Below are 56708 nucleotides of genomic sequence, written 5' to 3'. Positions count from 1 at the left end.
CGACGAGGCGTGTGGACAGGAGGCCTGCTGAACAGGCGGCCTGCCATAAGACCACCAGGAGGAGTGGCGACAGGTAGCGCGAAAGGCCGCGCCAGCCTGACAGGAGGGGCGTCAGGCGCGGCCGTGAGAGCGGCGCCGGGCGGACGGTGCGGATCGCGGTCCGGAGGATGGTCTCGGACATGGGGACTCCCGTTGGATCAGTCTCTTTCGCGCTGTTTTCCCATAATTCACGTCGGATCGTCCGGTGATTTATATTCATGTCATAGTTTTGCGTGATTTAATTGCGCGGCGCGATGGCGGATGCTGACCTGCGGGCGGGTGTCTTTCTGTCTCCTGAGAACAGGACCGGAAGATATCCGCAGATGCTCTGAAAGCTGTGTGGTCATGCGTTCTGTTTTATATTGCCGACCGGGGCTCTTTCTGAGTCTCCTGACGGTCTCTGTCTTGTTTCTGAGTTCCGGTTTTGCGGCGCGGGCGCAGGACGAACTTGTCGTGGCGGATCAGAAAGGGCAGCAGAAGGCTGTTTTTGAAGCGTCCGGGGCGAACCGCGATCTTCCTTACAGAATCCGCTGGGTTGAGTTCGAGGCCGCGGCGCCGCTTCTGCAGGCTCTGGGGGCCGGTGCGGTCGATACCGGGATTGCCGGAGACAGTCCGTTTTTCTTCGCCTGGGGGGCGGGTCTTCCTGTGAAGGCGGTCTATGTGGTTCCGCCGCGTGGCGGCGGTCATGCCACGGCGGTGGTGGCGCCGTCAGGGTCGGCCATCACCTCGGCGGCGCAGCTTTCCGGAAAGCGGATTGCGACCGGGCGCGGGTCTGTGGGTCATCTGCTGTTGCTGCGGCTCATCGGGACGGGGGCCATTCCCGCGCCCGCGCCACGGATTGTGTTTCTCCAGCCGGCTCAGGCCAAAGCGGCACTGGATACGGGCCGCGTTGACGCCTGGTCGACATGGGAGCCGTATGTCTCTCTGGAAACGGCTGGCCGCCATGGACATGTTGTGGCGGATGCGGCGGGTCTGATGCCGAATAACAGCTTTCTGGTGGCGACGGTGACGGCGCTTCGCGACAGGCGGGCTCTGCTGGCGGATTTTTACGGCCGGGTCAGCCGGGCTTATGTATGGGGTCGCGCGCATCCGGAGGAATACGCCCGTATTCTGGCGCAGCAGACCGGTCTGCCGGAAGAGGTTGCGTCATCGGTGGCGCGACAGCTGATCGCATCACCGGTGCCTGTCAGCGAGGCGGTGGAGGATGCGGAAAGAACGACGGTGGAAACCTGCCGGGAGGCCGGGCTCATTACATCGTCCATGCCGGTATCGCAGGCGTTTGACAGGGTGGAGGCGGTCGGGGGACCGTTGCCGTGAGCGGCGGGAGCGTGATGGGTGCTTCTGTTGACGGGATGATGCGCTGGCGGGTGACTGGTCCCGGTTTGCGGAGGGTGTTTTCGGATGGTCGGGCGGCGCTCTGGCTGGCGTCATTCCGGTTATCGTGTCAGGTCAGGCAAGCGGAGGAGGATCTGTGATGGACGGATCGCAGGCGGGTGGCGTCAGAACGGACGTGCCGGATGAGATGATCGGGCGTTTTGCGGCGCGGGCGGCCGGATATGACCGTTCAGGTGAGATCGGTTTTGATAACATCGACGAGCTTCGGGAAGCGGGGTTGCTGTCTCTCGCTTTGCCGCGCGCGAAAGGGGGCGCGGAGATCGGGCTTCGGGAGGTTGTGCGGATTGTCTCGAAGATTGCCGGGGGAGACCCTTCGACGGCGCTGATTCTCGCCATGCAGTATCTTCAGTCCGGCGCGATCGCCCGGTCTCCCGTCTGGGCGGATGGTGTAAAAGATGAGGTGTTCACGTCGATTGTCCGGGACGGAGCGCTGATTAACGCTCTGCGTGTCGAGCCGGATCTCGGGACGCCGGCCAGGGGTGGCATTCCGGCGACGCGGATAAAACATACTGATGGTGTCTGGCGATTAAACGGACGGAAGATTTTCTCGACCGGCTCTTCCGCGTTGAAATGGGGCGTTGTGTGGGCTGCTACGGATGAGGAGCAGCCGCGTGTCGGTCAGGTTCTGGTGCCTCTTGATCTGCCGGGTGTCAGAATAGAAAAAAGCTGGCATCAGCTTGGGATGCGCGCAACGGGCAGTGACACGTTTGTCTTTGAGAACGTGGCTGTGCCGGAACGGTATCTTGTCAGTCTGGTTCCGTACGGGGCGGCGAGTCCGGAGCCGGCGATACTGGCCACGTGGCATGCGGTTGTCGTGGCGGCGCTTTATGACGCGGTTGCCCGGTCGGGGCGCGACTGGCTGGTGTCCTTTCTCAAAACCCGGGTCCCGTCCGCGCTGGGGCGTCCTCTCTCGACTTTGCCACGATTTCACACTGTTCTTGGGGAGACAGACGGGCTTTTGCTCGCGAATGAAGCGCTGATTGAGCGGGCGCTGAGCCGGGAGGAGGCGGGATTTCCTGGCGGCGTTGAGGCCGGGCAGATCAGGCGTCTTGTGACGGACAATGCGATTGCGGCTGTTTCCCTGGCCGTTGCGGTGACGGGGAATCCGGGGTTGAGTCAGGACAATCCGCTGGAGCGGCATTACCGGAACGTTCTGTGCGGGCGCATTCATACACCGCAGGCGGATGTTGTGCTGGAGGGGGCGGGACGGGCGGCGCTGGAGGGGTAGGGAGTGTTTCTGACTGGTGACAGTTCGGGCGCTTTGTGAGGCTGTGAAGAATACAGTGTCCGGCGTCCTGTCCGGGGCGAAAGACTGGCTGGCGCGCACGATATGGGTCCGGGCGGTGGAGATGTGGTTTCTGGCGGAAAATGCTGATGGCCTGAAGGGTGGTGTTGGCAGGGCTGGTCCTGATTTCTGGGGACTGTATCGGCCCATGTGACGAGAGGCGTAGTCTGATTTCGTTTTGAGGTGATGGTCTGTAATACTTGACTCATATCAAGGCGTGCCTGGATTTCTTCTGCGAATGTAGCGGGATCAGTTCAACAGACAGGGTAACGTCGATGGGTATGTGGGTTTTTATTCTCGCCATGATGCTCGTGAACATTCTTCTTGGGTCAAATGGTGCGTGGTTTACGGCTGTTGCCTTTGATATGCTGTGTCAGATCGGCGTTATATTTATGATGGGTCTGGGGATGCGCGGAGAGTATGAGATAGCGTAACGCTGCTTCGTTTCCGCTTTTCCTGGTGTTTATTGCGGCTCGGGCAACAGGGCGTTCCCCTGTTGCCGGGGTTTTCAGTGTAACAGATCGGGATCAAAGGGGCTATGTCCCCTTGTGGGGTTCGGGGCAAAGCCCCGAAAATCTGCCCTGATACTTATGGAATAAATAAACGCCTTATTGCCGGATATTGAGTAAAAACCCGGCCGGGGGCGGAGGTGTTCTGCTGCTTCCTGCTTTCGGGGGGAACACGTTTTCTGCACTGAATTTCCGCCCTGCGCAGGATAGGTTTAGACTTCTTCGCAAAAAGGAGAGTCCGCATGACCGTCCCGCCCCGTCTTGGTGTTAACATTGATCACGTCGCTACTCTGCGCAATGCGCGTGGCGGCGCGAACCCCGATCCGGTCGAGGCGGCTCTTCTCGCGCTGCGATCGGGCGCCGATGGCATTACGGCCCATCTTCGTGAAGATCGCCGTCATATCCGCGATGAGGATCTTGCCCGTCTTCGCGCCGAAATCCGTGCGCCGCTCAACATGGAAATGGCGGCGACGGACGAGATGGTCGCCATTGCCCGCGATCTCCGTCCTCATGCCTGCTGTATTGTTCCTGAGCGTCGTGAGGAGGTCACCACTGAAGGCGGACTCGATGTTGCGGGGCAGACTGACTGGCTGGGTCCTGTTGTCCGCGCGCTCAGCAGCAAGGGTATTCGTGTTTCTCTCTTTATCGATCCGGACCCGCTTCAGATCAGCGCTGCCGCCTCTGTCGGAACCGCTGTCGTCGAACTCCATACCGGGGCTTATGCTCTGGGTGCCGACGGCGAACTCGGCCGCCTGAAAGCCGCCGCGGCCCAGGCTGCCGCTCTGGGGCTGGAAGTTCATGCCGGCCACGGTCTCAGCTTCGGCAATGTCGCGCCCGTTGCGGCCATTTCGGAAATTGCTGAGCTGAATATTGGTCATTTTCTTATCGGTCAGGCGATATTCGATGGTCTTGGCCCGACTGTTCAGGAAATGCGGCGGCTGATGACGGTTGCCCGGAGCGTCTGACAACTTATTCCACAGTTGGGGCGGTATTCGGGGTGTCTGTGCCTTGCGAGGAGGGCGGTCGTTTTGCTTCGATCTTGTTGAAATAAAGGGGTTTGTATACTTTGCAGATACGGGCGCAGTGGCTTTTCAGGGCTCTGCCCTGAAACCCGCAAAGGGACGCGGTCCCTTTGATCCCGGTTTGTTAAGAGGTTGGTTCGGAAGCTTTCAATGCACAAAAAATTTCATGATGAACTGATGGTGTCATGTTTTTTGAGCTCAGGCCATCTGTTTGCCTCAGCCACGATCAGAGGGCGTTTTTCTATAAAGCTTTGAAAAAATAAAAGGTTTTTTGGGTGCCCTTTTTTAAAAGGCGATGCTCCCGGAGGGTTTCCGAAAAAAATCTTACCGGTAAACTTTTTCGTAATTGACGAGAGGCTTCGTGGGGAGCCCTGGAAATAAATGGAGCACACGGCGCAGGGCTGTGGTTCGGTTCCTATCTCGTAACATAACAGTTAAGACGTAAATAACCATTGTAAAGTTACATTCCGTAATCTGAAGCGCGGCTGACGCCGGGGCGTGACACTTTCCGGCGTGTCAGCGTTGAAACGTCACGCTGAGATCGGTGCTCTGGAAACGCATTCGCCGGACCTGACTCTGATCTTTCCTGGAAAAGGTGACAAAAGACGTGAGCGCAATGGTTCAGCGGACGGACGTTTTTCGCTCTCTGTGGCGTTTCTGCCCGGCCCTGACGGAAAAAGTCGTCGTGGTTGCTTTCTTTGCCCTGATGATTGCCCGCATGGCGCCTGCTGCGGGGCATGTCTGGTCCGTGTTGTCAGTGCTCCTGCTCCTGTCCGAAGGTCTGCCTGCTGCTTTTATCCTGATAAGACGACGAGCCATTACTATATCGGACCGTGCCGGCGACTGGCTTGCCGGTCTGGTGGCGACGGTGGCTCCCACTCTGGTGGCGGCTTCCCCGGGACACGCCCTTATTCCTGTCACCTGGTGCGGTTTCCTTATGCTGACCGGCCTGGCTCTGCAGGTTTCGGCCAAGCTGTTTCTCGGACGCAGCTTTGGGCTCGTGGCGGCCAATCGCGGAGTCAGACGCGGCGGTCCTTACCGGCTGGTGCGCCACCCGATCTATGCCGGTTACATGCTGAATCAGGTTGGTTTTCTGTTGTCCTGTTTCACGTCATGGAACGTTATGCTTTATGCTCTGGTCTGGATACTTCTGGTCGTACGGATTCACGCGGAGGAGCGTATCCTGACACGGGACCCGCTTTACCAGGCCATGAAAGCGGATGTTCCGTGGCGTCTTCCGAAGCTTTCTGAAAAAAGCTTCATCAAAAACTTCTTTATAATTAACCAGAGGTTTTTCATGGGCAGGCTTTTGAAACAGTCTCGAAGATTTATCGTCGGATGCTTTTTTACTGGCTGAGTCGGGCAGATGAGCGGTCTGCTGTTACCAGGTTTGTGGACGTTTTAACCGGCCCGTAACGGGTCTCTTCTAAGTCGGCCTGATGGGCTTTTCGTTTCCGCCATCCGTTCCGGCGTTTCTGTCGGCAGTCTGTTTCTTTCTGCCTCTGACAGCGCGGGCCGCGCCGGCTCCCATGACCTGCGAGCGTGCGGCCGCTATTGTGGAACACGCACTCGACATTCCGCAGGGGCTTCTGGCGGCCATTGGTCATGTTGAAAGTGGCAATCATCCGCTCGCCGTCGATGTCGGCGGTACGCCGATCCTGTTCGCCAGGGTCGATTTCGCGGTGGATGCGGTGCAGGCCATGCTGCATTCCGGGGCTTTTGGTGCCCGTCCGCGGGTCGATGTGGGGTGCTTTCAGATCAATCTCGGCTGGCATCCGAAGACGTTCGCGTCGGTTGAAAGCAGCTTCGATCCGCTGATTAATGCCGCCGCTGCCGGGCAGTTTCTTCGCAGCCTGCATGCCGTGACGGGGAACTGGCGTTCAGCCGTCGCCCGCTATCATGCGGCTTCGGAAGAGGGAACGCGTTATGCGTCGGATGTTTTCCGGACCTATGAAAATCTGCCGGGTGTCCTTCCGGTCCGGATTCCGGGCGCGGGGCCGATGACACGGCCGGAACGGATGGCGGCCCGCCGGCGATATGCCGGGCAGCTCTGGGCCGCCGCCGCGAGCGGGTATGGACTGACTGTTTTCGAGCCGGTGGCGGATCTGCCGGGGACGCGCGGGCATGTTACCCGGCATCGCCGGATGCGTCGGACCACGACCTGACCGGAGCGGCGTCATACCGCTCCGGTCAGCGCCGGATCAGGAGCAGGGTCAGGGCCGGTCGCAGCTCTGCGTCAGCCGGTTGAAATACAGTCCTGCCGAGCAGGTCACGACATTGCTGCCCTGCGACGCATTCGGCACGTAACCCGTTCCGGCAGGGTAAGTCTGCTGCGGATAGGAAGACTGCGGGTAATAATTCTGAGCCGGCATGGGCTGCGAATAGCCCTGAGAATAGCCGTAATAAGGCTGCGCGTACCCGCCATAGCCGCCGTCATAATACCCGTCACCCGAATAGGCCGATCCGACGGCGGCACCTGCGGCCAGGCCGAGAAGCGAGCCGAACGCGAAGGGCGCGCCCCAGCCCCAGCCCCAGCCCCAGCCGCCGTAACCGCCCCAGTATGGATAACCGCCCCAGCCATAATAGCCGGGATAGCCGCCCCATCCCCAGCCTGGGCCACCCCAGCCCCATCCGCCGTAACCGCCCCATCCCCAGCCGCGACCGCCCCATCCGCCGCCCCAGCCACCGCCACGGTATCCGCCACCCCAGCCGGGACCACCGCGGAACCCGCCACCGCCATAGCCGCCACGGAAGCCCCCGCCGCCGGGTCCGCCACCACGGAACCCGCCGCCACCAAAACCGCCACCGCCGTGGAATCCACCGCCGCCGCCGCCGAACCCGCCGCCACCGTGGCCGCCTCCACCGCCACCACCGCCATGCGCGAAGGCCGGCCCTGCGAGATCAACGGCGAGCATGACGGTCAGCACGGAGGACAAGAGTTTAAAACGGTTCGCTCTCATGGCGCTTCTCCCGAAGCCGAAATCCGGCGTCAGATCGTACAGATATCTGCGGCCAGGTGAATCACAATCCGGACGACACGACCATACAGCGTCCGCGCCGGATCGCCGCATCGTATCCTGTCGTTCATATGGGAACGGATCCGGCAATCGTCACCCTGACGATGACTCATAACCTGTTTATGACCGAATAACGCCTGGAAAAGGGCATTTTGTCCCGTTGCGTAACAATGCAGGACGCAGACGCAGAACAGCCCCGCGCGCCGCGCCGGGTCATTTCGCGACGGATCGTCTGTTTCACAACGGCGATTTTCGGGTCAGAGACCCCCATGGTCGGAGTGAGAGGATTCGAACCTCCGGCCCCTGCGACCCGAACACAGTGCTCTACCAGGCTGAGCTACACTCCGATGGGGTGGAGCGCTCATACCGCCCATCGTTCTCCGCGGCAAGAGGGGGGAAGGAAAATCCTTTACTGCTTCTGAACAGACCTGTGGACCGGGGTGCGAACAGGCTGGTCTTCCCCCCTGTCCGGGTCTCAGAGACGTGCGACCGAGCCTTCTTTTTCCATTGTGCTGCGTTCCGTGCCGGCGATCGCGGCAAGGGCGGCGGGCACATCCGGGACGACCCTGACCAGGGCGCGGGCTTCGGGTGAGGCGAAGCCCTGCGCCACGGCGGCATCCAGCATCGCGATCGCCGGGGCGGCCCAGTTCGCCACGTTGACGATCAGAATCGGCTTGGCGTGAAGCTGCAGCTGCTTCCAGGTGATGATCTCCATCATCTCATCGAAGGTGCCGAACCCGCCGGGCAGAATCGCGAACGCGTCGGCGTCCGCGAACATGCGCTGCTTGCGGGTGTGCATCGAGGTGGTGACGACTAGGGTGGTGATCCCCCGGTGCATGACTTCCCGTGCTTCGAGAAATTCGGGGATGATGCCCGTTACGGTGCCGCCGGCCGCGATGGCTGCGTCGGCGACGGCGCCCATCAGCCCGACATATCCGCCGCCGTAGATCAGATGAATTCCGGCCCGGGCGAGACCGGCGCCCATTGCTTCCGCCGCTTCGCGATAGGCCGGCAGATTGCCGAAACGGGAACCGCAGAAAACGGCGACAGCCGCGATTTGGGCAGACATGAATGAACGGCCTCCTGAAAAACGGACACAGACAGGCACGCCGGCTCATGCCTCGGCACGAACCGGTGCGGCTGTGCTGCCATGATACAGGGACAGACCGTTCCGCCAACCCGTTTCGGGGGGCGGAAAAACGGTTTCAGACTTTCTTCCGCTTCGGTTTCAGAATCCAGCTCAGGGCCACGCCGAGCACGGAGAACAGCGCCGCGACGACGAACAGCGTGGGAAAGCCCCAGAGGGGGATGATCATACCCAGTCCTGGCCCGGATACGCCGATCGCCAGATCCAGAAACACGGAAAATCCGCCCAGGGCCGAGCCGCGATTGGCCGGTCCCAGACGCCCCACCGCCTCGACGCCCAGGGCGGGAAACACCAGTGAGAATCCGATTCCCGTCAGGGCCGCACCGACATTGGCCATTACCGGCATGTGGCCCCAGGCCAGTGTGAACAGGCCAAGAGCCTCGACCGCCATCGAGATCATCGCCACTCTGGCGCCGCCGATGCGTCCGATCATGTGCGAGAAGAAGAACCGCGTCATCACGAACAGGATGCCGAACAGCGCCAGTGCCGTGGCCGCGCCGCTCCACTGTTCCGCGTCGAAATACAGCGCCAGGCAGGACGCGATGGCGCCGAAGCCGATGGAGCCGGCGGCCAGGGCCAGCCCGAACGGCATCACCGCCCGGATGACTTCCATGAAGGACGGCGCCCTCGTTTTTGGCGCGGGTTCTGTCGTTTCGTGGCGTGCGGCCAGCGGAACGCAGACCAGCATGATGAGGCTCGCCAGCAGACCGACGCCTGTCAGACCGCCCAGGAGACCTCCCTGGGCGAAGATCATCGTGGCGATCGGCGCGCCGAGCGCGATTCCGCCGTAGGAGGTCACGCCGTTCAGCGAGATGACGAGCGCGGTCCTTTCCGCGCCGGCCCGGTAGATGTTCCAGATGATGACGCCGACCGCGACCCAGCTTTCGCTGAAGCCCAGCAGGAACCGTCCGCCCAGCACCAGCAGCAGGGAGAGCAGCGGCATGGAGGTTGTCTGGGCCGCCGCCACCAGCAGGAGGCTGGACAGGCCGCCGACCAGCAGGCCGGTGACGACGACGCCCCGCGCGCCTGTCGTGTCGATGCGGTTGCCGGCCCAGGTGCGCGTCGCCAGTGTCGCCAGATACTGTGCCGAGACCGCGAACCCCGCGAGCACGGTGCCGTATCCGAGCACGCGGTGCACGAACAGCGGCACGACCGCCATTTCGAGACCGATGACGATGTAACAGATGAGATTGAACAGGACGATCGGAAGAATGCGTAACGTGGCGGAGGAGGTCGTTTCAGATATCCGCCTGGATATCTCGGTCATGAAAGGCAACTCCGGGCAGCATCAGGCTCCGGGGTGATAGCGTACAGCTGTGCGCCTGCCACCTGCCGAATCACAGACAGAAAAGCGACACGGGAAGACGCGGCCCGCATCAGAGGGCGGAACGCGGTAAGGGAGACGGGCTGAAATCCGGTGAAGATCCTGTATTTCCGCCCGTCATATTGCCTGCCATACTGCCCGTCATGTTGTCTGTCAGCGGACCGGCGGCCATGGAGCCGTTCGCTTCGCCGGCGTGTGCTGGTCCCGATTGTTTCACAATCCGCCGAAATCCCATATCTCTGAACACACAGCACCGCAGAACAAGGGAAACCGGCCCCCATGACAGAACAGAACGCAACGAAAGCAGAAAAGGCTGCAGATGAGCCTGACGATGGCGGCTATGTCACACTTTCAACCCGTATTGCCTATGAAAATCCGTGGACAAAGCTGCGTGAGGACATCATCCGTCGTCCCAATGGTCAGGATGGACTTTACGGCATTGTCGAGCGCGGCGACTTTGTCGTCATTCTGCCGCTGGGTGAAAAGGACGGCGAGAAAACCGTCACCCTGATCCGTCAGTTCCGGTATCCTGTCCGGCGGCGCATGTGGGAACTGCCGATGGGCATGTGGGAAACCCGGCCGGACGCGCATCCGGACGAGGTTGCCGCCGGTGAGCTCCGTGAGGAGACCGGTCTGATCGCCGACACGATGCAGCATATCGGCATCACCTGGCAGGGGGCCGGTTATTCGACGCAGCGCGGTCATGTCTATCTCGCCACCGGGCTCACCCAGGGGCCGAACGACCTGGAATCCACTGAAGAAGACATCACCTGTCACACGCTGCCGCTGACGGAAGTGAAGCGCATGATCCGCGATAACGAGATCACCTGCATGGTGACTCTTGCTGTTTTCGCGATGATCGGGTCACGCGGTCTGATCTGAATAGAGACTGTTCCGGGTTTTCCGGCCGGGTTCTGCTGTGCGGGCGGTCCTGTCGACCATTCCGGCATGTCAGGTCCGCTTTTACCGAACGGCAGGGCAGGGCTGAATTGACAGCACGGTCCACGGCATCGTGTCTGGTTTTACCTCAGAGCGGACGTGACGGTCACGTTTCCTGATGGCACGTTGCGCAGCGCCGGATCGCAGGATTGCGGGAGCCGGGGCAGGCCGGGGCAGAGGGACGGGCGGAGATGCAGGGCGACGCGACAGGTCCCGGAGCAGGGAGCGCACTGGCAGGGAGTATGCTGGCCGGCGGTGCGTCCGTGTCCGGGGCATCGGTATCCGGAGCGTCGGCGGACAGTGCCTCGTCAGTCAGTTCACCGGCATCCGGTGCTTCGACGGGGAGTGTTTCGGCGACCGGCTCCTCGACGGCCGGCGCATCGGCGGTCAGAGCATCGGCAACTGGCGAATTCCGGAAAACCTCGTCTCCTTCCGTTCTTTCCGCCAGTCCGGCGGATGAGGTTGAGGCGGAGCGTCAGCAGCAGGCGCGGATGCATGCCGCTGTGCAGCGGACCCGGCTGAGTATCACCCAGATCTGCCTGCTGATTCTCACTGTTCTGGCTGTTTTCTACACGCTGAGGGTCGCGGCCGAGATTGTCCTGCCGATGGTCATGGCTGTCGTGACCAATCTGATGCTCGTTGCGCCCGTCAGGATGGTCACGCACTGGTTCCGTCTGCCGAAAACGATTGTTGCCCTGCTGCTCATTCTCACCATGTTCGGCGTGTTCGGGGCGATTGCCATGGCTGTTTCGGTGCCGGCCGCGGGCTGGCTGGCCAGTCTGCCGCAGGACATTGCCGCCGCCCAGGTCAAGCTCTCCATTCTGCGCGGTCCCATGCAGCTCATTGAATCAACCAATTTCCGGGTTCAGAACCTTCTCAGCGTGGCGGCGGGCGATCATGCCCCGCAGGCTCCGCTGGCCCCGATTACCGCCGGCGTTGCGCCGATCGGGTCGGCTCTTCTGTCCGGCACCCGGACTTTTGTCGGTCAGCTCTTCACCTTCTTCATCATGCTGTTCTTTCTTCTCGCCCAGGGAGACAGCCTGCTGCGCCGCTTCGTCGAAATCATGCCGACCTTCAACGACAAGCGCCGCGCCGTGCAGATCGCTTCCCGCATCGAGCGCAATATTTCCGTCTATCTCGCCACGATCACCATGATGAACGTGCTCGTCGGTGTCGCGAATTTCATTCAGTGCTGGCTTGTCGGGATTCCAAATCCGCTTCTCTGGGGCGTTGCTGCTTTCGCTCTGAATTATATTCCGATCATCGGTCCGTTTACCGGCATCGTGCTCTATTTCTTTGTCGGCCTGCTGGCTTTTCCTTCTGTCATGCAGGCGCTCGCCGCCCCGGCCATCTATCTCTGCATTCATCTGCTCGAAGGTGAAACCATCACCCCGATGCTGCTGGCGCGGCGTTTCACGTTAAACCCTGTTCTCGTGATGGGCTCGCTCATGTTCTGGGACTGGATGTGGGGGATCACCGGGGCTTTTCTTTCTGTGCCCATGCTCGCTGTGCTCAAGATCGTCTGCGACCATGTCGACAGTCTGACTCCGATCGGCCATATCATCGGCGGTCCTGGCCGCCATCTTCCGGCTGTGAATATGCGTCCGGTGTATCCGCCGCACGATCATGATCTGTAGATACGCCGGCTTCTGAGCATGTCGGCTCGTGATCTGTGAGTGGTGGGAGGGATGTCTGAAGCGATTACCGTGGACCTTTGCCTGAGCCAGGTGGTCTCTGGCTTTCGCGGGGCAGCCGGAGGGCCGCTGTTCACGCCGTAAAGACGATTTGCCGGCAAATCGTCTCCTTCCGTCTGTGTTCTGACGCCGTAACGGACTACTCTGTCACATGGACAGAACCGTGACAGATACAGAAGGCCAGACTCCCGGATGAATACAGCCCTGATCGCTCTCGCAGTCGGCGCTTTCGCGATCGGTGTGACGGAATTTACCCCCATGGGCCTGCTGCCTGTCCTTGCGCAGGGGGTCGATGTCAGCGTGCCCAGGGCTGGCGGGCTGATCAGTGCCTATGCCTTTGGCGTCATGGGCGGTGCGCCGGTCATTACGCTTCTGCTGGCCCGCTATCCGCGCAAATATGCCCTGATCGGACTGATGCTGCTTTATACGGCCGGCAATCTCGCCGCTGCTGCGAGCGGCTCCTATCTGCAGCTTCTGCTTGCCCGTGTTCTCACCAGCTTCGCGCATGGCGCCTTTTTCGGTCTCGGTGCTGTCGAGGCCGCCAGTCTTGTTGATCGCTCCCGTCGCGGCAGTGCTGTCGCCACCATGTTCATGGGGCTGACGATTGCCAATATTGTCGGTGTGCCGGCCGCTACATGGCTTGGCGATACGCTGGGCTGGCGGGAGGCCTTCGCGGCCATCTCCGTGCTTGGCATTGTCGCCGCCGTCTCTCTCACCGCCGCCCTGCCGCTGGCCGAAGCGGGGCCGAGGCCCAATGCCATGGCTGAGCTGAGGGTCATGACCCGTCCCAATGTTCTCATGGCGCTCGGTCTGACTGTCATCGGCGCCGGCGCGATGTTCGAGCTTTATACTTATATCGCGCCCATGCTGGAGACGATCACGCACGCCAGCCCGGCGATCATCACCGTCGCTCTTATGCTTATCGGTGTTGGTTTCAGCATCGGGAATGCTGTCGGCGGCCGGGCGGCTGACCGGTCTCTCACTGGCACACTGCTTGTTTTCTTTCCGGTTCTCGGCCTCATCATGCTGGCCTTTCCCTTTGCCGCCCGGACGACGGCTGGTGCGCTGACCGGCGTTCTGCTCTGGGGCATTGCCAGCTTTTCCATCATGCCCGCCCTGCAGATGCGGACCATGCTGGCCGCCCATGAGGCGCCCGGTCTTGCGTCCTCCGTCAATATCGGTGCTTTCAATCTCGGCAATGCTCTTGGCGCGGCCATCGGAGGCGCGGTTCTCTCTTCTGGTTTTGGTTACACCACCGTCTCCGCTCTGGGCCTTGTTCTGGCCGGGCTGGGTGTCGGGCTGGTTCTTCTGTCGTCTCGTGGCCGGCTTGCGCCGGATGCCTGAGTGCAGGCGCGGATTTCCGGCTGATTCGGGGAAGGGAGCGCAGGGATTCAGATGGGGAGGCCTGGTTATTTGTTTTGCCTTAGCCGGGACCAAAAGGGCTTCACGATAAGGGCCTGATAAAAAAAGTTTTTAGGTGCCGCCTTTTTTCAAAAAGGCGGCGTTCCCTGAAGCCTTCAGAAAAAAGCTTACTGACTGCCTCCGTCAGCGAGAAATGCCTGACGCTGTTTTTCAGCGAGGGTCCAGTCGATCGGTTCATATCGCGGATTGCGATCGGGCCAGTCCCACTGCAGATTACTCCGGCAGAGATCATTGTGATCCTGATTGATGAAGTGCAGATAGCGTCCTTTTACATGCTCTCCGGTGAGCAGATGGCCAGCGGAGATGCCCTGGTCTGCATCCGTCGTCTGGGGGACATGAAGCGCGGGTGAACGGAGGACGACGGCTTTCTCGCCATAATGGCCCTGCTTTACGAGTGTCAGGAACTGTCCGTCTCCGGAGACTTTCCGGATGAAGTCCGCATCTTCACGGTCAAGTCTCAGAACGCGCTTTTCTCCGTCTTCCGAAGTCAGCCAGACGGCCACGTGGCCTCCTTCGTCGTGCCAGTCTGGTCTGTGGGACGAAACCGCGTTTTTATCCGGACGAGTATTCAACGTCGCCTCCATGCGCTTTGCATCTGTCGGTGAACCGATGATTTTGAGTCGCTGCGCTGAGTGCAAGCCTGTTTTTGAAGGGCCTGCCATGTTTCTTTCAGGCGGGTCTGGTTCCGGAACGCCGGAACCGGGGTTTCGGACCTTTGCCTCATGCCTTCTTAAGGGGACACGGTTTCCTGAGGTTCCGGTCTGCCGAACACAATGGGGTGAAGGGGTTCGCGACCCCTTCCGGGTGCAGGGCAGAGCCCTGCTCTGAGACTGTTTCAAAAGCTTTTCTGTGAAATACTCTTTAAATTATAAGGAGATTTTCAGGGAAGCTTCAGAAGACACCGCCTTTTTTAAAAAAGGCGACCCCCGGAAACTTTTATTGTTTTTCCAAAGGTTTGTCGTGGATCTTCAGTATCAGCCAGTGATGATATGGGACGAGTCAGACTATTTGCACGGGGCAGAGCAACAAAAGCGCAGCCGGGACGTAAAGAAACCGGAGCTGTCGGGGAGGAGCGGACATGAATGATGTTTTCGAGCCGGCTGATGTCAGCAGCGTGTTCCTCTTTCCGGAAAAATCACTGCTCGACAGGCAGGAGGCCGCCCGCGAACTCGGGATCAGCAACCGTATGATGCTGGCCCTTATCGCGCTTCGATGCGGGCCGCCTTCGCTGAAAATCCGTTCGAAAACCCTCTGGCGTCGTGAGGATATCGGCCTTTTTCGCCAGACATGGATGGCCACCGTCCATGTCGATGACCGCGATCGCACCGCCCGTCTCGCCACGACACGCACCCGCGGTCCCGAAGAGCCGGACCCGCTGATGCGTGTGCTCGGTCAGAGAACCATCCGCCATCGTGTTGTTCTGACTGTCTTCTGGACCATGGGGATCATTGGCGGACTGATGAGTCTGATCCTGTTCTGACGTTCGGTTTTGCAGGGGGAGTATTCCATGAGTGCGCCAGGCTTTCTGACCCGTGTCGCCGCCTCTGCTGCCGGGGGCACCGTCACGTCCACCATCGCCCTGATGCTGCTGTCCGCGAAACGCACCGGCAGTCCCTGGTCCGGCCTGAACTGCACGGCCCACTGGCTGAAAGGGGATAAGGCCGCGGAAGTGCGCACGGCGGATCTGACCCATACCGCTACGGGTTTTCTCACCAGTGCCGGCGCTATCGTTTTCTGGGCCGCATTGTATGAAAAAGCCCTGGGAGGCGGAAATCCGTCGTGGAGCCGGTTTCTGTCTGTCACCGCCGCGCTGGGTCCGGTCGCGGTCGTTGCAGATTATGGCGCCACGCCGAAGCGTTTCACGCCCGGCTGGGAACTGGTGTTCAGCAGGCGTGACATGGCGCTGATCTATGTCGCTCTGGTGCCCGGGATGGCGGCGGGGGCCGCGTTGGTCCGTCTTTGCTCAGGGTCCTGTCGCGAATCCGAAGGGTCGTTTCAGAAGCCTGATCGTGGAATGTCCTGATAAATCAAAGAGAAGATGCCGCCTTTTTAGAAAAAGGCGGCACCCGGAAATGTTTAATTTTTATCAGATATTTAATTGTGGATTGCCGGAGAAGGCGCGGCGTTTCAGGTGCTGTTCACTCTCGCCGCAGGACCTGATCGTTTACGAACGAGGCCAGTTTTCCCGCCACGAAATCCTGCTTCAGCGCAACTTCATCGTAATGATGCTCCACCCATTCCAGAAACGGAATCCGCCCTTCCGCTTCTATGCGGTAGCGCATGAAGAACGCATCCAGAATTCCGGTGCGTGAGTGATTGAAATGCCCGTACCGCCAGGAAAGCTGCTTCAGCGCCTCGTCTGCTGTACCGCCTTCGAACAGGATTACCAGGCCCGAAGCCAGACCGGCCCGGTCGGCTCCGGACTTGCAGTGCATCAGCATCGGGAACGCGATCGAGTGGTACAGGGATGCAAACCGTAAAATCCGATCCCGGTGCGGAGCGCCCCGGCTCTCGAAGGCCATATCCACATGGGCGAGGCCGACCTGTCCGGCGGCGTTTCGCGACAGCGCGTCCGAGCCGCATTTCCGGTGGCCGCGGAGATTCACCAGCGTCTTCAGCCCGAACCGGCGGACCGCCCAGGCGAGCCGTCGTGGCGTCGGGTGGTTGCAGCGATAGACTTTTCCCGGAATCACGGCGTGGAAATTCGTCCAGACCAGGCGGAAAATCGCGTGATCGACAAACAGGCTGTCCACCCAGGCCCGTCTGCGGCCCCTCGCCGTGGCGAGACTTCCCTGAAACACACGCAAACTCCTGGAAGAAAGGCGTCTGTCTGTCTCGCAGACAGGCGCGGGGGATGATTCCGCTCCCTCATCCCTGAATTAAGAAACCAGGGTCAAAGGGGTTATGTCCCTTTGCGGGCTGCGGGGCGATGCCCCGGAAGACTGCTCCATATCTGTCCGCAAAATACACAGACGCCACAGAAAACGGACGCGCGATATGTCCCACCCGCTGCCCGCTTCGTCAATTGCGGTTTCGTACGCATGGTCCGCATCCGGTAGCGTGCTGTCCGATGGAAGGTCTCCGGCAGGGTTTCGGCCGGTGCGGCTGCCATTCGGTTCCCGGAACCTGACCATTCAGATAGATGTTGCAATATCGCACCGACCTGACACACTCCCGCCGGCCCGCCTCACGGGGAGCGCCTCCTGGGGAGGCGCACCGCTCCCTGAACCATGGCCGCGGAGACTGTCGCAGACATGAAGCACGTCATTCCTGAACTCGATCTGTCGGTGTTTGAAGCCGCCACGGATGCCGGTCGCGCCCGTCTTGCCGCCGGGGTTGATGACGCCTGCCGGCAATGCGGTTTCCTCTTTATCTCCGGTCACGGCGTTCCGGCCGCTCTGAGCGACGCGATGTGGGAGGTCACGAAGCAGTTCTTTGCTCTGCCTGAGGCCCGCAAACTCGATGTGATCTCGCCTGTGCCGGGCGGTCCTTATGGCTACCAGCGTCTGGGCAGCGAATATCTGGCCCGCTCGCGGGACGGTGTTCCGGATACGGACACGGAGCAGCAGCCGGACAGGAAAGAGACGTTCAGCTGTGGTCCTTTTCGTGCTCCTGGCGCTGATCCGGAGGAAACCGCCTTCTGCTTCGCGCCGGTGCCGTGGCCGGAGCAGCCGGAGGCTTTCCGCAGTACGTGGCACGCCTGGTATATAGCGATGGAGCAGCTTGCCGCGCGAATCATGACGGTGTTCGCCCATGCACTGACTTTGCCTTCCGGTTATTTCAGGGAATTTTTTACGGCTCCGGTAAGCGCGCTTCGGGCGCTGAATTATCCCGCCGTCGGGACCGGGCGGCAGGAATCATCTGTCAGGGCCGGTGCGCATTCGGATTACGGCACGCTTACCATTCTGTTGCCGCAGGCGGGAGGCGCGGGCCTTCAGGTTCTCGCTCCGGATGGAAGCTGGGTCGATGTTATGGCGCCGCCGGGCGCTTTCGTGATCAATATCGGCGATCTGATGGCGCGATGGACCAATGGCCGCTGGGCGTCGACCGTTCACCGCGTCGTACGCGAGGCCGGATGCGATCACGATACACCCCGTCAGTCTCTGGCCTTTTTTCAGCAGCCGGACTGGAACGCGGAAATCGTGCCGTTCTCTTCATGTGTCACGCCGGATCGGCCTGCGGCATTCGGTCCGGTGCGTTCCGGCCGCTATCTGCGCGATAAATTTCGCTCCACCCAGCCGTCACAGACATGAGAGCCTTCTCGTGAAATTTCCCTTTAATTATAGAGAAGTTTCTGGTGAGGATTTTTTCAGAAAGCTTCAGGGAACGCAGCCTTTTTGGAAAAAGGCGGCACCCAAAAACTTTTATTGTTTTTTATCAAAAACCTGTCGCAAAGTGTCTCTGGACATGGCTGGAACTAAAAAACCATAACAACATCATGGTATTACGAGGATTTTCAGGCATTTAAAGTATTTGAAACAGCCTCTGAGCGTTCGTATCAGAGAAGATGGAGAAAGGACTTTTATGAGATTTAACCGCAGACATTTTCTGGCGTCCGCTTTTGCCGCGGGTTTTGCGCCTGCCGCGCGCGCGGCGGTGGAGCCGGGTGTCTCGCCTGTGCCGCTTCCAAGGCTGCTTGATAATCACAGGGTGATCGTCGATACCGATCCCGGTAATGATGACGCGGTCGCGTTGCTGATGGCGCTGAGCGCTCCGCATATGACCGTTGAGGCGGTGACGGTGACTCCCGGCAATATCCGGTATGAGCAGGAGCTGAAAAACGCGCTCTATGTCGTCGATCTGGCCGGGAAGGGTGGGACGGTTCCCGTCCATGCCGGCGTTCCGCATCCGATTCTGAATCATCCTTATCCGTCGGCGAGTTTTATTCACGGTCGCGATGGTCTGGGCGGTGTCAGCGTCCCTGAGGTGCGTCAGAAAATCGACCCGGAACATGCCTGTGACGCCATGCGGCGCATCGCGCATGCGCATCCCGGTGAGGTTGTCATCCTTGCGCTCGGTGGTCTGACCAACGTCGCCACCGCTCTGCTGCGCGATCCGTCCATGGCAAAAGTGCTCAAAGGAATTGTGTTTGTCGGAGGCGCCGATGCCCGTCCGACGCCGGGTTTCAACGCCATGGTCGATCCGGAGGCCGCCTCGGTGGTGCTCGATTCCGGGGCGCCGCTTGTCATGTTCAGTGGCCATATGTTCGACGGCACTCTTGCCGATCCTTCTCTGCTCAGACGGGAGGATTATGACCGGATTGCGAAACTCGACACGCCCCGCAGCCGGTTTTTCATGGAGTCCAACCGGCTCCGGCTGACATTCGAGATGGAGGCCCGCAATGCGGCCGGCTCGGTCAACGCCGATCCCATGGCGGCTGCCATTGTCATCGATCCGTCCATCGCCACAGCATGGCGTGCTGTTGCCCTGAAGATCGAACTGGCCGGCACGCTGACCCGTGGCACGATGCTGTATGGGGATAATCGCTATAACGGGCAGCCGACCCCGCCGCCCAATGTCAATCTCTGCATGGATGCTTCGGGTAAGGCGTTCAGAGACCTGCTTTTCCGGACGCTTGCTGTCGCGTAGCCTGGCCGCTCTGCATGAGGGCCGTGTGCGAGCTGTATCGTATGAGATCAGTCCGGAGGCAGCGGCGCGCTGGCTCTGACTGTCTTTTGTCGCTGGTTGTGGGGCTTGGCGTGCAGCGGGCGGTGTGCGGCGATGATCACGTCCGCTGCGGAAAGCTGCCGGGAGCGGCTGGCCGGGTCTGTTTCCGGCTTCCCAGGCGGGCGTGCTTCGTCCAGGTTTGCTTTCCAGGCATTCTGAGGGGAAAACACATCATGCCGCCAGCGCGAATGCCGGCCTTTGCTCCATGGCAGGCTCCCGGGAAGCACCGCTTTGAAGCGTTTCAGTCCGTGCGCGGGCTTGCCTGTCTCACTGTCGTGATCCGTCATGTCCTCGCGTGCTATCCGCTCTCCGGACATAATCTTACCGTCGTTGTGTTCTTTCTTTTCAACTCCCCTGCCGCTGTCACCCTTTTCTTCGTTCTCAGCGGTTTCGTCCTCACATATTCCTTCGACGAGCATCCCTTCGGGGCCAGGGGCATTCCCGCTTTCTGGGTCAGGCGCACGTTCCGCATTCTTCCTGCTCTGATGGCTGTCACGCTGCTCAGCGCTCTGTATACCCGTCTGCCCGTCTCCGCCTGGCCCATCGCGACCAGCGATCCGTTCATGGCGGGTCTGCTTCCTCATGATATGCCCCTTTCGGCGGTAACCCTGGTGAAGTGCCTGCTGTCTCTCTCCAGTGTGCTCGTGCCTCAGGGCTGGACGGTGATGGTGGAACTCATCGCCGCCCTGTTTCTGCCTTTCATCTGGCTCTGCAGCCGCGAAAACGGCCGCATCTTCCTGCCCGTCGCTCTGGCGTCTCTCGCGCTCTCCGCCTTTGCGCCTGCCGGTGGAAAAGGCCTGCCGCTGCTTTATGGTTTCAGTTTCATCGCCGGCATCACGGCCTGCCGGGCCTGGCAGAATTCGGTGATCGTTCTCACGGGCACGGGCATTGTTCTTGCCGCCATTGGTCTTTCCCTGCCGACCACTCTGCTCACCAGTCCTGAACATCTCGGGGAGGTGTTCAACTCGCCGAAACTCGTTATTCCCGAATCATTTTTCGCGGCGTTTCTGCTGTACGGTCTGGCGAGGCCTGGCCGCGTGACGGCGTTGCTCACCGTCCGGCCGCTTCTGTGGCTCGGGGACATTTCCTTCAGTCTCTATCTTGTCCACTTTCTTGCTATCGCCCTTGCCGGGCGGTTTTTGTCTCCTGTCCTGCCGGCTCTGCCGCTGTTTGCCCGCGAGGCTCTTGTGCTTGCCACGACTCTGCTGATCGCTCTCCCGTTCAGCGCCCTGCTTTTCCGCCGGGTTGAGCTACCCCTGAACCGGGTTGGCCACAGACTGTCGAAGAGATGGCTGCGGGCTTCGTATCGGGATGGCGGCGTGTCTCCCGTGAGGTGAGCGCCGGGCCGGTCATCTGTTTCCCCGGTCAGCCATGCAGACGCCCTGTGGTAAATTCCTGATAAAAACAGAAGTTTTTGGGTGCCGCCTTTTTTCAAAAAGGCGGTGTTGTTTGAAGCTTTTTGAAAAAAGCTTCACCAAAAACTTCTTTATACAGGCTTCTATGCCGGATTCTGTTTCAGGGTTTCAATGGTGCTGTCGCGCTCGGCGATCCGGTGGTCACGATCCTCGATCTGAGACCGCAGCAGCGCAATTGTTTCATCACGCTCGGCAATCCATACATCGCGGTCCGCGATCCAGCGATCCCGGTCAGAAACCCATTTGTCCCGGTCTTTAATCCGTGATCGCAGCAGAGTAATCGTGTCATCCCGCTCGGCGATCCAGCGGTCCCGGTCCGCGATCCATCTGTTCCGGTCAGCAATCCGTCCGCGCAGAACCGTTATCATATCCTCGTCAAGCTCGGTGAGAGCCTGTGGCAGCGGCGGAACCATGACAGGTTTGAGATCGGATGGCGTGCCGGGGACGGGACCGCTGCTGACAGGGGACTCCTCACCATAAGCCCGGAGATGCCGCTCCGTGATCGCCACACAGGATGGCGCTTCAAATCGCCATGCGTAATAATCCGTCGAGAACAGCAGGCGCCACGGAATGAGGTAGCGCAGGAAGAACCAGGCCCGGAAAGCGGCTTTTTCGTTCTCCGTCATTGTCAGAAAAAGACTGACCGGAGAATTGCCGAAAAACCGTACCGGATGGGACCAGAAGAACGCTTCGATTCCCAGGCTGGAGTTGATCGTCCAGAGTGTCTTCACCCGGAACAGAAAATCCAGCGGTGATGCTGTCCGGTCCGTGGGGCCGGTGTAAAGCGCCTTGCCGTTCGGATGGTACCGGATGAGATAATCGTCGGGTCGGTGTTGTTCTTGGAGGTATTCAAGGACGGAAAGATTGTTCCATCCCCGGCTGAAAAGCAGGGCGTTGGAATCCGTCTCGATCTGGAGCGCAAGGCCGACGGCCGTCTCCGGCTGAGGCCGGTGCTGACGCGGGGTGGTGAAAACTCTCTGAACGCCTTCGGGACTTAGAAACTCGGGGTGATCGCCGAGCCAGCGTTCGAAATCGGACCGTTCTGCTTCCCACAAAGTCGGTACAGACGTGTCGCCGTTGACGCCGTGGGTATCCCAGTAAGCCGTCTGCCGGTAATGCGGCCGTCGTAAGGGGCCGATTTCGTTAAAGGTCAGGTCCGCATCCTGTGTTGCTGCTACGGACCGCAGCGTTGCGTTGTTGACCCAGGCGACGAGAACCGGGCGGGCTCCCGTCTGTGCACGCACATCCTGCAGGATGCCGGTGTAAAAGGCTGCGAGACTGTCATCGACAGTTCTGACAGAGTCGGAAAACCGCACATTTGGCGCCGTGGCCGGATCACCGCCTGTTCCGGATGGATAAAAACGCATTGATGCCGGATGATCCGAGAGATCCCGCACGGGTTCGTAGCCATGGAAACCGGCTGACCATTGTCCGAATTCCCACCGTTTCGGTTCTCCGAACGCTGAACGATAGAACTCTGGCAGAATGATTGTCGTCCCGGTGGTGCGGAACTCGTGCAGCCATTTCTGCAGAACCCAGAGATAATGAGGCCGGTCACCGACTGGTGAGACCGCAGGCAGAACCAGTATGAAGTGGCGTGTTGTCATGTGGAATTGCCAGAAAGCTGTTTTTGAGAGCTGTATTTTGTCTTCTGGCGTACCACAGAAGAGCTGACTGAAGAAAGCCCGTGCCGCGTGGGTGTTGCAGCCATTACTGCTGAGCGGGCGGATTCCATCCGGAGAACCGTTACGGGTGGATGACGTTGCGGGGCGGAATCCGTGATTGTTTCGTGTGTGGCCAGTTAATGATAGTTTCTGTTTATTACAAGAAAAAACAAAACGACCGGATGGTTTATATCGGTATATGGCGGAAAGCTGACATTCTGTGTTTCGGTCCTTCTGTCCGGTCGTCCTGCGTTTTTAGTGTATTCAGGCAGTTCCGGATAAAAATCCCTGTTGACAGTATGGAAGTGTGACACGCTTAAAGGGAATACCAGTTCCGAACCTGCCTGGAGACTCTATGCACCGACTTATTCTGAAAGAATTCCGGACTTCCCGGATGTATTTCTTTGCCGGGCTCCTTATTGTTTTCAGTCTGTCGGTTCTTCTGCCGCCGTTTGCCGTTCAGGACGAGACGCATCATTTTTTCCGTTCTGTCCAGATTTCGCACGGCGGAATGACGGGGACGCGCTACACCCCGACATTCTCCGGGGGCGCTCTTCCTCCGGATGTGATCGATTTCGGACACAGTTTTCTGAGCCTGAGTTTTGATCCTCATGTGCGTGGCTCACTGTCAGACATTGCTGCGGGGAATCGTTTTCACTGGGGTGGCGGTGTGCGCCCGGCGAATTTCGCCAATACCGTTATTTATCCGCCGGTTTTCTATCTTCCGTCGGCATTTTCCATATTCGTAACGCGCTATCTGCATTTCGATATCATGGAGACTTTCTATATCGGGCGACTTTTCGGCGGTGTTGTCTGTCTGTCTGCTCGCGCTCTGTATCTGTGCGCCGTCAGCGCGGATCTGGCTGGTGTATTGTCTCTGTATTCCTGAAATCTTTCAGTTATTCTGTTCGTATTCCCAGGATGGCGGTAATACCGCGTTTATCGTGCTGGCGGCGGCTTTTCTGACGCGGCTGAAGAGCGAAGCGTACCGGTCAGGGTATATTTATATCGCAACGGCTCTTCTGGCGTGTTTTGTCATGGCGAAACCGCCATACATCACGTTTTTGCTGATTCCGCTCATCATGTCGTACGGGAGAAATACTGCTGCGGCGCTTAGAGCGCTCGGGCTGTCACTGTTCGCGATCCTGCTCTGGTCCGGACTCGGTCTGATTCCTGTTCTCGCCGCGACCAGTTCCGATCCGCATGTGTCAGCGGCAGGGCAGATTCATAATCTGATGCAGCATCCGTTTTATATTTTCACCGTTCTGTGGAACACGTTCAGGCTGGGTTATTATGGCCAGGCGGGTGACTACATGGCGAGAACGTGTATCGCGACGCTGGCCTGGGGCTGGATGGCTGAACAGGGGCGCTGGTTCTACTGGCGGTGCCTGGATACAGTTCAGCGACGTGGAGGAAAGACGATCTGTCATCGCGCAGCGGGGTCTGCTCTGTACGCTGCTGCCACTTTCGGCCGGATATTTTGCCTATACAGTCTTTATGAGATTCTGGTGGCCGGTCTGACTGTGACCTGAATATCCCTGTGCGGCCGGCTGTGCAGGGAAAGTCGGGAGTTTTCGGGGCTTTGCCCCGAACCCCACAAAGGGACGGGGTCCCTTTGATCCCGGTTTATTAAACATAAAAGGGTGAAGGGGTCGCGACCTCTTCCGGGTGCAGGGCAGAGCCCTGCTGTCCCGGTCGGTCAGATGTGTATGAGCTGATAATGCCGGCGTTCCGGTGATTTTTTCGGTGGTTATTTCGCATCAGATCTGGAAAGAGCGTGACTTTCCGGAATCTGGCCTTGGCTGATCGTATTTCTGATATCATTGAGGACAGAAAAATCTTTCTTTGTTGCAGAAAGGCAGAGGGAGGTTTGCTGTCTGTCCTGAAGGCCGGCGGAAGGTCGGGCTGTATGTCTCAGAGGCTGTTTCAAAAGCCTTAAATGCACAAAAATTCTCATAACAGACTGATGATGTTGTGATTTTTTGAGTCCTGGTTACTTGCCAGCCTCAGCCAGATTGAAGAACCTTTCTGGGTTAAATCTTTGATAAAAATAAATAAAAGTTTTTTGGTGCCGCCTTTTCCCAGGGCCTGTTGGGAATTATCGTGAATTGATGACTGCGGCGGTGAGATAAATCATCGCTGCGAATGATCTGTCTGTCTTGTCGCTTCGCATGGCGATGCGCTTGAACTCCTTGAGCTTGCAGAAGAAGTTCTCGATGAGATGGCGCGCCCTGAACAGGGCTCCATCGAAGGGTCGCCTGTCGAGGCGGTTCCGACGCTGAGGAATGACCACGCGGGCCTCTTGCGCGCGTATGGTATCCACGATCCAGTGGACATCAAACGCTTTGTCAGCAAGAAGTCCCTCGAAATCAGCCTGTTCGAGAAGCGGTGCCACCCCGACCGTGTCGTAATGCTGGCCAGGGATAAGCGTAAAATGGACCAGATTGCCCAGGGCGTCAGTCATGGCGATGATCTTGGTGGACCATCCCGTCACACTGCGTCCTATCGCCTGACTTCGGGTCCCCCTTTTGCGCCCTGGCCATGGCGGTGAACCCGGACCACCGTGCCGTCGATCATCGCATATTCCATGTCGGCATCGTCAGAGACCGCTTCAAAAAGCCGTTTGAAAACACCGGCTTTCATCCAGTCGCTGTAACGGGAATAGGCCGAGTTCCAATGCCCGAAATGCGTCGGAAGGTCACGCCATGGACTGCCGGTCCGGGCAATCCATAAGACCGCCTCAATGAAAAGACGGTTGTTCCGCCCGCTGCGGCCGCGATCCGTTTTCTTGCCAAGGTATAGCGGTTCCATTTTCGCCCATTGGGCATCTGTCAATACGAAGCGATCCATACGGATTTTGAATCACATTTGGTGGCTTTGAAAAAGTACAATTCCCAACAGACCCCAAAAAGGCGGTGTCTTCTGAAGCGTCCTGAAAAAGCTTCACCAAAAACGTCTGTATAATTTACAGGGAATTTCAGAAGCAGGTTTATGAAACAGTCTTTTTTGTCAGGCTGCAAAAAAGGCGTTTCTGTATTTTGCAAACAGGCGACAAGGCGGGGTTTTGCCCTTTTGATTTTAACAAACCGGGATCAAAGGGACTGCGTCCCTTTGTGGGGTTCGGGGCAAAGCCCTGAAAAGCCATCTGATCTGTCTTTGCAAAGCAGACAAACGTCAAAAAAAGCGCCGGAAGGTTTCCCTCCCGGCGCCTTCAGGCTCAGAATGAAAGCTCCGCTCAGAGCTTCCGTTCAACCTGCAGTTCCTTGATGTGCCCGATCGCCTTGGCCGGGTTCAGACCTTTCGGGCAGGTCTGCGTGCAGTTCATGATCGTGCGGCAGGCATACAGCTTGAAGGTGTCTTCAAGCGAATCCAGCCGGTCACCGGTATGCTCGTCACGGCTGTCCACAATCCACCGGTTAGCCGCCAGCAGCACAGCCGGACCAAGATACCGGTCACCATTCCACCAGTAAGACGGGCAGGAGGTTGTGCAACAGAAGCACAGAATGCACTCCCACATACCGTCCAGCTTCGCCCGTTCCTCGATCGACTGGCGGCGCTCGCCATCCGGTGGCGGTGCGCTGTCGGCCTTCATCCAGGGTTCGATCGAGCGGAGCTGGGCGTAGGCGCCATCCAGATTGGAGACGAGATCCTTGACGATCGGCATGTGGGGGAGGGGATTGATGATCACATCCCCCTTCATGTCTTTGATCGGCTTCAGACACGCCAGCGTGTTCTCGCCGTCAATGTTCATCGCGCAGGACCCGCAGATTCCCTCGCGGCAGGAGCGACGAAATGTCAGTGTCGGGTCGATGTCGTTCTTGATGTGGATCAGCGCATCGAGAACCATCGGACCGATCGCGTCCAGATCGACCTCATATGTGTCCATCACCGGATTTTTGTCGTCATCCGGCGTCCAGCGATAGATTTTGAAAACCCGCACAGTTTTCGCACCGGCCGGGGCAGGGAAAAACTGCCCCTGACCCACCGTGCTGTTCCGCGGAAGTCTCAGTTCGACCATCTTAGCCTCCCTTAATTCGTCCGTTCATCACGGCAGATCAGTAAACACGCTTTTTCGGCGGGAAGACCTGAACCTCATCGGTCAGCGTCTTCATGTGCACAGGGCGATAGGTCAGCTTCGTATCGCCCTTGTCGTCCAGCCAGGACACGCTGTGCTTCATCCAGTTCTTGTCGTCGCGCTCCGGATAATCGTCGCGGGCATGGCCGCCGCGGGTCTCGTGGCGGACGAGGCCGCTTTCCAGCGTGACCGTCGCATTGGCCAGCAGGTTGTCGAACTCCAGCGCTTCCATCAGATCGCTGTTCCAGATCAGCGAGTGATCGGCGACCGACATGTCGGCGCGCGCTTTCCAGATCTCCTGGATCTTGTCGCAGCCTTCCTTGAGGCTCTCCTCGGTACGGAACACCGCCGCGTGCATCTGCATGTCACGCTGCAGGCGATCACGCAGTTCGGCGACCCGCGTGCCGCCTTTGGCGTAGCGGGTCGCATCCAGACGATCCAGCGCCGCCTCGCCCGCGCCGGCTGGCAGAGGTCTTGAGAAGTCTGTCGGCTTCACGATTTCCGCCGCACGCTTCGCGGCGGCGCGACCGAAGACGATCAGATCGAGCAGAGAGTTCGTACCCAGACGATTCGCGCCGTGCACGGACACGCAGGCTGCCTCACCGACCGCCATCAGGCCTGGCACAACCGCATCCGGATTGTCATCCGTCGGCCGCACCACCTCGCCATGAATGTTGGTCGGAATGCCGCCCATGTTGTAGTGAACGGTCGGCAGAACCGGCACCGGCTCTTTTGTGACGTCGATGCCGGCGAACACACGCGAGGTCTCGACGATGCCTGGCAGGCGTTCGTGCAGCAGATCGGCGCCAAGATGCTCCAGATGCATCATGATGTGATCCTTTTTCGGACCACAGCCACGGCCTTCGCGAATTTCCAGGGTCATTGCGCGGGAGACGACGTCACGGGACGCCAGATCCTTCGCTGTCGGGGCGTAGCGCTCCATGAAGCGCTCGCCTTCGGAGTTGGTCAGATAGCCGCCCTCACCACGGCAGCCTTCCGTCAGCAGGCAACCTGCCGGATAGATGCCGGTCGGGTGGAACTGCACGAACTCCATGTCCTGCGTCGGCAGGCCGGCGCGCATCGCCATACCGCCACCGTCGCCGGTGCAGGTGTGGGCCGAGGTGCAGGACTGATAGGCGCGGCCATAACCGCCGGTCGCCAGAACCACCATCTTCGCGTTGAAGCGATGGATCGTGCCGTCGTCCTGACACCAGGCCATCACGCCGCGACAGGCGCCTTCCTCATCCATGATAAGGTCGATGGCAAAGTATTCGACGAAGAATTCGACGTTATGTTTCAGGCACTGCTGATACAGCGTGTGCAGGATCGCATGACCCGTGCGGTCAGCGGCGGCGCAGGCGCGGGGCACGGGGGCCTTGCCGAAATCGCTCATATGGCCGCCGAAGGGGCGCTGATAGATCTTGCCGTCTTCCGTGCGGGAGAACGGCACGCCGAAATGCTCGAGCTCGTAGACGGCCGGAACCGCCTCGCGGCACATATATTCGATGGCGTCCTGATCGCCCAGCCAGTCCGACCCCTTCACGGTGTCGTACATGTGCCAGCGCCAGTTATCAGGGGCCATGTTGCCCAGCGAGGCGCCGATGCCGCCCTGCGCCGCCACGGTATGGCTGCGTGTCGGGAAGACCTTGGTCACGCAGGCCGTGGAGAGGCCTGCGGCGCCCATGCCGAGTGTTGCACGGAGACCCGAGCCGCCGGCGCCGACAACCACCACGTCATAGGCGTGATCGACGATTCGGTAGGCTCCCCGCGATGGAGAGGAAATAGCGTTCATTGTGACGGCGCTCCCGTTGTCTTGCGACCTGTCATGCGTCAGTGAAAAACCGGCACGGCCACGCCTGCGGGCGGGACCGGAGCCGGAGGAATTTCAGTCAGGCTTTCGGAGCCGGCCGGCCGAGCGCAAGCTTCAGCACGGCCACGACACCCAGCAGTCCGAGAATGCCGGTCACGAACCGGACGCCCAGCTTTGCCGGCACGTGGGCCTTGCCGTGGACATAGTCATCGACAATGACCTGCAGTCCGGATTCGGCGTGGTAGAAGCTGGAAATGACGAGCGCGGCCAGCATCGTCGCGTTCAGCGGCCTGCCACCCCATTCAGCGACTTCTTCGTAATCGGCGCCGCCGAGGCGGAACATCTGCACGACAAACCAGCCGGACAGAGGCAGCAGCGTTGCCGCTGATACACGTTCCGCAATCCAGTGGCCGGTGCCGGAATGACCCGAGCCGAGACCGCGGGCGCGGCCCAGCTGGGAGCGCATCACATCATGATGCGGAGAGACCGGTGCATTCATCTCAGGAGGCCTTCCTCAACTTGGCGCGGCTGCGCGAACGGCAACAGGAGACGCCCAGCAGGGCCGCGGCGAGGGTCACGCTGACGCCGGCGATGACGCCGACGGCAACGGGGCCATCCTCATTGACCGATTTTTTATCGTCGCGTTTGCCCACATCCCAGATGAAGTGGCGCAGCCCGCCGACGGTGTGCCATACGAGTGACAGAATCCAGCCACCCAGTATGATCTGTCCCAGCGGATTGCCGGTCACCTTCCGCGCCGCCGCGAAGGATTTCGGTCCTTTTGCCAGTGCCGCAAGCCAGGCTACGCCCAGGGCTGAACCCGCAGTCGCCACGACGCCTGTGATACGATTCGTTATCGAAAGGAACATCGACAGGCGCATCTTGTAAACCTGAAGATGCGGTGACATGGGTCGTCGGATTAATCTGCCGTCGCTTCGGCTCCCGACATAGAGCGCTTCCCGGACATCCTGCATCGTCGCCTCGCCGTCTCTGTGTAGATAAAACGCCGCATAAAACCGGCGTCAGTCAGAAATCGGTCCTACGCCGCAGGGGTGCGGGGGTCAATTCGACGGAGAAACACGAAACCGGGAGGTAGGCTCACGTTTTATTTGATGATTTCGGCGGTTGTCTGCGGCCGGGAGCCCCCTGCCGCGCCGGGCGCATGGTCTGTGGCGCAGACCGGGAGCCGCCGAATCGTATAAAAGCGGGGCTATCTATTCAGGAACGGGGTCGAAACAAAAACGCGCGGGAGCAGACGGCCGGTGCATACCGGGTCTGCTCTGCGCGTCGGCCGGCCGGACTGCTCAGCGATTCCTGCCAAGCAGATCAAACGCAATCGTGAGTTCCGCGATCTGCACGGCGTTCAGCGCCGCGCCTTTCCGCAGGTTGTCGGAGACACACCAGAAGGCGAGTCCGTTCGGCACGGTCGGATCGACGCGCAGACGCGAGACATAGCTCGCATCCTCGCCCACGCATTCGATCGGGGTCACGTAGCCGCCATCCTCACGCTGGTCGACCAGCACGACGCCGTCCGCTTCGCGCAGGGCCTCGCGGGCGCGCGCCAGATCAACCGGTTCTTCGAATTCGACGGAGACCGATTCCGAATGGCCGACAAAAACCGGTACCCGCACGCAGGTCGCGAGCACGGCGATCTCGGGGTCGAGGATCTTCCGGGTTTCCACGGCCATCTTCCACTCTTCTTTGGTGGAGCCGTCATCCATGAAGCGGTCGATCTGCGGGATGCAGTTGAAGGCGATCTGTTTCTGGAACTGCTCGATTTTTGGCGGATCGCCGACGAAGCTGCCTTTGGTCTGGGCGAACAGCTCGTCCATGCCGTCTTTGCCGGCCCCCGCGACTGCCTGGTAGGTGGAGACGACGACCCGTTTAATTGTGAACAGATCGTGCAGCGGCTTCAGCGCCACGACCATCTGGATGGTCGAGCAGTTCGGGTTGGCGATGATCCGGCGTTTCGCGTTCTTGACGTCGTTCGGGTTCACTTCCGGCACGACCAGCGGCACATCCGGTTCCATACGGAAATGTGACGTGTTGTCGATGACCATGCAGCCGGCCTTTGCGGCGCGTGGCGCGTGGACGGCCGAAACGGCGCCGCCCGGAGAGAACAGGCCTACGTCCCAGCCGGAAAAGTCGAATGTTTCGAGGTTCGCGACCTTCAGGGTCCGGTCGCCGTACGAGACCTCGCGTCCGGCCGAGCGTGGCGAGGCGAGGGCCACGATTTCATCGACAGGGAACTCCCGTTCGTGAAGCGTTTTAAGAATTTCACGTCCGACCGCTCCGGTCGCGCCGACGACCGCTACCCTGTAACCCATCCCGTTTCCCTTTCTCTCCACGTGTCGTCTGCATTCCGCGCAGAATGGCGACGTGACACCTAGAGCAAGACGAGAGCGCGTGGAAGGTTTATCCCGGAGCTCCGGTCACGCGCGCGCCAGTTCTGACCGCCGGCCGGGCGCCCGTCGACGATGAGGGATGGTATCTGATGCCCGTTGCGAGAATTTCAACCTTCGCCCGAACCGATCAGCCTGTTGCGCCATCCGGGGTGAAACCTGCTCCCGACTGCACGCTCGTCATTTTCGGCGCGCATGGAGACCTGACGAAACGTCTGCTGATTCCGGCTCTTTACGACCTGAAGGTTTCAGGTCTGCTGCCTGACCGCTTCAGAATCATCGGTGTCGATCGCGCCGAGGACACGACTGAAGGCTGGCTTGCCGGTCTGACCGCCATGATGGAGAAGTTCACGCAGGACCCGACGGCCGAATTCTACACGCCGAAAATCGATGAAACCGTATGGAGCTGGCTGTCGGCCCGGCTGAGTTACGCCCGCATTGATTTTACCGATGCTGCTGCTCTGAAGGAGTTCGGTGGTGCGATTGACGGCAATGTGGTCTTCTATCTTGCTGTTCCGGCGCGATTTTTCTCGCCTGCCGTCGAGGCGCTGGGCAGGGCGGGGCTGACGGAGGAGAAAAACGGCGCCTTCCGCCGCGTTGTGATCGAAAAACCTTTCGGGACGGATCTTCAGTCCGCACGGGAACTCAACAGCCGCATTCTGGCCGTGCTGAAGGAAGAGCAGATCTTCCGTGTCGACCACTTCCTCGGCAAGGAGACCGTTCAGAACATTCTGGCGATGCGGTTCGGCAACGTCATCTTCGAGCCGATCTGGCATCGCGACTACATCGACAACATCCAGATCACGGCGGCGGAGACGGTCACGGTGGAATCGCGGGCGGCGTTTTACGAAGCGACGGGGGCGCTGCGGGATATGGTGCCGAACCACCTGTTTCAGCTTCTCGCCATGGTCGCGATGGAACCGCCCGCGAGCTTCGCGCCGGAGAAGGTCAGAACAGCGAAGCAGACGCTCTTCGAATCGATTGTGCCGGTCAGGCCGGAGGATGTGGTGCGTGGCCAGTATGCTGCCGGAACGGTCAGAGGCAGGCCTGTCGCGGCTTATCGCGACAGTCCCGGCGTTGCGGCTGACAGTGACACCGAGACATATGTGGCGATGAAGCTGGAAGTGCGGAACTGGCGGTGGGCCGGAGTGCCGTTCTATCTGCGGACCGGGAAGGCGATGTCGAACCGGATTGCTGAAATCGTCATTGAGTTCCGGCTCCCTCCTCTTACGCTCTTCCCGTCCGCGGACCATGCGCATGCGCCGCCGCCGAACCGGGTGATTCTGAACGTTCAGCCGGTTCAGGGTGTTACGATCTGCTTTGGCGCCAAGAAGCCTGGTCCCGAGATGCGGCTGGTCGATGTGCAGTCACGATTCCGATATCCGGATTTCTTCGTCCGGGAGCCCAATGTCGGTTATGAAACCCTGCTTTATGACTGCCTTTGCGGGGATGCCACGCTGTTTCAGCGCGCCGATAACATCGAAACCGCATGGGCTGCCGTGGAGCCGGTGCTTGAAAACTGGCAGGCCGAGAGGACGGCTCCGGAGCTTTATGATGCCGGCTCAGCGGGACCCCGGGGTGCGGACGAGCTCCTTGCACGGGATGGGAGAAAATGGCACCCGATTGACGGGGAGATTTAAGGCGGCCGTGGTTTCCATATGTCACAGTCTCTTCTGATTTCGTGGCGAAGGTGACCGGATGATGTCGCCTTCCTGCCGTATTGCGCGTCTACACAGATGCGGAGACCGGGTCCCGGAGAATGCTCCGCCTGGTCATTAGTTAAATTAAGGGGATACCCATGATCGTTCGTCGTTTTCGCGCCCTCGCTCTTGCCGGCGGCCTGGCACTGACCGGCGTATCTGTCGCGCAGGCGCAGTCATTTGGCAGTCTGGCGAAAGGCGCAGAACAGGGCGCGATGCAGGGCGCGCTCGGACAGTCGGGACTTGGCGGAACGACCACCTCCGGGACGTCGGGTCTGCTGGGCTCGGTCGGCCTTCCGTCACTGTCTTCCGCCAGCACGGGGAATGTGACGGGGATTCTGAGCTACTGCGTTCAGAACAACATTGTCAGCGGTTCGACCGCTACCTCGACGCTGAACTCCCTGACCGGCAAGTCCGGCGTGACCGGAGATTCGTCGTATACGGCCGGTCAGCAGGGGCTGCTTCAGGTCGGGAACGGCAACCAGCTTTCGCTGTCGTCACTGAAAGAGGGCGTCCGCAGGAAGCTGTGCAATGCTGTTCTGAGCAAAGCGCAGTCCATGATCTGACGGGCCTGTGCGTGGTGACCCTTTATGAAAGGGTCCCGCGTCTTCGGCTTTCATGAAAAAGGGCCGCCGGTCAGATGACCGGCGGCCTTTTCTGTGGGGTGCGTCAGAATATTGTTCGGCCGGGGCCGCCGGACGTGCCGGCGGGGATCAGGCTGATGTCAGAGTTTCTCGACCTGGCTGTAATCCAGATCGACAGGCGTGGAGCGGCCGAAGATCGAGACGCTGACTTTCAGGCGTGTCTTCTCTTCGTCGACTTCCTCAACCACGCCATTGAAGGATGTGAACGGACCGTCGGCCACGCGAACCTGCTCGCCGACCTCGAAGGTGACGGAGGAACGCGGCCGTTCGACGCCTTCCTGAGCCTGCTTCATGATCCGCTCGGCTTCCGCTTCCGGAATCGGGCTGGGGCGCGTTTTGGTGCCGAGGAAGCCGGTTACTTTCGGTGTGTCCTTGACCAGATGCCAGCTCTCATCCGTCAGTTCCATTTTCACCAGCACGTAACCAGGGAAGAACTTCCGTTCCGAGTTCACTTTCTGCCCGCGACGGACTTCAACCACGTCCTCGGACGGGACGAGCACCTGATCGATGTGATCGGCCAGACCCTTCTGGGCGGCCTGCTCCATGATGTGGCTCGCGATCTTCTTTTCGAATCCCGAATAGACGTGCACGACGTACCAACGCTTGGCCATGCCGGTCCTCTAACCTCCCAGTCCGAAAAGTTCACGAACGCCGAGGCCGATAACCTGGTCGACGACGAAAAAGAAAAGTGAAGCGAGCGAAGCCATCGCGAGCACCGCGCCTGTCGTGACCAGGGTTGCCTTGCGTGACGGCCATGTGACGCGACGCGCTTCGGCCTCCACGTCACGCAGAAATTTCACCGGACTGACAGACACGAACAACCCTTCTCAAGCAGCCGCCACACATCGGGTTTCGCCCGCGTGTTTCCGGCCTGGATTCGCCCGGGCCCGGCGAATGCCGGCCCGCCTGCTGCGCTGCTGCCTGGAACGGAGGATCAGACCGAAGGGGATGCTCCCACCGGATGTCTGACCAGGCGGGTTTGGCAGGGGTGGAGGGTCTCGAACCCACAACCTCCGGTTTTGGAGACCGGCGCTCTAGCCAATTGAGCTACACCCCTGCAGAACCGCCCTGCGGAGACCTTACCTGAAGCAGCCGGAGCTGTCTCAGTTCAGTTCACCACGCGAACCGGGCGCAGGCCGCGGAAAAGAATATGCCGGGCGTTTAAAGTCAAGAGGGGGAGGGCACAAACTTTGCTTCCCCGATGGCGGGTAAAATCATATGAGCCGGCGTTTTCCGGCCTTTTCGCCGCAATGCGCCCGTCGTATTTTTTCACGCGATCTCCTGCTTGCCTGGCGTGTCGGAGATGCAGTATAAGCCGCGTCGGATGCGGGCGTAGCATAGTGGTAATGCAGTAGCCTTCCAAGCTTCTGAGGAGGGTTCGATTCCCTTCGCCCGCTCCAGTTTCCTTTTATTTTACTGGTCGTAAGCGGATTGCGATCCGCCGGATGCTGTTTTCGCCGGCGCGCAGGAATGGCTGGCAGCCCGCAGTTCCGTGCGCATTGTCCGGAGCAGCCGCCTGCATGAGTGAGTCTGAAATGCATGGGCGGCGCTGGCTCATTCTTGCGTCCTGCTGTCTGAGCCTTCTGCTCGTGATGATGGACGTCACGGTCGTGAATGTCGTGCTTCCGTCGATTCGCCACGCCTTTGGCGCCGGACTTTCCGATCTGCAATGGATTGTGGACGCCTACACCCTGGTTGTGGCCGGGCTGCTCATGCTGGCCGGCTCCATCGCGGATCGTATCGGTCGCCGTCGTGTTTTTCTTGCCGGTGTCACGATGTTCTGTGCCGGGTCCGCGCTGTGCGGTCTTGCCGCTTCGACCGGTCAGATGATTGCCGCGCGTATTTTTCAGGGTGTCGGCGGCGCAATGATGAATCCGGTCGCGCTGTCGATCATCGCCAATACGTTTACGGACCCCCGTGAAAGAGCCCGCGCGATCGGCATCTGGGGGATGATGTCGGGGGCCGCGCTTGCGCTCGGTCCGATGGTTGGTGGTTTCGTAAGCGACTGGATCGGGTGGCGCTTCGTTTTCTGGATCAATCTGCCGATCGGTCTCGTCGCGCTGGGGATGACCCTGCGCTTTGTGCCGGAATCGCGTTCGCCGGAGCGGTCTCCGCTCGATCTGCCGGCCCAGGGGCTTGCTGCCGTGGCGGCGGCTTCCTGCGTGGCCGCTCTGATCGAAGGCCCGGACGCCGGGTGGCTGAGCCCGTGGACGTTCTGTCTGGCTGCTTTGTCTTTCATCGCCCTGGCCGGATTTGTCGTGGTGGAAGCGACGAGGGCGAATCCGGTGCTCGATCTGCGATTCTTCCGGTCGATTCCTTTTGCGTCCGCGACGGTGCTGGCCGTGCTCTGCTTCGCCATTTTCTCATCCCTGCTTTTTCTCAATACGATTTATCTGCAGGATGTCAGGGGTTTCCTGCCGCGTCAGGCCGGGCTGATGCTGATGCCGCTGGCTGTTGCGATCACGGTCGGCGCTCCTCTCTCCGGGCGTCTTGTGGCGACGCGCGGCGCGCGGCTTCCTCTCGTGCTGTCCGGTATCGGTCTCTGTCTGGGGGCGCTGCTCATGACCGGGCTGACCGCCGGGACGCCGGAATGGCAGCTTGTTCTCGCCTATCTGCTGATGGGGGGTGGTTTTGGCTTATGTAACGCGCCGATCACCAATGCTGCCGTCTCCGGCATGCCGCGCAGGCGCGCCGGACTCGCGGCGGCCATTGCCTCGACGAGCCGGCAGATCGGTGCGTCTCTCGGTGTGGCGGTGGCGGGCAGTGTGAGAAGCGGCCGTGTCGCGACGCATTTCACGGATGGTTTCGCGGATGGTTTTCTGGCGGCGGCCCATCCTGTTTTCTGGCTCGCGGCGCTGCTTGGAGTCGCTGTCAGTCTGTGCGGATTCATCGCGACGGGTCGCCGTGCGCGTGAGTCCGCGGAGCGTATCGCGGCCGGTTTTTCGTGACAAAGTTTTCGCGTTCTCCCGCGGGACGGAAACGTTGTCGGAAAGAGCTGAGGGCGGAGAAGGTTTGTTGCCTGAAAGAATCTTCCTGTCCGGGCCTGAAAGCGCGGCTCTGCTCGGTTGCGTGGTCCGGGTCTCCATGCTAGAGGCCGCGCCAATAACGAATTGCGGCCGGGCGTGTGTCCCGGGGCCGGTATCGCCGACCCTGGTCTCATGCCTGCTGGCGCGCCTGGGGAACGCAGAAGGGAAGAGCCAAACGTGGCCACTGCCGTAACGAGTACCCGTTCCGTACCTCATGCCCCTGTCGGGACGGGCGGTCTTGCGGGACGCTATGCGACCGCGTTGTATGAGCTTGCTGCCGAGCGCCGGCAGCTTGATGAGGTTCTGTCGGAGGCCGGTGCGCTTGCCGGTCTGATTGACGGAAGCCAGGACCTGCGGACGGTGCTCGGTGACGCCCGTCTGGATATCAGGGACTCCCGCAAGGCGATTCTGTCCGTGCTGAAGCAGCAGGGTTTCGGTCAGACCGTAACCAGCTTCGTCGGTGTGATCGCCGATAACCGGCGTCTGTCCCGTCTCCGTGAAATTCTTGCGGCTTTCGCCGCCGTGGCGGCTGCCCGGCGTGGTGAAATGTCCGCTGAAGTGGTCAGCGCCGAACCGCTGACCACGGCGCAGCGTGCCCAGCTGCAGGGTAAGCTCGCCGAAGCCGGCTATTCGCGTGTCAATCTTCAGGAGCGGGTCGACCCTGAGATCCTTGGTGGTCTCGTGGTTCGTGTCGGACCGCGCCTGTTTGACAGCAGCCTCCAGTCCCGCCTTGTACGCCTGCATTATGCCATGAAGGGAGCCGCGTGATGGAAATCCGTCCCGCCGAGATTTCGGATATCCTCAAGCAGCAGATTGCTTCATTCGATACGGCATCGGAAGTTGCCGAGACCGGCACGGTTCTGTCGGTCGGTGACGGCATTGCCCGTGTTTACGGCCTGCAGAACGTCATGGCCGGGGAGCTTGTCGATTTCCCGTCCGCCGGTCAGAAGGGCATGGCGCTGAACCTTGAGAACGACAATGTCGGTGTCGTTATCTTCGGGTCCGATACGGAAATCCGTGAGGGCGACACCGTCAACCGTTCCGGTGCGGTTGTTGAGGTTCCGGTCGGCAAGGGTCTTCTGGGGCGCGTTGTCGACGGTCTCGGCAATCCGATCGACGGCAAGGGTCCGCTCACGGACGTCACGATGAAGCCCGCCGAGGTCAAGGCGCCTGGCATCATGCCGCGCCAGTCGGTCAGTGAGCCGATGCAGACGGGGATCAAGGCGATCGATGCGCTGGTGCCGATCGGACGTGGTCAGCGCGAACTGGTCATCGGTGACCGTCAGACCGGCAAGACGGCGATTCTGCTCGACACCATTCTGGCGCAGAAGGATGTGAATGCGCTGGGCGACGATAAAAAGTCGCTCTACTGCATCTATGTGGCCATCGGTCAGAAGCGTTCGACCGTCGCTCAGCTGGTTCGCACGCTCGAAGAGCATGGTGCGATGGCTTACTCCATCGTCGTCGCCGCGACGGCTTCCGATCCGGCTCCGATGCAGTATCTCGCGCCGTATTCCGCCTGCTCGATGGGTGAATACTTCCGCGATAACGGCATGCATGCGCTGATCTGCTACGACGATCTGTCGAAGCAGGCTGTTGCCTATCGCCAGATGTCCCTGCTGCTGCGTCGTCCGCCGGCGCGTGAAGCCTATCCGGGCGACGTCTTCTATCTGCATTCCCGTCTGCTGGAACGCGCGGCGAAGATGTCGGATGAGAACGGCGCCGGTTCGCTGACGGCTCTGCCGGTCATCGAGACGCAGGCCGGTGACGTCGCGGCTTATATTCCGACCAACGTGATTTCGATCACCGATGGTCAGATCTTCCTGGAGACCGATCTGTTCTATCGGGGTATCCGTCCGGCGGTTAACGTCGGCGGTTCGGTGTCCCGCGTCGGATCGGCCGCTCAGATCAAGTCGATGAAGCAGGTTGCCGGCAAGATCAAGCTGGACCTTGCTCAGTATCGTGAGATGGCGGCGTTCTCGCAGTTCGCTTCGGATCTCGATCCGGCGACGCAGAAGCAGCTTGCCCGCGGCGCGCGTCTGGTTGAGCTTCTGAAGCAGCCTGAATCGTCGCCGCTGGCGGTTGAGGAACAGGTTGTGGTTCTGTTTGCCGGCACCCGTGGTTACATTGATGGCATCGCGGTTGATCAGGTGGTTCCGTGGGAGATCAAGCTGCTCGGTGAGCTGCGTGGTCCCGCGAAGGACATCATCCAGGGGCTGCGGACCGAACGGCAGATCACCAAGGATCTTGAGACGAAGATCGGTGAGTTCCTGACGGACTTCAATCGCCGTTTCGCTGTCTGATCGCGGGTATCGTTCATGGCTTCCCTGAAGGAACTCCGCGCCAGGATCGGAAGTGTCAAATCGACGCGGAAGATTACGAGCGCGATGAAAATGGTCGCGGCGGCGAAACTCCGCCGTGCCCAGACGCACGCCGAGGCGGCGCGCCCGTATGCCGCGGCGATGCGCCGTATGCTGGGTGAACTGGCGGGGGCGATGTCCGGTGAGGACGGCGCCCCGAAGCTGCTGGCCGGAAGCGGTGAGGATCGCGTCCACCTTCTTGTTCCGATCACGAGTGACCGGGGTCTTGCGGGCGGGTTCAACTCGAACATCAATCGCACCACGCGGCTGACGATCCGCAGGCTCCAGGCAGAGGGAAAGACCGTTAAGCTGCTGCCGATCGGTCGCAAGGGGTTTGACTTTCTGTCGCGTGATTATGCTGATCTGATTGTCGATCATGTGATCGGTGTTGGCGGAAAGGAGATTCCTTTCTCGGCTGCCAGCGATCTTGGTGCGAAAATCACGAAGCTGCTTGAGAATGGCGAATTCGACGTCTGCACGGTGATTTACAACCGTTTCCAGAACGTGATGTCGCAGGTGCCGACGCCGCTGCAGCTGATTCCGCTCGGGCTTGACGCGAACGAGGCGAAGCCTGATCCGAATGCCGCGCAGTATGAGTTCGAGCCGGATGAGCAGACATTGCTTGAGCGGCTGCTGCCCAGAAATCTGCAGGTGCAGATTTACGCGGCGCTGCTTGAGTCGGCGGCCGGCGAACAGGGTGCGCGGATGACCGCCATGGATAACGCGACCCGCAACGCAGGCAAGGCGATCGACCGGCTGACGCAGAAATACAACCGGACACGCCAGGCCAATATTACCAATGACCTTATCGAGATTATCTCGGGTGCGCAGGCGGTCTGAAGCCGCTTTCGTCCCGTTCCCGACCCGTCCAGACCGTTTTGCCCGCAGGAGCTGATCCCATGTCGGATACCATCACCCAGACCCCGGCCCAGAGTTCAGCCCCGGGTTCCTCGAACAATGTCGGCCGGATCACCCAGATCCGCGGCGCCGTCGTTGACGTGCAGTTCGAGGGCACGCTGCCGAAGATTCTCGGTGCGCTGCATGTCAAGCTCGGTAATTCCACCCTTGTGCTCGAAGTTGCGCAGGAAATCGGTGAGCATGAGGTTCGCTGCATTGCCATGGACACGACCGATGGTCTGGTTCGCGGTGATGAGGTTGTCGATACGGGCGCGCAGATTTCCGTTCCGGTCGGTCCTGAGGTTCTCGGCCGCATCATGAACGTGATTGGCGACGCCATCGATGAGAAAGGGCCGATCCGCACGACGCGTCGCGCGCCGATCCATCGTGAGGCTCCGTCTTTCGAGGAGCAGGCGGCGGCGTCTGAGATTCTCGTCACCGGTATCAAGGTTGTCGATCTTCTCTGCCCTTACCTGAAGGGTGGCAAGATCGGCCTGTTCGGCGGTGCCGGCGTTGGCAAGACCGTCATCATTCAGGAACTGATCAACAACATCGCGAAGGCGCATGGTGGTGTGTCGGTGTTCGCGGGTGTCGGTGAGCGTACCCGTGAAGGGAACGACCTGTATTACGAAATGCAGGATGCGGGCGTGATCAAGGTGGCCGAGGACGGTTCCACGGAAGGGTCCAAGGTTGCCCTGGTGTTCGGTCAGATGAACGAGCCGCCGGGAGCCCGTGCCCGCGTCGCGCTTTCGGGTCTGACACAGGCTGAGTATTTCCGTGACGAGGAAGGGCAGGACGTTCTGTTCTTCGTCGATAACATTTTCCGCTTCACGCAGGCCGGTTCGGAAGTGTCGGCGCTTCTCGGCCGTATTCCTTCCGCCGTGGGTTATCAGCCGACGCTGGCGACCGAGATGGGCGCGCTGCAGGAGCGCATCACCTCGACGAAGAAGGGTTCGATCACCTCCGTGCAGGCCGTTTACGTGCCTGCAGACGATCTGACCGACCCGGCGCCTGCCGCGACCTTCGCGCATCTTGATGCGACGACGGTTCTGAACCGTTCGATCGCGGAAATGGGCATTTATCCGGCTGTCGATCCGCTGGATTCCACGTCCCGTTCGCTCGATCCGAAGATCGTTGGCGAAGAGCACTACAAGGTGGCCCGTGATGTGCAGCGTATCCTGCAGACCTATAAGTCGCTGCAGGATATCATCGCCATTCTCGGAATGGACGAGCTCTCGGAAGACGATAAGCTGATCGTGGCCCGTGCGCGGCGTATCCAGCGTTTCCTGTCTCAGCCTTTCCATGTGGCGGAAGTCTTCACCGGAGCGCCGGGCAAGCTGGTTTCGCTTGAGGACACCGTGCGCTCCTTCAAGGCGATCGTCGCCGGTGAATATGACGATCTGCCGGAAGGTGCGTTCTACATGGTCGGCGCGATCGAGGAAGCTGTCGCGAAGGCAGAGAAGATGAAGGAATCGGCGTAAGTCAGCCGACTTCGGAAGGGACCATTCAGAATGCCGATCAAGGTCGAAATCATCAGTCCCGAGAAGGTTCTGGTGTCCCGCGATGTGGACATGGTCGTGATGCCGGGTGAGGAGGGCGATATCGCCGCCATGCCTGAGCATGCGCCGATGATGCTTCTGCTTCGTGGCGGCACTGTTGCTCTTTATGACGGTGATACGGTTACCGACCGGTATTTCGTGGGTGGCGGATTTGCCGACATGACGCCGGTGCGCTGCACTATTCTCGCCGATGAGGCTGTTCCTGTTACGGAAATCTCTATTGATTCGGCGACGGCGCGTCTTGAGGAACTGACTGAGGCGTGGGATGCGGCGGACAAATCCGATGCTGCCCGTCTTGAAGGACTCATGGCGAAAATTCAGTCGGTTCGCGCCGAGATCGACGCGGGCGCCGGCAACTGATTTTTTGTCGGCTTTGCGGCTGGCCGGGGCTGACCGTTTTCGGGGCTTTGCCCCGAACCCCACAAAGGGACGAGGTCCCTTTGATCCCGGTTTGTTAAACTAAACGGGGTGAAGGGGTCTGCGACCCCTTCCGGGTGCAGGGCAGAGCCCTGCCCTCCATTTGCAAATATATAAACATCAGACAAAAACGGCCCGACCTGGTTCTGCGGCTCCGATCTGTTTATTCCGTCAGAGCAGCGTCATTGAAAAACCGGAGAAGGCGATGGCCTCTCCGGTTTGTTTGTCAGCCGGTGTCGCTGGTGGCTTTCAACGGAAACACGGGCTGAAAGACGATATAGGACCGCTCTGTATAGCTGTGGGTTCAGCCGCGTCCGCGATATCCGGGGACGTCCTGATCGGGAATCCATACTCCCTCGGGAGGGGTGCCTGTCTGCCAGAAGACGTCGATCGGCATGCCGCCTCTTGGATACCAGTAGGCGCCGATCCGGAGCCATTCCGGGTCAAGGAGATTAACGAGGGTCTCGGCGATCGTGACCGAGCAGTCCTCGTGAAACGCGCCGTGATTGCGGAAGCTGGTGAGATAGAGCTTCAGGGATTTGCTTTCGACGATCCAGTCGCGTGGGATGTAGTCGATCACCAGATGGGCGAAATCGGGCTGGCCGGTCACCGGGCAAAGCGATGTGAATTCGGGAGCGGTAAACCGGACGAGATACTGCCGGTTTTTATGGGGCGCCGGGACGCGCTCCAGCTGTGCTTCGGCCGGTGAGGCGGGCATGGCGGTTGCGCGGCCGAGCTGCGTCAGAGCCGCTGTGCCATCATCATGCTCAGTCATGCATAGGCTCCGTTGTGAGAGGGTGTGGAGGGCATCTGTCACCAGCCATGCTGAACGTCAAGCGCGGGTGCTTCCGCTTTCGGGCGCCACTGTGTATGGGGAGACTCATGCCAAGGCCTCCGAAATACAGCTTCTCCGAACCGCGTCTTATTACAGCCACGGATGATCTCCTCGCGACGGTAACCCGCTTCCGTGCCGAGCGTTTCGTTGCGGTGGACACGGAGTTCATGCGGGAGCGGACGTACTGGCCGGAGCTTTGTCTCGTGCAGATCGCCGGTGCGGAAGATGTTGTTCTGATTGACACGCTTGCGCCGGATCTGGATCTCACGCCGCTTGCCACGCTGTTTGACGATGAGTCCGTGGTGAAGGTGTTTCACGCCGCGCGTCAGGATCTCGAAATTTTCCTGCATATTTTCGGACGCCTGCCGGTTCCGGTTTTCGACACGCAGGTCGCGGCTATGGTGGCCGGGTATGGCGATCAGGTCGGGTATGACAATCTCGTCGGGGCGCTGACCGGTCTGTCCATCGATAAGAGTCACCGTTTTACCGACTGGTCTGTCCGGCCGCTTTCGGCGGCTCAGCTGACTTATGCCGCCGCCGATGTGACTCATCTGCGTGTGGTCTACGAGGCTCTGGTGAAGCAGCTGGACCGGGAAGGTCGCACGAGCTGGGTCGCGGCGGAGCAGGAAGCGCTTGCGGACCCTTCCCGCCTGATGGTCGATCCGGAAAAACAATGGGAGAAACTCAAGGCGCGGACGGGCAATCGCCGTATGCTGGGGATACTGAAGCGGATAACAGCCTGGCGCGAGACAGAGGCGCAGACGGCCAACGTCCCCCGCCAGCGGATGCTCAAGGATGAAAGCCTGCTTGAAATCGCCGCGACCGCGCCGCGGACGACGGAGGCTCTTGCGCGTGTTCGCGGGGTAACGCGCGGGTTTGCCGAGGGGCGCATGGGCATTGGTCTGCTTGATGTCGTGGCTGCCGCCTGTGAGCTGCCGGACTCCGAGCTTCCGAAGCCGGTGCGCGGCAGGGGGCAGGATGGCGCGCGGCCGCCGCAGGCTCTGGTGGCCCTGCTGAAGGTTCTTCTGACGCATCAGTGTGAGAAGAACAATGTTGCTCCGAGGCTGGTGGCCTCTTCCGACGATATTGATTCATTCGCGCTGTGTCCTGATCCTGACGGGCCTCTGCTGACCGGCTGGAGGCGTGAGGTGTTTGGTGCGGAGGCGCTGGCGCTGTGCGAAGGGCGCTTGTCGCTCGGGGTGAAAGCGGGCCAGGTGCAGCTTATGCGGGCGGCGGACCGGGACGACTGATTCGGTTTTACAGGCGTTATCCAGAGGGTTATCCCGCCTTTGTCCCCAGTTTTCTGGCCACGCTTTCTTGAGACTCGTGGAGGAAGCTCCTATCTGTAGCGGTGAATTCGGAAGGGCACAGACCATTCCGCTGCTGGGAGATCCGTTTCATGGAGTGGACAGACGAGACAATAGCCCGCCTGAAGGCCTTGTGGCAGGAGGGATTGTCGACGGCTGAGATCGGGCGGCAGATTGGCATTACCAAAAACGCTGTTGTGGGGAAGGCGCATCGTCTTGGCCTTCCGGCGCGTCCTTCGCCAATCCGCCGTCAGGGAGGGGGTAAGGCTTCCGCGGCGAAGCCGGCTGTGACCGGTTCCGCTGAGGAGAACAGGTCTGTGCCTCCGGCGGTGAGCGAAACCGCGGCGGGGGCTGCTCCGGCGACAGGAGCGGGGGTGTCTGAAACGCCGGCGGTTCTGCATTCTGAACCGGCCGTTGCGGTGTCTGCCTCTGTGGATGTGGCGGAAAGAGAAAAACCTGTTGCTGCTGTCGTCTCTTCCGTGGCTGAGGCTGCAGCGCCTGTTTCGGTGACTGCGACAAAAACGCCGGGTGACGACAAGCCCGCTCCTGTGGCGCCGCCGAAGCCCGTTACGGCTGAAACTGTATCGAAGCCCGCGCCTGTGGCGAAGGCGTCGGCAGCGTCACGCGCGGCGCTGCGCAGCATTTCGGGTGCGCTTGAGCCGCGCCGGCGCGGGCCAAGCTGTTGCTGGCCGCTGGGAGATCCGGGAACGCCGGAGTTCCATTTTTGTGGTGCGACGCCGCTTCCCGGCAAGCCGTATTGTGCGGAGCATGCGGCGCTGGCTTACGTCAAGCTTCGTGACCGGCGTGATAACGTTGCCTGAGCGGCGGCATAGTTAACAAACCGGGATCAAAGGGACTGCGTCCCTTTGTGGGGGTCGGGGCAAAGTCCCGTCGCCTGCCCGGCATATAGACGCCAGTAAAAAGGGGAGACATCCGGTAAGGATATCTCCCCTTTTTACTGTGCTGTCCTGACAACGGAAATTGTCAGATTCAATAATAGCGAACTGTTTTCACTCTGACGTTCAGCCGGAACTTTGTGCAGGAAAACCTGTGCCCGGCAGGATGCCGGTCTTTCAGTTTATAATGTGTCCGGCCGGGCGGCATGTGATGAAGGCCGCCGCCCTGAAGCCGGGCACTCTGAATTCAGGGACTGAACTCAGGCGGCGTTTCCGGTTTTCGGAGCCGGAGCGTCTTTCGCGGCGTCGGTCAGCATTTCGAGCTGACCGCTGATCTGGCCGCCGTCTTCGACGCGCAGGCGCTTGCAGGTCGCCTTGCCGAGGAGGCGTCCCGTCGAGGAAACCAGAAGGCTGCCGCGAACGGTAAGGGTGCCGTCAACGGTTCCTGCGATTTCCGCGTCTTCGACTTCGACGCCGCCGCGGAACAGACCGCCCGGGGCTACCGAAAGCTCCTTGGCGTTGATCATGCTGGATTCGACGGTACCTTCCACGACGAGACGTTCGGCGTCCTGAACGGACCCCTGAACGCTGATGCCGCGTCCCACAACGAGCGTCCGGCGGTCGTCACCACGGTTCATCATCGATGGCCGCTGGCCTGGCGCGGCTCCGGGAGGGGTCGGACCAGCCGGAGGGGTAACCGGGGTGCCCGGAGCGCCGGGGGTGGCGGGAAAAGGTGCGCGGCCCATTGTCGTGGAATCCTTTGCGGGTGTGGAACTGTCGGTTGTGCCGGGTTGTTGCGCAGCGGAAGTCGCAGGGCGATTGCCGGCCGGAAAAATTGCGCCATGCCCGCCTGCCGGCGGGGCGGCCTTCTGCGCCGGTGCAGGGCCGGCCGGTTTCGGCGCTGACGCATCAGGCGCAGGAACGGGCCGACCGGTTTGCGTGGTCTTGGAGGCGTCAGGTTTGTGTCTCTTGAACAGCAAGAAAAACCCCGTCACTCTAATCAGGGCCGCGCATTGCGACCGGGTTTGGTAGGGCTCCGGAGTACAGCAGGTGCTTCGGAGCTGGGCGCACGATCTCGCAGCCACCCGAGTTAAAGCACGGTTATACGCATCGTAACCGGCGCGGCAAGGGAGAGCGTGCATTTCAGCACGGGATTCTTTCGGTTCCGTTACTGTGTCCATCCTATGCCCACAGCATTGTGGCATGGACGTGACGGGCCGGGAGCGGATAGAGGAAAAGCAGATTTTACAGACGGGAAAATACGATGGACACCCTCTACGATCTCTGCGGGATCGGCAATGCGATCACTGACATCCTGGCGAAGGTCGATTCCGGTTTTCTGGCGAAAGAGGGGATGATCCCGGGCAGCATGACTCTGGTTGATTCGGAGCGTGCGAAGACCCTGCGGGCACAGGTCCGGGTTGAAAGAGAAACCGGAGGCGGGTCCGCGGCGAATACCTGTGCCGTGGCGGCGCAGTTCGGGGCGCGCGTCGCCTATCTCGGCAAGGTTGCCGGAGACGATGCCGGGCAGGCGTTCGCGCAGGATCTGCGCGGCTGCGGCATCACCTTTCCCTCGACCCCGCTCGATGGCAGGCTCGGCGCCAATCTGGCGACGGCCTGCTGCATTGTTCTCGTGACGCCCGACGGGCAGCGCACGATGAACACCTATCTCGGCGCGTGCACGGAATTCACTCCGGACGATGTGCTTCCCGACATCATCGCGGCATCCTCGGTCGTGTATCTCGAAGGGTATCTTTTCGATCCGCCGCATGCCCAGGAGGCGTTCCGTCGCGCTGCGTCGCTGGCGCACAACGCCGGGCGGCAGGTTGCGCTCACCCTTTCCGATCCGTTCTGTGTCGGCCGGCACCGGGAGGCTTTTCTGGATCTGGTCCGGGGGCATATCGATATTCTGTTCGCAAATGAGAACGAAATCTGTGCGCTTTACCAGACTGAGAATTTCGAGACGGCGGCCCGGCATGTTGCCGGGGACACCAGCTTCGCCGCGCTGACCCGTTCGGAAAAGGGAAGTGTCATCATCCGTGGCAGCGAACGGATCACGGTGGAGCCGGTGCCGACTCAGGTTGTCGACACGACCGGCGCGGGGGACGCCTATGCCGCGGGTTTTCTTGCGGGGCTGACATCCGACCGGACCCTGACGGAATGTGGCCGTCTGGCGTCCGTCGCGGCTTCCGAGGTCATCTCCCATTACGGGGCGCGTCCCCTCGCTAACCCGTGGAAAGAGATGGGCTACTGAGATTGCGGGTCTGACCCGATCATAACAGAGGGGAACGATCAGGGATTCCGGGGGTTTGTTCCGATGTAACCGAGCGTCTGGCTGCCGCGTCCGCGGGTGCCGGATCTGCGTGAACATCCGGGAGACACATGATGCCAGCCGAGATTCCTCCTCAGTCCCAGGATCATCAGCCCGGTGTGGAAAAGCTGATGAGGCCTCTGGCCGAACATATCCGGCCTGATTATCGCGGCAGCGGAAAGCTGGCGGGCCGGAAAGCGCTGATCAGTGGCGGTGACAGCGGCATCGGGCGGGCGGCGGCGCTGCATTTCGCCCGTGAAGGCGCTGATGTGGCGATCCTCTATCTCGAAGAGCATGAAGACGCGAAGGAGACTGTCCGTCTGATTGAGGCGGAGGGCCGGAAGGGGCTGGCCATTGCGGGTGACGTTGCTTCGGGTCCGGTCTGTGACGATGCTGTCGCGCAGACTGTGAAGGCTTTCGGGGGTCTCGATATCCTCGTGAATAATGCCGGCGTTCAGTATGTCAGCGACGATCTGACGAAGATTTCAGACGAAGAGTGGCGGCGTCACATGGACGTCAACATCAATGGCTATTTTTATCTGACCCGGGCGGCGCTGCCGCATCTGGACGCGGGCAGCGCCATTATCTGCACGTCTTCCGTCAACGCATTTGCGGGTAATAAAAGTCTCGTGGCGTATACCACCACGAAAGGCGCGGAGATGGGCTTCACGCGCGCGCTCGCGCTGCAGCTTGCCGAAAAAGGCATTCGTGTGAACGCCGTGGCGCCCGGTCCGGTCTGGACGCCGTTGCAGCCGGCCAGCTGGGGTCCGGTCGATCCGCAGGCGGTCGCCGATCTGGGGAAGGATACGCCGATGGGGCGTTGCGGCGATCCCTGCGAGCTTGGTCCGGCCTATGTTTATCTGGCCAGCCAGGATTCGTCCTACGTTACGGGACAGACCCTGCATGTGAATGGCGGGATGATCATTAATGGCTGAGCCGCTTCCCTCCCTGATGCTGCCGCGTTCGAGCTGGATCCGCGAGAGTTCGCATCGCGCATGGCTGAACGCGCAGGGGGCGCGTCTTCTGGACTTCTCGAAGCCGTCCCGTGTCGGGGAAGGGTTTGGCGCGCTGGATGATCGGGGTCATCTGCCCCCGGACGCCGTGGCTGACACGACTCTGACGGCCCGGATGACGCATGTTTATGCGATTGCGGGGAATCGCGGGTTTCTTGGCTGTCTTCCGCTGGCCGCGCATGGTGTGGCGTCTCTTCTGGGACCGTTGCGCGATCCGGAATATGGCGGATGGTTTGAGACGTCCGGCATGGCGCGGGACGAGGCGGATGGGGGACGCAAGCAGGCCTATCTGCACGCTTTCATTGTGCTCGCGGCGTCATCCGCCGTGGTGGCGCGAGTGGACGGGGCGCGGCCGCTGCTCGAAGAGGCGCTTTCCGTCTGGGAGAGGCGGTTCTGGAGTGAGGATGAGGGCGTCTTCCGCGAGAGTTTCGCGCGGGACTGGTCGGATGAGGAAGACTATCGCGGGGCGAACGCGAACATGCATTCCGTGGAGGCGTGTATGGCCGTGGCGGATGTGACGGGCAATTCCGTCTGGCGCGACAGGGCCCTGCGTATCTCCGAGCGGTTCATGCACACCTATGCGAAAGCCATGGATTATGCGGTGCCTGAACATTTCAGCCGTGAATGGGTGCTGCTGCGGGATTTCAACAGGGATAAGCCGACGGACGATCTGCGCCCCTATGGTCTGACGCCGGGTCATTTTCTCGAATGGTCCCATCTTCTGCTCAAGCTTGAGGCGGCGCTTCTGCGGGAGGACGGTGAGGCGCCGGCATGGCTGTTCGAGGACTCGGTCGGGCTGTTTCATGCGGGAATGCGGGCCGGGTGGGAGCGGGACGGGGCGCCGGGTGTGCTCTACACTGTGGATTTCTCACTGAAGCCGGTTGTGCATGTGCGGCCGCACTGGTGTCAGGCCGAAGCCCTGACGGCTGCGGCGGCGCTGCTCAAGCGCACGGGCAATGCCTGCTATGAAAAATGGTATCGCACGATCTGGGATTACGTTGATCTGTTTATGATCGATCGTGAGGCCGGAGGCTGGCATCAGGAACTCGATCGTCACAATCGCAGTTCCGCGGTGGTCTATCCGGGGAAAGCGGATCTGTATCATGCCTGGCAGGCGACGCTTGCGCCGTTGCTGCCGCTTGCTCCCAGTTTTGCAACGGCGGTCGCCGCGCTGGATGGCTGACTGAATGAAATATATGGGAGCGGAGTCTGCTGTTTTGCTCCGGATATTCGTGCGGGCGAGGGGAGGCGGTTTCAAAAGCTTCAGAGGAACAGATCGGTTGTAACAGGCTGATGATGTTATGTTTTGCGTCCTGCTCATCTGTTCGCTTCAGCCGGACGCAAAAAGGATACAGGCGTAGTGGCTTTTCGGGGCTTTGTCCCGTACCCCGCAAGGGGACGCAGCCCCTTTGATCCCGGTTTGTTAAGTTAAAGGCGTGAAGGGCAGAGCCCTGTTTTGTCTCCTGTTTGCAAAATACATAAACACCGGAATTTCCGGGTGTCGCCTTTTCCGGAAAGGCGGTGTCTTCTGAAGCTTTTTGAAAAAAGCTTCGCCAAAAACTTCTTTATAGTTTGAAGCGGTCTCTAGGGGAGGTTCTCCGGGGTGCGTATGAGGTATAAAGATCCGGGCTTTCTGTTATCTGATGTTCATGACAGGCCGTAGCCGGCGAGGACGCGTTTCGCGGGTCCGTCCCATGACGCCGGGGTATAGCGGGTGGCGACGGTTTTCTGCCATGCCGCGAGGCCTTCCCGGTCATCGATTACGGCGCCGATGGCACGGGTGGCGCTGTCGGTGTCTTCCGGGTCGAAATATTTTACGAGCGAACCGCCTGCTTCAGGGATGGCGGTCGTATTCGACGCAATACACGGGCGACCGAAAGCAAGACTTTCCGCTACGGGAAGACCCCATCCTTCAGACAAAGAAGGGAACAGCGTGAACAGGCAGCCGCGATAAAGTGTCGCCAGCTCGTCGTCGGTCGGGCTGGACACCAGCCTGATTTTTCCGTCCAGCCAGTTCGCATTGTCCAGCTGCTGCATGAGATCGGACACCAGCCAGCCGACGCGGCCCGCGAAAACCAGCACCGGCACCTGGTCGGCCGGACGTTCTTCAAGCAGGCGGCGCCAGACGCGGAAGAGCAGGCTGTGATTCTTACGCGCTTCCAGGGTGGAAACGAACAGCACGTAATTTTCGGAAGCGGGCGATGTGGAAGCGGGCAGTGTGCCGGCTCTGGCCTCGTCCGGGAGAGAGGGGGACGGGGCTTTCGCGCTCTGCGGTACAGCCGCGCCGAATGACGAGCCCAGGCCGACAGGCGTGACCGGATTATCAAAGACAATGCCGTTTTCGGCGGCGTATGCCTCGACATCGCCCGCGACGTGCCGGCTGGTGACGAAGACATGATCCGCCAGCGGCAGGATCGAGCGGTGCCATTGGGTGAACGTGACGATGACGCCCCGGTCACACCATTCCGGGTGACGCACGGGAATAAGATCGTGGATCAGCAGGCCGAAAGACATGCGCAGATCATCGCGCAGCCATCGGACGGTTCGGACATAGTCCAGGTGATGCCAGGGTGAGCCTGGCACGAAGAAGACGTCACCGGGTTTTGCGGCATCCGCCAGACGGATGCGGCGGTCTGGCGGGGTTATTTTGCCTGTTTCCGCGGCGATCGCCTCGCGCTTCAGGCGGGCCGTGCGGTGGATTTCCGCTTTGCGGAGTCCGTAGCGGACGGTCTCGCGTGGCAGGCGCGCGAGATGACGCAGGACATTCAGCTGCGTACGGAATACGGCGGGGAGTGTTGTCTCTGTTTCGGGGGATTCGATGAAAGTGTCGATCCGCTTTTCCGGTGTTGCGGCGGGGCTGGTCTGCTGGCGGGACGAAACGCCTGTTACGGTCGAGAACAGGGCCGCGAGATAAGACCAGTCCACTGTTTCGAAATGGCATGGCCCGCCCGTTCGCTGCACGAAGCGGACCTGTGATGGCGCCTGCGCGGCCAGCGCGCGGCTGAGCTCGAAGACGACGCGCTGGATGCCGCTCGGCCGGTTGTGATGGGTGAGGTAATGAAGAAGATCGCTGACATCGATCCACATCGTCCGGCTCATTCCCGGTGCTCTCCTTTCGCTTCGGGTTGTCCGGGAGTCTGCGGTCCGCAGGCTTCGGCGCATGCGTCCAGAATAGCGTCGGCGGAGGTTTCCCAGGGGACGCGGGGGAAATCCGTTTCGACCTGTTTACGCCATGCGGCCAGCATGTCGGGCGAGGTGATGACCTCACGGATGACGGTGGTCGCGTCCTGTGTGCTTTCGGGGTTGAAATAGCGGGCGAATGCTCCGCCGGCTTCCGGTACCGAGGTTGTATCCGAAGCGACGCAGGGGCGTCCGAGCATCAGGCTTTCGGTGACCGGAAGTCCCCATCCTTCGAACAGGGACGGAAAGACGGTGAACAGGCAGCCATGATAAAGCTGATGCAGTTCGGCGTCCGTCGGGTCTTTCAGCAGCCGGATTTTGCCGTCGAGCCAGTCGGTATTGTCCAGTTGCTGCATGAGATCGGCGACGAGCCAGCCGACGCGGCCGGCGAAAACCAGGGTCGGCACGTTTTCACGTCCGAGATCGCGGATCAGACGACGCCAGACACGAAAGAGCAGGGCGTGGTTTTTACGGGCTTCCAGTGTCGAGACGAACAGCACATAGGTTCCCGGTTTCGGTAAACCGGGACAGGGAGCGGCGGTGGCGCTGTCCGTGGCGGTATCCGGGGAGACCGGTTTTGCCGCAAGGCCGAAGCCGGTTCCAAGCGGGATCGTGCGGACGGGACCGGCCAGATGCAGGCCTTCTTCGGCGGCGTAACGCATGGCGTCCTGCGCTGTCGCTCTGCTGATGGCCAGCATGTGGCTGCACTGTGGAAGCGTTGTATCGAGCCAGTGGCGAAAGTCTCTGACCAGCGAGTGCGCGCACCATTCCGGCCGGCGTGCCGGGATGAGATCATAGAGCAGGACGACGGGGCGCAGGCAGTGATATTCCCGGATAACGCGAAGGCGCTCACCGAAATACGGATCGGACCAGGCGGCGCCGGGAATGAGGAAAATGTCGTGCGGTGCGAAATCCTCGCTGACCGGGTTTGTTCCGGAGGGGGTGTGACCGGTCGGGGGCGGGACGGCTGCCGGCGGTTGTGAGGGCTGTTCGGGCGCGGTGACTTCCGTTTGCTGGTTCCGGAGGCGGCGGAGCAATCGCAGGACGCGGATCTGTGAGACGCCGGCGGCAAGAAGCGGTCCGGAGAGATCGGCCGGCATGCTTTCCAGTCTGCGGATTGCGCCCAGACGCAGTCGCTGCATGGCCTGCAGTCCCGCTCCGGTGCCTGTGGCCGGTCCGGGGGTGACGAATTTCCGCACCGAATGAATGAGGCTGCGGATTCCGGCGCGAAGGCGATCCGGCGCCCCGGGGGCGCGTGACGGACCAGGCGATGAGGCAGCCGGTGTCCGGTTATCTGACGCCCGGTTATCTGACCTTGGGCGGTCTGGCGTCTCGTGGTCTGGGGTCTGGCCGTCTCCGGACAGTTTGCCGAACAGGGCGGAGATGTCGTCGAAGGTGACTTCCGAGAGCGGTGCGTCGTCCGGACCCCGCCGGACGAACCGGATCCGGGGCGTGCTGGCATGGCGGGCGGCACGGGCTTCGATAACGTTCAGAATCTCGTAGACAAGTCTCTGAATCCCGCTTGGGCGCGGGTTTGAGCGGGCGTAATGAAAGAGGTCATCGACGTCGATCCATATCGTGTATCCCGGCGTGGCAGTTGAAGAAGAGCGCGCCATGAAGTCCTGTCGTATCTGGTGACGGGTTTACGCATGGCGATCCGATGCCAGACGTTCCCTGCATCCACCACCAGGTCTTCCTTCCCGTCAACCCGGCAGGTCGTTCCGCAGCCGGTCTGGCACGCTGGCCGACGGTTGCGTGCGGGGCGTTTTGGAGGCATCGGTGGGCGCGATGTCTGGTCAAACTGTTTTTTGTTTCTGTCAGAGTTCGCGTGCTGACCTGACAGTTTTGCGTCCGGAGAGGCGGATTTCATGACGGGACCCGACGCCACGGGACCTGATGCTGTGCCCGATGCTGTGATGGACGCGAATTTCGTCCTCCGGGTTTTTCTGACAGGACTGGGGCGGCCTCCGGCTCCCGGTGAAGCGGATGATTTTAAGGCGCTGCTGCGGCGTTCCGAGGACGCCGTTGCCGGCGACCGTCCTGGCAGAGAGCGGGTTGCTGAAGCGGTGATCGCTCTGCCGGAATTTGTGAAGCTGCACGGGGCCGGGGAGGAGTGCACGGAGCCGTTTCTTTATGCGCTGGTCCGGAACGCCATGGGGCGGGTGCCGACTAAGGCTGAACAGGGTATGCTCGGGATGGCCCGGGACCGGGTTTCCGCGCTCGTGCTGGCTGCGGAGATGCCTGCTCTGCTGCGTCGGCATGATCCGTTTGCGCTTTTCTGTCCCGACGGCGCATCGCCGGACGATGACTGCGCTTATGGGCTCTGGGCACGTCGTTACGATACTTTTGCCGCTGCTGAGCGTGAGGTCGCGGGTTCTGACGCTGGCAGTCAGGCGGGGTTGCCGCGGATTGCCCTGCTGCTCGATGTGACGGCATGCCGGCCGGATCGTCTTGCCGCTACGATCGGTTCGGTGCGGGCGCAGATCTGCGATGGCTGGACGCTGTCTATGGCGGGTTCCGGTCTGTCGCCGGACGTTACGAGGATTTTGCAGGATCATGCCCGGTCCTCTCCGGATATCCGGTTCTGCCAGGTTGCGGAAGGCGCTGAGGCCGGAATGGCTCCGGATGGGGCGGTGCTTACCGGAGCTGCGTTGTACGAAGCAGGCGACGAGCCTTTTGTCGCGTTTCTGAATTGCGGCGATGAGCTGGCGCCGGATGCTGTAATGCACATAGCGCGTGCGCTTGCGGCTGATCCCGGGACTGTCCTGCTGTTTACGGACGAGGATGTCCGGGGTGACGACGGATGGCGCCGGACTGCCCGGCTGAAGCCCGGATGGAGTGAGGATCAGCTTCTGGCGGGGGATACGGTGGGTCAGCTGGCCGTTTTTTCCCGCCGCCGGATCGAAGAGGCTGGCGGCTTTGCGACGGCGACGGCCTGTGCCTGCGACAGCGAGGCGGGCGCTGTTTCGGATGAGGCTGTTTCACGGGCGGCGGTCTTCTATGCGCTGAAACTTGCTGTTGCCGAAGGAGTGTCCAGGGAGCGTGTCAGGCATCTTCCCCGGATTCTTTTTCACGGGCGGTATTTTCAGGACCTGCCGCCCTTTGTTCTGGCCCGGTCCGGTCCGGATGCGCCGCTCCCGGCCGGGCGGCGCATAGCGGCGTCTCATCTTGCCCGCTGGCGGTCCGATGTCCGGCTGACGGAAGCGTCTCTGCTGCCTGATGCGGCGGGAGGGGGCGGGGAGAAAGGGGACGGCCCGCTCTGGCCGCGTGTTCTTTATCCGCTGCCCCGGATGCTTCCGACGGTATCGGTGATTATCCCGACACGGGACAGTCCCGGCCTGCTGCGCCAGTGCGTAACGGGGCTGCTGAATAAGACGGATTATGCGGCGCTGGACGTGGTGATCGTCGATAATGGCAGCAGTGAGGATGAGACGCTGTGTCTTTTGCGGGAACTGGATACGGATGCCCGTGTCACGATTCTGCGTCTGGACTTTCCGTTCAACTGGTCGCGTCTGAATAACGAGGCCGTCCGGAGCTGTGGTGGCGATCTGATTCTGCTGCTTAACGATGATATTGAGATCCTGCATCCGGACTGGCTGGAGGAGATGGTGCGCCAGATCATGCGGCGGGATGTCGGCGTCGTCGGCGCCAGGCTGCTTTATCCGGATGGCACTCTGCAGCATGGCGGCGTGGTCCTGTCCGAAGACGGGGCGACCCACATTCTGCGCGGCGCCGCGCCTGACGATCCTGGTTATCTGGGGCAGCTTGTGTGGCAGCGGGATCTGCTGGCGGTGACGGGGGCGTGTCTTCTGATGCGGCGGGATGTCTGGGAGCGTGTCGGAGGGCTCGATGAGGCGTTTCGGGTCACCTGTAACGATATTGATCTCTGTCTGCGTGTGATTGCTGCCGGCTGGCGTGTTGTATGGACGCCTCACGCGGTGCTGACTCATCTCGACGGCGCCACGCGGGGGCGGGATGTGAGCATTGCCCGGCAATGGCTGCACTGTGCTGAGACAGCCCGGCTTGTCGGCCGCTGGCATCGGGTGATGAGGAATGATCCGGCGATTAATCCGGCGCTGCATGTGACCGATACCAGGGTTCTGCTTGCGTGGCCGCCGCCCCCGGACCATTTCGACGGCGGCGCATGGTCATTGCGGGGCGAAAGGGTTTAGTGAGAACCGGGTGTTAGTCTGACGCCTGTCAGAAGGCCTGAGGGTAGGATAATGCTGAAGATGGTTCCTCGTGATGAAACGGAAACCGGCGGGCAGGCGGGCGCCGGCGTCGCTGAGACGGTGAAATCCGATCATGGGTTCATGACGGACTATCTCCGGCAATCCGCGGAGGCGATGGCGGCCTTCGCGGTCGATGAGGCATCGCAGGCGGTGATGATCGGTCTTGCGGTGAAGATCACCGGCGCGCTGGCCGGCGGGGGGCGTCTGCTGATTGCCGGCAATGGCGGCAGCGCGGCCGATGCGCAGCATATCGCCGGCGAGTTTACGGCGCGTCTGATGTATGACCGCAGGCCGCTCAGTGCGATAGCGCTGACGACGGATACGTCCAGTCTGACCGCGATCGGGAATGATTACGGCTTTGCCGATATTTTTTCCCGCCAGGTGATGGCGCTGGGGCGTGAGGGCGATGTCTTTCTTGGGATTACGACTTCCGGTCGTTCCCCGAATATTCTTCGTGCTCTGGAAGCCGCACGTGAGGCGGGGCTGATCACCGCCGCGTTCACCGGCCATGCCGGCATCCAGGGGGCGCCCTGCGATGTGACGCTTGCCGTTCCGTCCGGGTGGACCCCTGTCATACAGCAGCTTCATATTACGGCGGCGCATATTGTATGCGGGCTTGTTGAGCGGGCGCTTTGTCCGCGGTGATTCTGCGGGGCTGTTTTAAAAGCGTTTCTGTATAATCTTCTTCAGATTATAAAGGATTTTCTGATGAGGATTTTTTGGAAAGCTTCAGAAGACGCCGCCTTTTTGGAAAAAGGCGGCACTCAAAAACTTTTGCTGGTTTTATCGAGGGCTTGTCGTGGGTGTTTTTTTTGAGGCTGGCTGAAGCGAACTGGTGAGCGGGATGCAAAAAACATAACATTATCGGTTTATTATGAGAGGTTTTGTCTCTTCTGATGTTTTTAAAAAAGTCTATGATTCTCTGATCATATTTTCAGGTCTTTGCTGTTTCTCCGGAAGAGGGATGCGCAGGTTGTGACCTGTAGCCGGATGAGGGAAAAATCTATGGCTGCCAGCGATGAAAAGGATAGTTCTGTGTCTGCTTTTCCGCCGATCAATCCTGCGGCGGAGCGGGCGTATTTCGAGCGCAGGTTTGCGGAACTTATGGAGCGCAATCAGGAGCAGGACCGTTATATCCGTGGTCTGAGGGCGCTGGTTTCCCGACTGCAGCTTGAGGTTGATGAGCTTCGTGCGACACGGGCGGGGCAGCAGACCGCGGAGGTTTTGGAGGAGCAGGATGAGGTGCGCGGGCCGGAGTGAGTGGCTCGTCGCAGGAGATCATGCGGTCAGTGTTAATGATGACGGTGATCTGGTGTTGCGGGAGGTTGTCGGGGAAGGCCGCTGGCCGGTTCGCATTCGGAAAAGCATGCGAACCCTTCCGCTCCGTTTATTTCAGTGTCTGACCGAAAATGAGTTGAGTGATTTCAGCGGGTTATGATTCATGGGTTTGCGATAACCTGATGAGATCAAGATGGCCTGGACTGAAATCACCCGAGCGCAGTATC

At 60.5% G+C, this 56708-nt stretch carries 52 protein-coding genes and 3 tRNA genes (1 of these 55 running past the window's edge); 33 read left to right on the top strand and 22 right to left on the bottom strand.

Annotated features, from left to right (window positions below):
• Positions 1–181, bottom strand: partial view of an ABC transporter permease gene (locus GOB93_RS09215; protein WP_173583213.1) — the 5' end (the start) only. Its footprint begins 674 nt before the window's first position; the window shows 181 of its 855 coding nt (coding positions 1–181); it begins with the start codon at positions 179–181; its stop codon lies off the left edge, out of view.
• Between the two features lie 263 nt (positions 182–444).
• On the opposite strand from GOB93_RS09215, the gene GOB93_RS09210 reads away from it, so the two are divergent.
• The 6 genes from GOB93_RS09210 (at position 445) to GOB93_RS09185 (ending at position 6415) form a co-directional block, all read left to right on the top strand.
• Positions 445–1356 (top strand): aliphatic sulfonate ABC transporter substrate-binding protein, encoded by a 912-nt coding sequence (locus GOB93_RS09210; protein WP_242010657.1) that lies wholly within the window; start codon positions 445–447, stop codon positions 1354–1356.
• Positions 1357–1513: 157 nt separating this feature from the next.
• Positions 1514–2662 carry an acyl-CoA dehydrogenase family protein gene (locus tag GOB93_RS09205; protein WP_173583211.1) on the top strand — a complete coding sequence of 383 codons (1149 nt, stop codon included), beginning with the start codon at positions 1514–1516 and terminating at the stop codon, positions 2660–2662.
• A gap of 16 nt (positions 2663–2678) precedes the next feature.
• On the top strand, positions 2679–2873 hold the full coding sequence (locus tag GOB93_RS09200; protein ID WP_173583210.1) for a hypothetical protein: 195 nt from the start codon (positions 2679–2681) through the stop codon (positions 2871–2873).
• 597 nt (positions 2874–3470) lie between these two features.
• Entirely contained in the window at positions 3471–4193 is a 723-nt protein-coding gene (locus GOB93_RS09195; RefSeq protein WP_173583209.1) for a pyridoxine 5'-phosphate synthase, read from the top strand.
• Between the two features lie 673 nt (positions 4194–4866).
• Positions 4867–5607, top strand: coding sequence for a methyltransferase family protein (locus tag GOB93_RS09190; RefSeq protein WP_242010671.1), 741 nt, complete (start codon positions 4867–4869; stop codon positions 5605–5607).
• Positions 5608–5689: 82 nt separating this feature from the next.
• Entirely contained in the window at positions 5690–6415 is a 726-nt protein-coding gene (locus GOB93_RS09185; protein ID WP_173583207.1) for a transglycosylase SLT domain-containing protein, read from the top strand.
• 48 nt (positions 6416–6463) lie between these two features.
• Here GOB93_RS09185 and GOB93_RS09180 read toward each other — a convergent pair whose 3' ends face one another.
• The 4 genes from GOB93_RS09180 to GOB93_RS09165 form a co-directional block, all read right to left on the bottom strand.
• Positions 6464–7210, bottom strand: a complete 747-nt coding sequence (locus GOB93_RS09180) for a hypothetical protein (RefSeq protein ID WP_173583206.1) — start codon at positions 7208–7210, stop codon at positions 6464–6466.
• Between the two features lie 327 nt (positions 7211–7537).
• Positions 7538–7614, bottom strand: a tRNA-Pro gene (locus tag GOB93_RS09175).
• 128 nt (positions 7615–7742) lie between these two features.
• Positions 7743–8336, bottom strand: coding sequence for an LOG family protein (locus tag GOB93_RS09170; protein WP_173583205.1), 594 nt, complete (start codon positions 8334–8336; stop codon positions 7743–7745).
• 136 nt (positions 8337–8472) lie between these two features.
• Positions 8473–9681 carry an MFS transporter gene (locus GOB93_RS09165; RefSeq protein ID WP_173583204.1) on the bottom strand — a complete coding sequence of 403 codons (1209 nt, stop codon included), beginning with the start codon at positions 9679–9681 and terminating at the stop codon, positions 8473–8475.
• Between the two features lie 336 nt (positions 9682–10017).
• Here GOB93_RS09165 and GOB93_RS09160 point away from each other — a divergent pair, with 336 nt between their 5' ends.
• The 3 genes from GOB93_RS09160 (at position 10018) to GOB93_RS09150 (ending at position 13715) form a co-directional block, all read left to right on the top strand.
• Positions 10018–10620, top strand: a complete 603-nt coding sequence (locus tag GOB93_RS09160; RefSeq protein WP_173583203.1) for an NUDIX domain-containing protein — start codon at positions 10018–10020, stop codon at positions 10618–10620.
• A gap of 206 nt (positions 10621–10826) precedes the next feature.
• Complete coding sequence (locus tag GOB93_RS09155; protein WP_408742378.1) at positions 10827–12314, top strand: AI-2E family transporter; 1488 nt, start codon at positions 10827–10829, stop codon at positions 12312–12314.
• 249 nt (positions 12315–12563) lie between these two features.
• Entirely contained in the window at positions 12564–13715 is a 1152-nt protein-coding gene (locus GOB93_RS09150) for an MFS transporter (protein WP_173583202.1), read from the top strand.
• A gap of 185 nt (positions 13716–13900) precedes the next feature.
• Here GOB93_RS09150 and GOB93_RS09145 read toward each other — a convergent pair whose 3' ends face one another.
• Positions 13901–14365: a hypothetical protein gene (locus GOB93_RS09145; RefSeq protein ID WP_173583201.1), complete on the bottom strand. Its 465-nt coding sequence runs from the start codon at positions 14363–14365 to the stop codon at positions 13901–13903.
• Positions 14366–14871: 506 nt separating this feature from the next.
• On the opposite strand from GOB93_RS09145, the gene GOB93_RS09140 reads away from it, so the two are divergent.
• Positions 14872–15273, top strand: coding sequence for a hypothetical protein (locus tag GOB93_RS09140; protein WP_173583200.1), 402 nt, complete (start codon positions 14872–14874; stop codon positions 15271–15273).
• 27 nt (positions 15274–15300) lie between these two features.
• Positions 15301–15816 carry a hypothetical protein gene (locus GOB93_RS21160; RefSeq protein WP_198912682.1) on the top strand — a complete coding sequence of 172 codons (516 nt, stop codon included), beginning with the start codon at positions 15301–15303 and terminating at the stop codon, positions 15814–15816.
• 115 nt (positions 15817–15931) lie between these two features.
• Here GOB93_RS21160 and GOB93_RS09130 read toward each other — a convergent pair whose 3' ends face one another.
• Positions 15932–16594, bottom strand: a complete 663-nt coding sequence (locus GOB93_RS09130; protein WP_173583199.1) for a fused DSP-PTPase phosphatase/NAD kinase-like protein — start codon at positions 16592–16594, stop codon at positions 15932–15934.
• Between the two features lie 453 nt (positions 16595–17047).
• On the opposite strand from GOB93_RS09130, the gene GOB93_RS09125 reads away from it, so the two are divergent.
• From GOB93_RS09125 to GOB93_RS09115, 3 genes are all read left to right on the top strand, one after another.
• Positions 17048–18046, top strand: coding sequence for an isopenicillin N synthase family dioxygenase (locus tag GOB93_RS09125; RefSeq protein ID WP_173583198.1), 999 nt, complete (start codon positions 17048–17050; stop codon positions 18044–18046).
• 271 nt (positions 18047–18317) lie between these two features.
• The gene (locus tag GOB93_RS09120; RefSeq protein ID WP_173583197.1) at positions 18318–19382 is read left to right on the top strand and encodes a nucleoside hydrolase; all 1065 of its coding nucleotides are present in this window, start codon (positions 18318–18320) and stop codon (positions 19380–19382) included.
• A 251-nt stretch (positions 19383–19633) separates the two neighbouring features.
• Positions 19634–20797, top strand: a complete 1164-nt coding sequence (locus GOB93_RS09115; RefSeq protein ID WP_173583196.1) for an acyltransferase family protein — start codon at positions 19634–19636, stop codon at positions 20795–20797.
• A gap of 161 nt (positions 20798–20958) precedes the next feature.
• Here GOB93_RS09115 and GOB93_RS09110 read toward each other — a convergent pair whose 3' ends face one another.
• Positions 20959–22482, bottom strand: coding sequence for a GT99 family glycosyltransferase N-terminal domain-containing protein (locus tag GOB93_RS09110; protein ID WP_173583195.1), 1524 nt, complete (start codon positions 22480–22482; stop codon positions 20959–20961).
• Between the two features lie 412 nt (positions 22483–22894).
• Here GOB93_RS09110 and GOB93_RS09105 point away from each other — a divergent pair, with 412 nt between their 5' ends.
• Together GOB93_RS09105 and GOB93_RS09100 are read left to right on the top strand one after the other, a co-directional pair.
• Positions 22895–23428, top strand: a complete 534-nt coding sequence (locus GOB93_RS09105; protein ID WP_173583194.1) for a DUF2142 domain-containing protein — start codon at positions 22895–22897, stop codon at positions 23426–23428.
• Entirely contained in the window at positions 23406–24071 is a 666-nt protein-coding gene (locus tag GOB93_RS09100) for a hypothetical protein (protein WP_408742377.1), read from the top strand. The genes GOB93_RS09105 and GOB93_RS09100 overlap by 23 nt, the downstream gene beginning before the upstream one ends.
• Positions 24072–24637: 566 nt before the next feature.
• Here GOB93_RS09100 and GOB93_RS09095 read toward each other — a convergent pair.
• The 6 genes from GOB93_RS09095 to GOB93_RS09070 all read right to left on the bottom strand — a co-directional run bounded on the left by GOB93_RS09095 (position 24638) and on the right by GOB93_RS09070 (position 30751).
• Positions 24638–25389, bottom strand: a protein-coding gene (locus tag GOB93_RS09095) for an IS5 family transposase (RefSeq protein WP_173583192.1) whose coding sequence is annotated in 2 segments (ribosomal slippage) — positions 24638–25059 and positions 25059–25389 — 753 coding nt in all. Because the reading frame shifts where the segments join, the coding sequence is not laid out codon by codon here.
• A gap of 385 nt (positions 25390–25774) precedes the next feature.
• Positions 25775–26557, bottom strand: a complete 783-nt coding sequence (locus GOB93_RS09090) for a succinate dehydrogenase iron-sulfur subunit (protein WP_173583191.1) — start codon at positions 26555–26557, stop codon at positions 25775–25777.
• Between the two features lie 37 nt (positions 26558–26594).
• Positions 26595–28406 carry a succinate dehydrogenase flavoprotein subunit gene (gene sdhA, locus GOB93_RS09085; protein WP_173583190.1) on the bottom strand — a complete coding sequence of 604 codons (1812 nt, stop codon included), beginning with the start codon at positions 28404–28406 and terminating at the stop codon, positions 26595–26597.
• Positions 28407–28503: 97 nt separating this feature from the next.
• Entirely contained in the window at positions 28504–28923 is a 420-nt protein-coding gene (gene sdhD / locus GOB93_RS09080; RefSeq protein WP_173583189.1) for a succinate dehydrogenase, hydrophobic membrane anchor protein, read from the bottom strand.
• A gap of 1 nt (position 28924) precedes the next feature.
• Positions 28925–29398 carry a succinate dehydrogenase, cytochrome b556 subunit gene (gene sdhC / locus GOB93_RS09075; protein WP_173583188.1) on the bottom strand — a complete coding sequence of 158 codons (474 nt, stop codon included), beginning with the start codon at positions 29396–29398 and terminating at the stop codon, positions 28925–28927.
• A gap of 330 nt (positions 29399–29728) precedes the next feature.
• Positions 29729–30751 carry an aspartate-semialdehyde dehydrogenase gene (locus GOB93_RS09070; RefSeq protein ID WP_173583187.1) on the bottom strand — a complete coding sequence of 341 codons (1023 nt, stop codon included), beginning with the start codon at positions 30749–30751 and terminating at the stop codon, positions 29729–29731.
• Between the two features lie 167 nt (positions 30752–30918).
• Between GOB93_RS09070 and zwf the strand changes: the two genes are divergently transcribed.
• Positions 30919–32466 (top strand): glucose-6-phosphate dehydrogenase, encoded by a 1548-nt coding sequence (zwf, locus tag GOB93_RS09065; protein WP_173583186.1) that lies wholly within the window; start codon positions 30919–30921, stop codon positions 32464–32466.
• Between the two features lie 158 nt (positions 32467–32624).
• Positions 32625–33092, top strand: coding sequence for a DUF2501 domain-containing protein (locus GOB93_RS09060; RefSeq protein ID WP_173583185.1), 468 nt, complete (start codon positions 32625–32627; stop codon positions 33090–33092).
• A 158-nt stretch (positions 33093–33250) separates the two neighbouring features.
• Here the strand turns inward: GOB93_RS09060 and nusG are convergent, their stop codons facing one another.
• The 4 genes from nusG to GOB93_RS09040 all read right to left on the bottom strand — a co-directional run bounded on the left by nusG (position 33251) and on the right by GOB93_RS09040 (position 34443).
• Positions 33251–33781: a transcription termination/antitermination protein NusG gene (nusG, locus tag GOB93_RS09055; RefSeq protein WP_173583184.1), complete on the bottom strand. Its 531-nt coding sequence runs from the start codon at positions 33779–33781 to the stop codon at positions 33251–33253.
• A gap of 9 nt (positions 33782–33790) precedes the next feature.
• Positions 33791–33985, bottom strand: coding sequence for a preprotein translocase subunit SecE (gene secE / locus GOB93_RS09050; protein ID WP_146886323.1), 195 nt, complete (start codon positions 33983–33985; stop codon positions 33791–33793).
• Positions 33986–34150: 165 nt separating this feature from the next.
• A tRNA-Trp gene (locus tag GOB93_RS09045) sits at positions 34151–34227 on the bottom strand.
• Positions 34228–34278: 51 nt separating this feature from the next.
• The gene (locus GOB93_RS09040; protein ID WP_173583183.1) at positions 34279–34443 is read right to left on the bottom strand and encodes a hypothetical protein; all 165 of its coding nucleotides are present in this window, start codon (positions 34441–34443) and stop codon (positions 34279–34281) included.
• A 53-nt stretch (positions 34444–34496) separates the two neighbouring features.
• Here GOB93_RS09040 and GOB93_RS09035 point away from each other — a divergent pair.
• The 7 genes from GOB93_RS09035 to atpC all read left to right on the top strand — a co-directional run bounded on the left by GOB93_RS09035 (position 34497) and on the right by atpC (position 41372).
• Positions 34497–34570: transfer RNA gene (locus GOB93_RS09035), tRNA-Gly, on the top strand.
• A gap of 120 nt (positions 34571–34690) precedes the next feature.
• Positions 34691–36118 (top strand): MFS transporter, encoded by a 1428-nt coding sequence (locus GOB93_RS09030; RefSeq protein WP_173583182.1) that lies wholly within the window; start codon positions 34691–34693, stop codon positions 36116–36118.
• A gap of 210 nt (positions 36119–36328) precedes the next feature.
• Complete coding sequence (locus tag GOB93_RS09025; protein ID WP_173583181.1) at positions 36329–36964, top strand: F0F1 ATP synthase subunit delta; 636 nt, start codon at positions 36329–36331, stop codon at positions 36962–36964.
• Positions 36964–38499 carry a F0F1 ATP synthase subunit alpha gene (gene atpA, locus GOB93_RS09020; protein WP_173583180.1) on the top strand — a complete coding sequence of 512 codons (1536 nt, stop codon included), beginning with the start codon at positions 36964–36966 and terminating at the stop codon, positions 38497–38499. The genes GOB93_RS09025 and atpA overlap by 1 nt, the downstream gene beginning before the upstream one ends.
• 15 nt (positions 38500–38514) lie before the next feature.
• Positions 38515–39396 (top strand): F0F1 ATP synthase subunit gamma, encoded by an 882-nt coding sequence (locus tag GOB93_RS09015; protein WP_173583179.1) that lies wholly within the window; start codon positions 38515–38517, stop codon positions 39394–39396.
• A 59-nt stretch (positions 39397–39455) separates the two neighbouring features.
• Complete coding sequence (atpD, locus tag GOB93_RS09010; protein ID WP_173583178.1) at positions 39456–40934, top strand: F0F1 ATP synthase subunit beta; 1479 nt, start codon at positions 39456–39458, stop codon at positions 40932–40934.
• 30 nt (positions 40935–40964) lie between these two features.
• Positions 40965–41372: an ATP synthase F1 subunit epsilon gene (atpC, locus tag GOB93_RS09005; RefSeq protein ID WP_173583177.1), complete on the top strand. Its 408-nt coding sequence runs from the start codon at positions 40965–40967 to the stop codon at positions 41370–41372.
• A 361-nt stretch (positions 41373–41733) separates the two neighbouring features.
• Here the strand turns inward: atpC and queF are convergent, their stop codons facing one another.
• Positions 41734–42204, bottom strand: a complete 471-nt coding sequence (queF, locus tag GOB93_RS09000) for a preQ(1) synthase (protein ID WP_173583176.1) — start codon at positions 42202–42204, stop codon at positions 41734–41736.
• 107 nt (positions 42205–42311) lie between these two features.
• On the opposite strand from queF, the gene rnd reads away from it, so the two are divergent.
• Both rnd and GOB93_RS08990 read left to right on the top strand, forming a co-directional pair.
• Complete coding sequence (gene rnd / locus GOB93_RS08995; RefSeq protein WP_173583175.1) at positions 42312–43514, top strand: ribonuclease D; 1203 nt, start codon at positions 42312–42314, stop codon at positions 43512–43514.
• A 149-nt stretch (positions 43515–43663) separates the two neighbouring features.
• Positions 43664–44392, top strand: a complete 729-nt coding sequence (locus tag GOB93_RS08990) for a GcrA family cell cycle regulator (RefSeq protein ID WP_173583174.1) — start codon at positions 43664–43666, stop codon at positions 44390–44392.
• Between the two features lie 335 nt (positions 44393–44727).
• On the opposite strand, the gene GOB93_RS08985 is transcribed toward GOB93_RS08990, so the two are convergent.
• Positions 44728–45444 (bottom strand): bactofilin family protein, encoded by a 717-nt coding sequence (locus GOB93_RS08985; RefSeq protein WP_408742380.1) that lies wholly within the window; start codon positions 45442–45444, stop codon positions 44728–44730.
• Positions 45445–45731: 287 nt separating this feature from the next.
• Here GOB93_RS08985 and GOB93_RS08980 point away from each other — a divergent pair, with 287 nt between their 5' ends.
• The 3 genes from GOB93_RS08980 to GOB93_RS08970 all read left to right on the top strand — a co-directional run bounded on the left by GOB93_RS08980 (position 45732) and on the right by GOB93_RS08970 (position 48974).
• Positions 45732–46721, top strand: coding sequence for an adenosine kinase (locus GOB93_RS08980; protein ID WP_173583172.1), 990 nt, complete (start codon positions 45732–45734; stop codon positions 46719–46721).
• 131 nt (positions 46722–46852) lie between these two features.
• Positions 46853–47713 carry a glucose 1-dehydrogenase gene (locus GOB93_RS08975; protein ID WP_173583281.1) on the top strand — a complete coding sequence of 287 codons (861 nt, stop codon included), beginning with the start codon at positions 46853–46855 and terminating at the stop codon, positions 47711–47713.
• Positions 47706–48974, top strand: coding sequence for an AGE family epimerase/isomerase (locus tag GOB93_RS08970; protein WP_173583171.1), 1269 nt, complete (start codon positions 47706–47708; stop codon positions 48972–48974). Before GOB93_RS08975 ends, GOB93_RS08970 begins: the two co-directional genes overlap by 8 nt.
• A gap of 464 nt (positions 48975–49438) precedes the next feature.
• Here the strand turns inward: GOB93_RS08970 and GOB93_RS08965 are convergent, their stop codons facing one another.
• The gene (locus GOB93_RS08965) at positions 49439–50890 is read right to left on the bottom strand and encodes a glycosyltransferase family 4 protein (RefSeq protein ID WP_173583170.1); all 1452 of its coding nucleotides are present in this window, start codon (positions 50888–50890) and stop codon (positions 49439–49441) included.
• Positions 50887–52587: a glycosyltransferase family 4 protein gene (locus GOB93_RS08960; RefSeq protein ID WP_173583169.1), complete on the bottom strand. Its 1701-nt coding sequence runs from the start codon at positions 52585–52587 to the stop codon at positions 50887–50889. Before GOB93_RS08960 ends, GOB93_RS08965 begins: the two co-directional genes overlap by 4 nt.
• Positions 52588–52839: 252 nt before the next feature.
• Between GOB93_RS08960 and GOB93_RS08955 the strand changes: the two genes are divergently transcribed.
• From GOB93_RS08955 to GOB93_RS08945, 3 genes are all read left to right on the top strand, one after another.
• Positions 52840–55143, top strand: a complete 2304-nt coding sequence (locus GOB93_RS08955; protein ID WP_173583168.1) for a glycosyltransferase family 2 protein — start codon at positions 52840–52842, stop codon at positions 55141–55143.
• Positions 55144–55284: 141 nt separating this feature from the next.
• Positions 55285–55848 carry a D-sedoheptulose 7-phosphate isomerase gene (locus GOB93_RS08950; RefSeq protein ID WP_173583280.1) on the top strand — a complete coding sequence of 188 codons (564 nt, stop codon included), beginning with the start codon at positions 55285–55287 and terminating at the stop codon, positions 55846–55848.
• Between the two features lie 390 nt (positions 55849–56238).
• Positions 56239–56463, top strand: a complete 225-nt coding sequence (locus GOB93_RS08945) for a hypothetical protein (protein ID WP_173583167.1) — start codon at positions 56239–56241, stop codon at positions 56461–56463.
• Positions 56464–56708: the final 245 nt, after the last annotated feature.

This window comes from Acetobacter musti (assembly GCF_011516835.1).
Taxonomy (GTDB): Bacteria; Pseudomonadota; Alphaproteobacteria; order Acetobacterales; family Acetobacteraceae; genus Acetobacter; species Acetobacter musti.
This window is presented reverse-complemented; position numbering and strand designations above follow the sequence as displayed.

Coding starts and splice junctions, on each gene's coding strand:
- atpA (WP_173583180.1), top strand. CDS start 36,964: ATGGAAATCCGTCCCGCCGAGATTTCGGATATCCTCAAGCAGCAGATT.
- zwf (WP_173583186.1), top strand. CDS start 30,919: ATGCCCGTTGCGAGAATTTCAACCTTCGCCCGAACCGATCAGCCTGTT.
- atpC (WP_173583177.1), top strand. CDS start 40,965: ATGCCGATCAAGGTCGAAATCATCAGTCCCGAGAAGGTTCTGGTGTCC.
- GOB93_RS08990 (WP_173583174.1), top strand. CDS start 43,664: ATGGAGTGGACAGACGAGACAATAGCCCGCCTGAAGGCCTTGTGGCAG.
- GOB93_RS09190 (WP_242010671.1), top strand. CDS start 4,867: ATGGTTCAGCGGACGGACGTTTTTCGCTCTCTGTGGCGTTTCTGCCCG.
- sdhA (WP_173583190.1), bottom strand. CDS start 28,406: ATGAACGCTATTTCCTCTCCATCGCGGGGAGCCTACCGAATCGTCGAT.
- GOB93_RS09180 (WP_173583206.1), bottom strand. CDS start 7,210: ATGAGAGCGAACCGTTTTAAACTCTTGTCCTCCGTGCTGACCGTCATG.
- GOB93_RS09110 (WP_173583195.1), bottom strand. CDS start 22,482: ATGACAACACGCCACTTCATACTGGTTCTGCCTGCGGTCTCACCAGTC.
- GOB93_RS09170 (WP_173583205.1), bottom strand. CDS start 8,336: ATGTCTGCCCAAATCGCGGCTGTCGCCGTTTTCTGCGGTTCCCGTTTC.
- GOB93_RS09120 (WP_173583197.1), top strand. CDS start 18,318: ATGAGATTTAACCGCAGACATTTTCTGGCGTCCGCTTTTGCCGCGGGT.
- GOB93_RS08960 (WP_173583169.1), bottom strand. CDS start 52,587: ATGGCGCGCTCTTCTTCAACTGCCACGCCGGGATACACGATATGGATC.
- queF (WP_173583176.1), bottom strand. CDS start 42,204: ATGACTGAGCATGATGATGGCACAGCGGCTCTGACGCAGCTCGGCCGC.
- sdhD (WP_173583189.1), bottom strand. CDS start 28,923: ATGAATGCACCGGTCTCTCCGCATCATGATGTGATGCGCTCCCAGCTG.
- GOB93_RS09070 (WP_173583187.1), bottom strand. CDS start 30,751: ATGGGTTACAGGGTAGCGGTCGTCGGCGCGACCGGAGCGGTCGGACGT.
- atpD (WP_173583178.1), top strand. CDS start 39,456: ATGTCGGATACCATCACCCAGACCCCGGCCCAGAGTTCAGCCCCGGGT.
- GOB93_RS08980 (WP_173583172.1), top strand. CDS start 45,732: ATGGACACCCTCTACGATCTCTGCGGGATCGGCAATGCGATCACTGAC.
- GOB93_RS09090 (WP_173583191.1), bottom strand. CDS start 26,557: ATGGTCGAACTGAGACTTCCGCGGAACAGCACGGTGGGTCAGGGGCAG.
- GOB93_RS09125 (WP_173583198.1), top strand. CDS start 17,048: ATGAAGCACGTCATTCCTGAACTCGATCTGTCGGTGTTTGAAGCCGCC.
- nusG (WP_173583184.1), bottom strand. CDS start 33,781: ATGGCCAAGCGTTGGTACGTCGTGCACGTCTATTCGGGATTCGAAAAG.
- GOB93_RS08970 (WP_173583171.1), top strand. CDS start 47,706: ATGGCTGAGCCGCTTCCCTCCCTGATGCTGCCGCGTTCGAGCTGGATC.
- GOB93_RS09060 (WP_173583185.1), top strand. CDS start 32,625: ATGATCGTTCGTCGTTTTCGCGCCCTCGCTCTTGCCGGCGGCCTGGCA.
- GOB93_RS21160 (WP_198912682.1), top strand. CDS start 15,301: ATGAGTGCGCCAGGCTTTCTGACCCGTGTCGCCGCCTCTGCTGCCGGG.
- GOB93_RS09025 (WP_173583181.1), top strand. CDS start 36,329: ATGCCTGCTGGCGCGCCTGGGGAACGCAGAAGGGAAGAGCCAAACGTG.
- GOB93_RS08965 (WP_173583170.1), bottom strand. CDS start 50,890: ATGAGCCGGACGATGTGGATCGATGTCAGCGATCTTCTTCATTACCTC.
- GOB93_RS09115 (WP_173583196.1), top strand. CDS start 19,634: ATGCCGCCAGCGCGAATGCCGGCCTTTGCTCCATGGCAGGCTCCCGGG.
- GOB93_RS09150 (WP_173583202.1), top strand. CDS start 12,564: ATGAATACAGCCCTGATCGCTCTCGCAGTCGGCGCTTTCGCGATCGGT.
- GOB93_RS09105 (WP_173583194.1), top strand. CDS start 22,895: ATGCACCGACTTATTCTGAAAGAATTCCGGACTTCCCGGATGTATTTC.
- GOB93_RS08975 (WP_173583281.1), top strand. CDS start 46,853: ATGCCAGCCGAGATTCCTCCTCAGTCCCAGGATCATCAGCCCGGTGTG.
- GOB93_RS09015 (WP_173583179.1), top strand. CDS start 38,515: ATGGCTTCCCTGAAGGAACTCCGCGCCAGGATCGGAAGTGTCAAATCG.
- GOB93_RS09140 (WP_173583200.1), top strand. CDS start 14,872: ATGAATGATGTTTTCGAGCCGGCTGATGTCAGCAGCGTGTTCCTCTTT.
- GOB93_RS09030 (WP_173583182.1), top strand. CDS start 34,691: ATGAGTGAGTCTGAAATGCATGGGCGGCGCTGGCTCATTCTTGCGTCC.
- GOB93_RS08950 (WP_173583280.1), top strand. CDS start 55,285: ATGACGGACTATCTCCGGCAATCCGCGGAGGCGATGGCGGCCTTCGCG.
- GOB93_RS09165 (WP_173583204.1), bottom strand. CDS start 9,681: ATGACCGAGATATCCAGGCGGATATCTGAAACGACCTCCTCCGCCACG.
- rnd (WP_173583175.1), top strand. CDS start 42,312: ATGCCAAGGCCTCCGAAATACAGCTTCTCCGAACCGCGTCTTATTACA.
- sdhC (WP_173583188.1), bottom strand. CDS start 29,398: ATGCAGGATGTCCGGGAAGCGCTCTATGTCGGGAGCCGAAGCGACGGC.
- GOB93_RS09185 (WP_173583207.1), top strand. CDS start 5,690: ATGGGCTTTTCGTTTCCGCCATCCGTTCCGGCGTTTCTGTCGGCAGTC.
- GOB93_RS08955 (WP_173583168.1), top strand. CDS start 52,840: ATGACGGGACCCGACGCCACGGGACCTGATGCTGTGCCCGATGCTGTG.
- GOB93_RS09205 (WP_173583211.1), top strand. CDS start 1,514: ATGGACGGATCGCAGGCGGGTGGCGTCAGAACGGACGTGCCGGATGAG.
- GOB93_RS09160 (WP_173583203.1), top strand. CDS start 10,018: ATGACAGAACAGAACGCAACGAAAGCAGAAAAGGCTGCAGATGAGCCT.
- GOB93_RS09195 (WP_173583209.1), top strand. CDS start 3,471: ATGACCGTCCCGCCCCGTCTTGGTGTTAACATTGATCACGTCGCTACT.